Below are 40,559 nucleotides of genomic sequence, written 5' to 3'. Positions count from 1 at the left end.
CGTAAGCTTTAAAATCACCAAAAAATTTCGTGATAGCAGCTGTCAAACTCGTTTTACCATGATCAACGTGACCAATCGTGCCAATGTTTACGTGAGGCTTATTGCGCTCAAACTTTTCCTTTGCCATATGCGGCTCTCCGTTTTTTTTCTAGACGTTCCAAAATTCTCTGAATTTGCGGAACAAACTTCATTTTGCTTCAATTCAGATGAATTAAGAAGCGTATTTCGCTTGAATCTCTTGTGATACATTACTTGGCACAGCCGCATAGTGATCAAAGACCATTGAATATTGCGCACGGCCCTGAGACATAGAACGTAGGTTATCAACATATTTGAACATGTTCGCCAAAGGAACGTGAGCATTGATAACTACGGCAACACCGCGTGTTTCCTGACCTTGGATTTGACCACGACGTGAATTCAAATCACCAATTACATCACCAACATAATCTTCAGGTGTTACAACTTCGACCTTCATGATTGGCTCAAGTAATTGAGCACCAGCACGAGGAGCAGCTTCTCTGAAACACGCACGAGATGCAATCTCAAACGCAAGAACAGAGGAGTCAACATCATGGTATGCACCATCCATCAACGTCGCTTTAACACCAAGCATCGGGAATCCTGCAAGCGGACCAGAAGTCAGAACGCTCTGGATACCTTTTTCAACACCAGGAATGTATTCTTTTGGAACGTTACCACCAACAATTTTTGAAACAAACTCAAACTCTTCAGCTTGTTCATTTGGTTCAAAGATGATTTTAACGCGCGCAAATTGACCAGTACCACCAGATTGTTTCTTGTGTGTGTAGTCAGCTTCATACGTTTTCGTGATTGTTTCACGATAAGCAACCTGAGGCGCACCAACAGTCGCTTCAACATTAAATTCACGACGCATACGATCAACAAGAATATCAAGGTGAAGCTCACCCATACCAGCAATAATAGTTTGGCCGGATTCTTCGTCAGATTTAACGCGGAATGATGGGTCTTCAGCCGCCAAACGATTAAGTGCGATACCCATTTTTTCTTGGTCACCCTTAGTCTTAGGCTCAATCGCAATCTGAATAACCGGATCAGGGAATTCCATGCGCTCAAGAATAACAGGCTTAAGCGGATCACAAAGAGTGTCACCAGTTGTTGTTTCTTTCAAACCAGCAAGAGCCACAATGTCACCAGCATAGGCTACATCGATATCTTCACGAGAGTTTGAGTGCATTTCCAACATACGGCCAACACGTTCGCGCTTATCTTTAACGGTGTTAAGAACAGACGAACCTTTATTGATTGAACCAGAATAGATACGAGCAAACGTCAATGAACCAACAAACGGATCGTTCATAACTTTAAATGCGAGCATTGAAAGTGGTTCTTCATCAGAAGCAGGGCGTGTTGTTTCTTCCTCTGTTTTAACATCAATACCGGCAATAGCTGGAATATCAATTGGAGAAGGAAGGAAATCAACCACTGCATCAAGCAAAGGCTGAACACCTTTGTTTTTAAATGCCGTACCACAGAACATTGGGAAGAAAGATACATCGATCGTACCACGACGGATAAGCTCACGGATCTTATCGTTATCAGGCATATTACCTTCAAGATAAGCATCCATTGCCTCATCATCGATTTCAACGATCTGCTCGATCATTGTCTCACGCCATTCAACAGCTTTTTCCTTAAGGTCGTCGGGAATTTCCACAACATCCCAAGCAGCGCCGAGTGACTCATCACGCCACACAATGGCATTCATTTCGATGAGATCGACAACACCTGCAAATTGATCTTCAGCACCGATTGGAAGTTGAACAGCAACAGGCACAGCACCCAAACGTGACTTAACCATATCGTATGAGCGATAGAAATCCGCGCCAATCTTATCCATTTTGTTACAGAAGATCATACGAGGAACGTTATACTTATCAGCCTGACGCCAAACAGTTTCAGTTTGAGGCTCAACACCAGCATTGGCATCTAGAAGCGCGATAGCACCATCAAGAACACGCAATGAACGTTCAACTTCAATCGTGAAGTCAACGTGGCCAGGAGTATCAATGATATTGAAACGGCATTTCTTACCAGTACGCTCATTATCCCAGAAAGTCGTTGTCGCAGCAGACGTAATAGTAATACCACGCTCTTGCTCTTGCTCCATCCAGTCCATTGTGGCTGCGCCATCATGAACTTCGCCGATTTTATGCGACTTACCTGTGTAATACAGGATACGTTCGGTTGTTGTAGTCTTACCAGCATCAATGTGAGCCATGATGCCAAAGTTACGATAATCTTTAATTGGGTATCCACGAGCCATGGGAGGGGCCTCTTTTTAAAACGTGTATTAAATTACCAGCGATAATGAGCAAAAGCACGGTTAGCTTCAGCCATTTTGTGAGTGTCTTCGCGTTTCTTAACAGCAGAACCACGGTTGTTTGCAGCATCTAGAAGCTCACCTGAAAGGCGCTCAACCATTGTTGTTTCGTTGCGCTTACGAGCAGCAGCGATCAACCAGCGAATAGCAAGAGCCTGACGACGTTCTGGGCGCACATCTACAGGAACCTGATATGTTGCACCACCAACGCGACGAGAGCGGACCTCAACGTGTGGAGCGACATTTTCAAGCGCCTGATGGAACATAGCAACTGGCTCAGATTTAGCTTTTTCTTCAACCTGATCGAAGGCACCATAAACAATGGTTTCAGCGACGGATTTTTTACCGTGCATCATAATTGCATTCATAAATTTTGACACAACCAAATCACCGAACTTTGGATCAGGGTTGATAACGCGCTTTTCTGCACTGTGACGACGTGACATATATCTAGTCTTTCAATTCTTAGGACCTAAACAACAGGCCAATATTTGATAGGCTCGAGACGATTACTCGCTCAAGCCCGCTTAATTAAAATCTTACTTAGGACGCTTCGCACCATATTTAGAGCGACGCTGTTTACGATCCTTAACACCTTGCGTATCAAGAACACCACGGATGACGTGATAACGAACACCCGGCAAATCTTTCACACGGCCGCCGCGGATCATCACAACAGAGTGCTCTTGAAGATTATGGCCTTCACCAGGAATATAGCCGATAACCTCAAAACCATTGGTCAAACGGATCTTGGCAACTTTACGAAGCGCTGAGTTAGGCTTCTTAGGAGTTGTTGTATAAACACGAGTACAAACACCACGTTTTTGTGGGTTTTGCTCCATTGCCGGAACTTTTGAACGCTTAATCGGTGCCTTGCGAGGCTTACGAATTAGCTGGTTTACTGTAGGCATATTAACCTATCCTTCAAATTTCGTTTCGCACCTTCAAGTTATCAGGCGCTTTTTCAAAATCGTTATCACCATGCGCAATATGAGGCCTATATCCATTTTAATAACGGAAGGCCCCAATATAATACAGAGGATGCAGAAGCATCATGTGTGCAGCAATGACTTTAACAATGCGATTTAAGCCTAGTTTGAGACCTCTTCCAGCGCGCGTCGCGCCGAACAAAGTGGACTCACTTTTGCTTTGATGATCGGTAATTACTGCTAACGACTATGTTCGTCAACACTTATCGCACTTTTTTTTGGTTTTTTATCTCTATGGCGAACTCACAGCTCATTCACAAAATTGCGTTTCGAGTTGATGTGCAATCTTAGCCGATGTTCATTACCGTAGAGACGACAACGAAAATATATTTGACACAATATGACGGAGTAGTAGCCCGACAACGGAAAAACCAGGATTTATGACATGAAAAAACTGATGACATATTTAATAACGATAATAGCAATCGCCCTCTCAGTGATACTCCTGACATTGTCTTATTCTTTTGCATTAGCGCAAGGGTTACCAGGTTCCCTACCCTATGATGAGAAACGCGGGGTGCTAAGTTTTTCAAATGTTTTAAATCCGGCATTCAAATCCGTTACACTCATACATTCAGGTTCATCTTCTGCAAATGGAAGTTTTATCCCAAAGTCAGTTGGTTCCGGCGTAATTATCAATGGGCAAAAAGGTTTAATCATCACAAATTCACATGTCGTGGCAGGAAGTAACCGTTTTCGTATCCAATTGGCTGATCACAGGTGGTTGGATGCAGAATTGGTTGGAACAGATGCCCCATCAGATATTGCTCTACTAAAGACAGACCCATTACCGAACCAAATTCAAATTGCCGATTCCGATCTTAGTCGCGTTGGTGATGTCGTTTTTGCACTTGGATATCCGCTCGGTTTGGAACAAACGCTGACCTTTGGCATAATCAGCGGCTTGTCGCGCAATTCCGGTGGCGCGAGCCTGAATGACTTCATTCAAACAGATGCAGCCATTAATTCAGGAAATTCTGGCGGCGCACTTTTAAACAGTAAAGGCGAGCTTATCGGTATTAACACGTCAATCATTTCGCAATCAGGCGGCAGCATTGGCATTGGCTTTTCTGTCCCGTCAAGAATGGCGCTTTCTGTCGCCAAACAGCTTGAAAAGTTCGGCGAAGTTCGACGTGGTGCAGTTGGCATCGTCATTAATCACGTTTCAGAAGAGGATTCAAAACGCGTTGGAATAGATAATTGGGATGGTGCAACAATAGTTCGTATTGAAGAAGGTTCGCCAGCAGATATTGCAGGTCTCCAAGCGGGTGATGTTATCACCAAATTCAACAACAGACATGTCACCACAGCAGACAGCTTACGTGCTTGGATTGGTGTCAGCGAAGCAGAAACACCACTTGAGTTTACCTATTTGCGAGAAGGTAAACCACCTGAGACAATAATAGTCCATGCACGAGCGCTAAACATAACACCAGTCTCTGGCCTCAACTCAATTGGCATAAATGTCAGACCAATATCTGAAAGTGATAACATTCCAGAAAAAGTCAAAGGCATCTTCATTCACAAACTCGACGAAGGTTCACCGGCGGAAATGGCTGGCCTAATGCAAGGAGATGTGATCGTGGCCGTTAATGATGAATTCGCGGCAAGCAGGCAAGTATGTGATCGCCTTGTACATGAAGCAGAGGGCATTGCTAGGTTTATGGTCTATCGCGAGAATATGCTTATTCCGATTATTGTGCAGTTTTGAGGACCATCAATAAAATCAATGTATAACATTTTTAAAAGTTCCCAACAGGATTTTGGTATACAGGGAAAGATGGACGACTATCTTGCCAAATTTCGACCGCGTTTTCCTCGAATTTTAAATCGTTTCATTACATTTGAAATAGAAAGTTTCCTTCCACGTGGCAATACAGCCGGCAATTTATTCATCTTCTGAAGATTCAATACATCGCCTCTATACATTTCCTTATTTCTTCGTAAAGGTCCAGCAGCCGACCTGCAGGCCCAATTACCACCGCGTCTCTTAGTAGATGGATTGTAGGTATTTGAGCCGTATTTAAAACATAATTCCACGAACCTATTAGTAGGTACACCTCCCATACGTGCTTTCCAGTGACCTTTTAGTACAATAGAATTTCCAGGATAAACTAAATAAACCCGTCCATTACTTGAAGTGTAATAAATCTGCGTTCCATGCGCGGAATCATACATTCTCGACGTCAAATTGGAAAAACGCTCATTAACATACTCTAGCGTGTTCCAATTACTGTCCAGACCAAAACTTACAACGGACTTTAAGTTCATTAACACCAAGGCGGTGGCAAGAATAATTAAACGAAAACATCTCATGGTAGACGACTCTAACAACTCTTAATAGTTATTCTGTCCTACAGTATTCGATAACACAACGCTAGCATAGAAACTGTTCTGTGTGTACTCTTATAAATAGATACTGAACTTCATTCAAAAAATCTATTATCAAATAAAAACCCCGCCATTGCTGACGGGGTTCCAAATATCCAAGCTAATCTTACTCAGCCGGAGTTTCCTCTGGTGTAGCATCGCCGCTTAGTTCTTCCAGCATTGGAGCTGCTTCTTCAACTTGAGTATTTGCTTTCTTATCTTCGATAATAAGCTCATCACGTTGAGATGCGACACGGCGGATTTGGCTCATTTGGCCACCCGTACCTGCTGGGATCAAGCGACCCACGATAACGTTCTCTTTAAGACCTTGTAGTGTATCGGTCTTACCGGCAATTGCGCCTTCTGTAAGAACTTTCGTTGTCTCTTGGAACGATGCCGCTGAGATGAAGGAAGGCGTTTGAAGCGAAGCTTTGGTAATACCCAATAGAACAGGGTTACCAGATGCAGGCTTACGACCATCTTCTTCCAAGCGCTTGTTGACCGTTTGCAGCTCAAGCTTATCAACATTATCACCAGGGATATATGTTGAATCACCACTTTCTGTGATCTCAACTTTTTGCAGCATCTGGCGAACAATCACCTCAATGTGCTTATCATTGATCAACACGCCCTGCAGACGATAAACTTCCTGAATCTCATTAACGAGGTAAGAAGCCAAAGCCTCAACGCCTTTAATAGCCAAGATGTCATGTGGTGCTGGATTACCGTCGAGGATATATTCACCCATTTCGATAAAGTCACCATCCTGCAGATGGAACGGTTTACCTTTTGGAATGAGATATTCGGCCTGTTCAACACCCTCTTCCGCTGGCTCGATGATAATGCGACGCTTGTTTTTGTAATCGCGGCCAAAACGAATTGTACCGTCAATTTCAGCAATAATCGCATGATCTTTCGGACGACGTGCTTCGAAGAGTTCAGCAACACGCGGAAGACCACCAGTAATATCTTTCGTTTTTGCACTTTCCATCGGGAAACGTGCAATCACTTCACCGGCAGTGATTTTCTGACCAGGTTCCACAGACAAGATCGCATCCACTGAAAGCAGGAACCGAGCTTCGCCACCACGATCCAGTTTTGCAACATTGCCGTCTTTGTCTTTGATGACAATTGCAGGCTTAAGATCAGCACCGCGCGGCGTAGAACGCCAATCGATAACCTGACGCTTTGTGATACCCGTTGCTTCATCAGCACTTTCCAGAACGGAAACACCATCAACCACATCTTCAAAGTCAATCGTACCTGTGACCTCAGTCATGATTGGGCGTGTGTACGGATCCCATTCAGCAAGGCGCTGACCGCGATTAACCGCATCACCATCATCAACAAAGATTTTAGAACCATAACTAACACGTTGTGACGCGCGCTCTGCACCAGTTTCATCGATGATCTGGACAGACATATTACGACCCATAGCCACCAAGTGACCGTCTTTGTGACGAACCATATTACGGTTCTTCATCCGGATAGTCCCCTCATACGAGGCTTCCATATAAGATGAATCCACCACTGTCGCAGTACCGCCCAAGTGGAACGTACGCATAGTAAGCTGAGTACCCGGCTCACCAATGGATTGCGCTGCGATAACACCAACAGCTTCACCCATATTTGCTTTTGTACCACGTGCAAGGTCACGACCATAACATGTGCCGCAAATACCGTTTTGCAATACACATGTAAGCGGAGAACGAATTTCAATCGACTGAATACCAGCCGCTTCAATTTTGATAACATCCGCCTCGTCAACCATACGACCTGCAGGGATCAGAACACTACCATCGGCCGGGTTGATAACATCCACAAGGATCGTGCGACCCAAGACGCGTTGACCAATCGGCGCAACAACCTGACCCGCGTCAACGATAGGTGTCATTGTAAGACCCTTATCAGTGCCACAATCAGGCTGAGTGATGATGCAATCCTGAGCAACATCAACCAAACGACGTGTCAGGTAACCGGAGTTAGCCGTTTTAAGCGCAGTATCGGCAAGACCCTTACGCGCACCGTGAGTGGAGTTAAAGTACTCATTCACAGTCAAGCCTTCTTTAAAGTTTGAGATGATCGGAGTTTCGATAATCTCACCAGAAGGTTTAGCCATAAGGCCACGCATACCACCAAGCTGACGCATCTGGTTCACAGAACCACGAGCACCAGAGTGGCTCATCATGTAAATCGAGTTGATCTGCTTTTGACGACCATCTTCATCGAAAACAACCGCTTTAAGAAGATCCATCATCTCATCGGTTACTTTTTCGTTGGCTTTACCCCAAGCATCAATGACCTTGTTGTATTTCTCACCTTTGGTGATCAGACCGTCATTATACTGCTGCTCATAATCCTGAACCATTGTCTCAGTATCGGAAACAATAGTTTTCTTAGAATCAGGGATGATCATGTCATCCTTACCGAAGGAAATACCAGCCATACAAGCATGTTTAAAGCCAAGTTGCATGATACGGTCACAGAAGATAACCGCTTCTTTCTGACCACAATGACGATAAACATCATCGATCATTTTCGAAATGTTCTTCTTAGTCATAATCTGATTGCAAACATCAAATACGACTTTGGCATTCTTCGGAAGCAATTCACCAATGATCATACGGCCAGGTGTTGTTTCAACAATTTCAGAAGTTGGATTACCTTCTTCATCAACTGATTTAAAACGACCTTTGATTTTTGCATGAAGTGTCACAACACCATTATCCAGCGCGTGGTGCAATTCACCCATATCAGAGAAGGCCATGTCTTCGCCAGGCTCGTTCGAGTTCATGATTGATAGATAATAGATACCGAGAACCATATCTTGCGAAGGCACGATGATCGGTTGACCATTGGCCGGGTGCAAGATGTTGTTTGTTGACATCATCAAGACACGAGCTTCAAGCTGTGCTTCCAGTGATAGCGGTACGTGTACCGCCATTTGGTCACCATCAAAGTCGGCATTAAAGGCTGTACATACAAGCGGATGAAGCTGGATAGCTTTACCTTCAACCAAGGTAGGTTCAAATGCTTGAATGCCCAATCTGTGCAATGTAGGCGCGCGGTTTAGTAGAACCGGATGCTCACGAATAACCTCATCGAGGATATCCCAAACTTCTGGTTTTTCCTTCTCAACCAATTTTTTGGCTTGCTTCACTGTTGAAGAAAAGCCTTTAGCGTCAAGACGAGCATAGATAAATGGTTTGAAAAGTTCCAAAGCCATTTTCTTAGGCAAACCACACTGGTGTAGTTTCAGCTCAGGACCAGACACAATCACCGAACGACCAGAATAATCAACCCGTTTACCGAGCAAGTTCTGACGGAAACGACCCTGCTTACCTTTAAGCATATCTGATAGTGATTTCAGCGGGCGTTTATTAGCACCAGTAATCACACGACCACGACGACCATTATCAAACAGAGCATCAACAGATTCTTGAAGCATGCGCTTCTCGTTTCGGATGATGATTCCAGGAGCACGAAGCTCCATAAGACGCTTCAAGCGGTTGTTACGGTTGATCACACGACGATAAAGATCGTTCAAATCGGATGTCGCAAAACGACCACCATCTAGCGGAACCAATGGACGAAGATCCGGCGGAATCACTGGAACGATTTTCAGGATCATCCACTCCGGACGGTTACCAGATTCAATGAAGTTTTCAACGACTTTGAGACGCTTCATGAATTTCTTGGTTTTAAGCTCAGATGTTGTTTCTGCTAGATCCGCACGAAGCTGGCCTGCAATTTCAACAAGATCCATAGACGCAAGCAATTCAAAAATAGCTTCCGCACCAATCATCGCAGTAAATGTATCTTCACCGAACTCATCACTTGCAAGCATATATTCTTCTTCAGAAAGAAGCTGTTGTTCTCCAAGGGATGTAAGACCAGGTTCTGTTACGATATAGTTTTCGAAATACAGAACGCGCTCGATATCCTTCAAAGTCATATCAAGCAAAGTAGCGATACGACTAGGAAGCGATTTCAAGAACCAGATATGTGCCACAGGAGCAGCCAGCTCAATGTGACCCATGCGTTCACGGCGAACACGTGCAAGCGTAACTTCAACGCCACACTTCTCGCAGATAACGCCTTTATACTTCATGCGTTTATATTTACCGCACAGGCATTCGTAATCTTTGATTGGACCAAAGATACGAGCGCAGAATAGACCATCGCGCTCAGGCTTGAACGTACGATAGTTGATTGTTTCAGGCTTTTTAATCTCGCCAAACGACCATGATAGAATTTTTTCCGGACTAGCAATAGAAATCCGGATTGAATCAAAGGTTTGCGCTGGCGCGGTTGGATTGAAAAGATTCATGACCTCTTGGTTCATGTATGTCTCCTTCGTGAGGCTTCGCCCCGTTTTGTCGTATTAGGCCGCTTTACGCTCCGGCTCGTAATACCACTGAAATCCTAACGACCGATAACGGCCCTCGCCCACTTAAAAACTCGCAAAGTGAACAATGATGAATAGTGCGGCAGAGCTTAATCCTCTGCCACACCTAAACTTCTCAGACTATTCAGCAGGCTCTGCTGGCTCGTCCGCACCGTCTTCGATCTCTTCGACACGAGTATCTTCAAGTTCGACATTCAGGCCTAGAGAACGCATCTCTTTAACCAGAACATTGAAACTCTCTGGGATACCAGCTTCGAAAGTATCATCACCTCGAACAATGGCTTCATAAACCTTCGTACGACCGGCAACGTCATCGGATTTAACCGTGAGCATTTCCTGCAATGTGTACGCTGCACCATATGCTTCAAGTGCCCACACTTCCATCTCACCAAAGCGCTGACCACCAAACTGGGCTTTACCGCCAAGTGGCTGCTGGGTGACAAGTGAGTACGGCCCAATTGAACGTGCGTGGATCTTGTCGTCCACCAAGTGGTTCAATTTAAGCATATAAATGTAACCAACGGTCACAGGACGATCGAACATTTCACCAGTACGCCCATCATAGAGCTGTGATTGACCACTTTCGTGCAATCCAGCCTTAACAAGCATTTCGTTGACGTCTTTTTCAACAGCACCATCAAAAACTGGTGTTGCAATTGAAACGCCGCGGCGTGTTTGCTCAGCCAAACGAACAACTGACTCATCGTCATAATTGTCCATTGAGTCACCCTTAGGTCCCTCGCCCATAACACTATCAAGTGTTACACGCAGTGGCTCGATATTGCCTTCCGCACGGTAAGCATCCAGCATATCGCCGATTTTCTTACCCATACCAGCACAAGCCCAACCAAGGTGTGTTTCAAGAATCTGACCAACATTCATACGTGACGGCACACCCAATGGGTTTAGCACCACGTCCACATGTTCACCATCTTCCAGGAATGGCATATCTTCGTTTGGCAAGATGCGTGAAACCACACCCTTGTTACCATGACGACCAGCCATTTTATCACCTGGCTGAATTTTACGCTTCACAGCAACGAAAACTTTAACCATTTTCATCACGCCCGGAAGCATTTCATCGCCACGTTGAACTTTTTCGACCTTATCCATGAAGAGAGCTTCAAGGCGAGATTTTGACTCATCATACTGTGTACGAAGAGCTTCGACCTTTTCTTGTTTCTTCTCGTCTTCAACCGCAAAGAGGAACCATTGTGAACGCGGATAATCAGCTAAAAGCTCATCCGTAATCTCAGTACCCTTTTTGAAGCCTTTAGGGCCTGCAATTGCTGGCGTGCCCTTAAGCATATCAGACAAACGTGCATAGATATTACGGTCCAAAATGGCCTGCTCATCATCACGGTCTTTAGCTAGACGTTCGATTTCTTCGCGCTCAATAGCCATTGCACGCTCATCTTTTTCAACGCCATGGCGATTGAAAACTCGAACTTCCACGATAGTACCAACACCACCAGGAGGCATACGCATTGATGTATCACGTACATCAGAAGCCTTCTCACCAAAGATCGCTCGCAAAAGCTTCTCTTCAGGTGTCATAGGGCTTTCGCCTTTAGGTGTAATCTTACCAACAAGAATATCGCCAGGTTTAACTTCAGCACCGATATAAACAATACCTGCCTCGTCGAGGTTCTTAAGAGCCTCTTCAGAAACGTTAGGAATATCACGCGTGATTTCCTCAGGACCGAGTTTCGTATCACGCGCCATCACTTCATATTCATCAATGTGAATAGAGGTAAAGACATCATCACGAACAATACGTTCTGATAGAAGGATTGAATCCTCAAAGTTATAACCGTTCCAAGGCATAAACGCGACAAGCGCATTACGACCAAGAGCCAAGTCACCAAGATCAGTTGATGGACCATCGGCAAGAATATCGCCTTTATTGACCACATCTCCAACAGTCACTAGCGGACGTTGATTGATACAAGTGTTTTGGTTGGAGCGCTGATATTTCTGCAAACGGTAAATATCAACACCAGATTTGGTTACATCAAGATCTTCCGTAGCACGAATAACGATACGTGTTGCATCAACCTGATCAACTACACCGCCACGTTTTGCACCAATCGCAGCACCGGAGTCTGAGGCCACAATTGGTTCCATACCCGTACCAACAAATGGCGCTTCAGCGCGCAATAGCGGAACAGCCTGACGCTGCATGTTTGAACCCATCAATGCACGGTTCGCATCATCGTTCTCAAGGAACGGGATCAATGCCGCAGCAACTGATACCAGCTGCTTCGGCGAAACATCCATGAGGTCAACATTTTCACGCGGAACCATCATCACATCGCCAGAATGACGACAGATAACGAAATCATTGACGATAACGCCGTCAGCTGAAACTTCAGCATTAGCCTGTCCAACGCGATATTTTGCTTCTTCCATAGCTGACAGATAGACAACATCTTCAGTCACACGACCATCAACAACTTTACGATATGGGCTCTCAATGAAACCATATTTATTCACACGAGCAAATGTCGCCAATGAATTGATCAAACCAATATTTGGACCTTCAGGGGTCTCAATTGGGCAGATACGACCATAGTGAGTTGGATGAACGTCACGTACTTCAAAGCCAGCACGCTCACGTGTTAGACCACCTGGCCCCAATGCAGAAAGACGACGCTTATGCGTAATCTCTGACAATGGATTCACTTGGTCCATAAACTGTGACAATTGCGATGAACCGAAGAATTCACGAACAGCGGCAGCAGCAGGTTTTGCATTAATCAAATCCTGCGGCATAACTGTGTCGATCTCAATAGATGACATACGCTCTTTAATAGCACGTTCCATGCGAAGAAGACCAATGCGATATTGGTTCTCCATAAGCTCGCCAACTGAACGAACACGACGGTTACCCAAGTTGTCAATATCGTCAATTTCGCCTTTGCCATCACGCAATTCTACAAGCGTTTTAACAACCGCCATGATGTCTTCTTTACGAAGAACACGAACCGTGTCTTCCGCATCAAGATCAAGACGCATGTTCATTTTCACGCGACCAACGGCAGAAAGATCGTAGCGTTCTGAATCGAAGAACAATGATTTAAACATTGCTTCAGCAGAATCCATGGTCGGCGGCTCACCTGGACGCATCACACGATAAATATCAAACAACGCATCTTGACGGCTTGAATTTTTATCGACTGATAATGTGTTGCGGATGTAAGAACCAATATTGATGTGATCAATATCCAGAATCGGAAGTTCTTTAAAACCAGCTTCTACCAACATTGGAAGCGTTTTATCATCAAGCTCATCACCGGCCTCAAGATAAATCTCACCCGTTTCCATATTGACAATATCTTCAGCTACATAATTGCCAAAGAGGTCTTCTTCAGTTGCTCGAATAGCTTTAACGTTCTTTTCAGCGAGTTGCTTGATCAAACGCGGTGTTATTTTCTTACCAAGTTCAACAACAACTTCACCACTATCTGCATCAATCATGTCAGCAGAGGCCTTAGTGCCCTTTAACGTATCCGCATTGAACGGAATACGCCAGTTTTCGCCATCAAACTCAAAAGTAGATTTTGTATAGAAGAATTCCAAGATCTCTTCAGGATCGAGACCAAGAGCCATCAACAATGATGTCACTGGAATTTTACGACGACGATCAATACGAGCGTGAACGATATCTTTCGCATCAAACTCGATATCCAACCATGAACCACGGTAAGGAATAACACGAGCAGCGAAAAGCAACTTACCAGATGAATGGCTTTTGCCTTTATCATGATCAAAGAACACACCAGGTGAACGGTGCATTTGAGAAACAATAACACGCTCAGTACCATTAACGATAAATGTACCGTTTGGCGTCATCAAAGGCATGTCGCCCATATAAACGTTTTGCTCTTTGATATCTTTAACAGACTTGGCACCTGTATCCTCATCAATATCAAAAACGATCAGACGTAATGTGACTTTCAGCGGCGCTGAATATGTCAAATCGCGCTGACGGCACTCTTCTGTATCAAATTTAGGTGGCTCAAATTCGTAGGATACGAATTCCATTGTGGCAGCACCGGAAAAGTCTGAAATCGGGAAAACAGACTTAAATACGGACTGTAGACCCTCATCGCCACGACCACCCTCAGGTTCTTCAACCATTAAGAATTGATCATAAGATGACATCTGAACCTCGATGAGGTTCGGCATATCAATTACTTCTGGAATTTTACCAAAAAATTTACGAACGCGTCTGCGACCATTGAAGGAAAGCTTCTCAGCCATCGCCGCTCCTTTTTGCATGTTTGTCTAGCCTGCATGTGGCGGATAATCGCTGGCCAAGCGATGCCGCACTATGAGAATTCCACACGCTGGTGACCAATCTGGATGCTTAAACTAAGCTGTCCCGGCCTACCTTAGAGAACCCATTACCCAAGCAGCAAAAAATGCTACTTGGGTAATAGTTTCACTCGCAGAATAAGCGAAGGCGATTTGCGTCGCCTCCACTCAAAATACTTAACTTACTTAAGCTCAGCTTTAGCGCCAGCTTCTTCAAGTTTCTTCTTGATTTCTTCAGCTTCACCTTTAGAAATCTGTTCTTTAACTGCTTTAGGTGCACTTTCAACAAGCTCTTTAGCTTCTTTAAGGCCAAGACCTGTAAGTCCACGCACTTCTTTAATAACAGCAATTTTGTTTGAGCCAGCTTCTGTAAGAACAACGTCAAATTCTGTTTGCTCTTCAGCAGAACCACCAGCATCGCCAGCAGCAACAGCAGCAACAGCTACAGGAGCAGCAGCAGAAACGCCCCACTCTTCTTCAAGCATTTTAGAAAGCTCAGCAGCTTCCAAAACTGTTAGTTTAGATAGTTCTTCAACTAGTTTGGCAAGATCAGCCATTTTATTCATCCTTTAATTCGGTTCGAACCGGTTTTAATAATTTTAAACGATCACGATAACTGCCTATGCAGCCGCATCATCCTTCGTAGAGTAAGCACTAAGAACCTGAGCAACTTGCGTGCCAGGTTTATTGACGATTGTAGCGATACGCGTAGCTGGCGTAGAAATCATACCAACAAGTTTCGCACGTAGTTCATCAAGAGATGGCATTGTCGCAAGCGACTTGACACCATTTTCGTCTAGTACTGTGGCTCCCATTGCGCCACCAAGGATAACAAGTTTGTCGTTAGCCTTAGAAAACTCAACAGCAACCTTCGGAGCAACAACAGGATCTTCGCTATAAGCTAAGACTGTCATACCAGTAAGGTATTGTGACATACCCTCTGACTCCGTACCCTGAAGAGCAATTTTGGCAAGGCTGTTTTTCGCGACTTTGACGGTACCGCCAGCAACACGCATTTTTGAGCGAAGTTCACTCATTTGCGCCACTGTAAGACCGGCATAGTGGGCTACAACAACTGAACCGGCTTCTTTAAACACGCCGTTCAATTCTGTAACGAATTCGCTTTTCTCAGCTTTTTCCACTTACGTTTCTCCAGTTAACACATTTGAAAAATCAAACATGTCGGTTTGCATTTGCCTTCTATGAGACCAAACTGATCCCACAAACGACGTTGAGGATCCTGTCCCCTTACCCGTAACAAGCAATGCTTGTGAAAGGTGAAGGCATTCGCAAGGTTCGAACCAAACAAAACAACTTGTTTTAATTTGCTCGACCTATCTCATGCGGGCGGATATTAAGATCTCCAAAGAAGATCGCCTACAATCTCGGACAGGGTATCTCAGTTTCCTGAGATAATTTTGGCCACTTAATAAACGGCCAAAAATTCTTCTATATCAATCTATTATGACTGACAATCAATTTATTACTCACCAGCAACGCCAGCTGTATCGATCTTAAAGCCAGGCCCCATTGTTGAAGAGATAGAAATCCGCTTCAAGTAAACACCCTTTGAGCCAGATGGCTTAGCTTTAATAACTGCATCGATAAATGCTTTTACATTTGCAAGAATTGCACTCTCATCAAATGAAGCTTTACCAACGCCTGCATGCACGATGCCAGCTTTTTCAACGCGAAACTCAACAGCTCCGCCTTTAGAAGCATCAACAGCTGCCTTAACATCCATCGTCACCGTACCAACTTTAGGGTTTGGCATCATGCCACGCGGACCTAGTACCTTACCCAAACGACCAACAAGTGGCATCATGTCTGGCGTAGCAATACAACGATCAAAATCGATATTACCTTTTTGCACTTCTGCAACAAGTTCTTCAGCACCAACGACATCAGCACCAGCTGCTTTAGCTTCATCAGCCTTCGCGTCACGAGCAAATACTGCTACGCGAACAGAGCGGCCTGTACCTGATGGCAGGTTCACAACACCGCGAACCATTTGGTCGGCATGGCGTGGATCAACACCCAAATTCATTGCAACTTCAATTGTTTCATCAAACTTTGCATTAGCACGCTCTTTGACCTTAGAAATGGCAGCTTCCAACGCATGAAGCTCTTCATTATTAAGGCCTTCGATATTCTTTTTTGTTCTTTTACCTAATTTTGCCATGATATTATCCTTTGACCTCAATACCCATTGAGCGGGCTGAACCTTCAACCATCAACATCGCACCTTCGATGTCAGCAGCATTAAGATCTTTCATCTTAGCTTCGGCAATATCACGCACTTGATCTTTTGTAAGACTAGTAATGATAGATTTACCAGGCTCTTTTGACCCAGATTTCAAGTTTGCAGCTTTCTTGATCAAGTAGCTCATAGGAGGCTGCTTCATTTTGAAAGTGAAAGACTTATCTTGGTAATAGGTAATTGCGCAAGGAATTGGCGCACCTTTTTCCATTTCACCTGTTGCAGCATTAAATGCCTTACAGAATTCCATAATATTAATGCCTCGTTGACCCAGCGCAGGACCAATTGGAGGTGACGGATTTGCCGAACCAGCAGGAACCTGCAACTTCAACACTCCAGCAATTTTTTTAGCCATAATAGCTCTGCCTTTTATTTATTCCCCATACATAATGCATGAGTAAAATCCCGAAGGATAATTTGCTGACCATTTGATCAGCGGCTGCGGTTGCGTGGTACAGTATCAAAGATCGGCTAGATCAAGACGCCTCCCACGCGAAAAAGCACCGTAACGGCGCTTAAACTTTTTCTACTTGTGCATATTCAAGTTCGACAGGCGTTGCACGCCCAAAGATCGAAACTTCAACCTTAAGCCTCGCACGCTCTTCATCAACTTCTTGAACGACCCCGTTAAATGAAGCGAAAGGACCATCAGAAACCTGAACTTGCTCACCGATATCGAACATTACTGAAGGCTTCGGACGCTCCACACCCTCTTGAATTTGCGTCAGAATTTCTTCTGCTTCCCTATCGGGAATAGGTAACGGCTTACCATCACCACCCAAAAATCCGGTCACTTTAGGCGTATTCTTGATTAGGTTATGAACCGCATCAGTCAAATTAGCCTGAACCATCACATAACCAGGGAAAAACTTGCGCTCGGCATCGACCTTACGACCTCTGCGAACCTCAACAGTTTTTTCAACAGGGACCAAGATCTGTTCAAAATGGTGATCTAAACCTTTTTGACGCGCTTGTTCCTGAATCGATTCAGCGACCTTCTTCTCAAAATTTGAGTAAGCATGAACGATGTACCAGCGTACAGCCATATTTTCTACGAGCCTCGTTTAAGAACCGAAATTAAGAATGAACGAAATAACAACGCTCAAAATTTGATCTGCTGCAAAAAAGAATATTGCAGCAAGAAACACCATCACAAGAACCATAATGGTCGAGATCACAGTCTCTCGACGCGTCGGCCAAACGACCTTGGCCGTTTCGGAACGAACCTCTTGCAGGAACGTGAATGGATTAGATTTTGAAGCCATTATTCACCCATATCTTTACGGCACGGTCAGCATAAGTGCCGAACGCGCCGCGTAAGTCATCAGACACTACTTATAGATCGTTTTAGAAAACCTCAAGGGCTTTATCAAAATAATCGACTAAAAATACGCATTTTCTGACGTAACTTCATTCGCTTAAATCATTAGATGGTAAGTATGGACTTGTTTAACGAACTTCAAGACCAAATGTTCGAAAAATTACATTGAGATATGTGACGAAAGTTAGGGACTCGAATCGCATAAAACATCAAAACATGTTCAAATACTAGAAATTACACTTGCATTTAAATTGTGGGTTGTTTGATTGACACTCAATCAAATTATTTGGGATTCTATAATTATGCCTGCATCAAAACTACTAACAACTTTAATTGGATTTGCGATTTTAATATCACCAATAATCCAAGTAAATGCCATAGCAGCGGCCAAAACAGGCACAACGGGATGGGTAACCGGTTATGAGGCCATTCGTCTGGGAAAATCAAGAGATCGTTATGGAATTGTCCCAACCAAAATTCAATGCAAAAACGGAAAGAACAACCGAGGTGATTTTCGTAAAAACTTATTAGTAAAAGTAGATTACCGATTCCAAGACAAGAAGAAACCAATCTATTGGGCGGCAGCTTGGCACACGGCCATGAAGCAATTTGAAATAAAATATAAACGCAAAGGCTTCAAAATGGTCAGCCGTGATAGCTACGTTCGTGGTTCCGGTCTTAGGGTCCATTGCGCACTTTGGCATAAGAAACCAAAGAAAAAATAGAATTCCAGAACAACAAGTCTGTAGGAGTTTGAATTAGTCAACTCCTTAACGACTGACTACGCTGAATATTTCGCCATCCCAATTGTGTATGGCCATTGGGAGAACTTTAGTGATCCAAAATGTCGACCGTGACGTAACATTATACATGAAACATAAAATAATAATGCATAAAGTTGGATTTTTGATTTTTGTCTTCGCAATTCTGAATACATCGTCAGGAAACGTTCAGGCCAGGGATGTTGTCGAAAGCAAAGCGGAGTTCATCCAGAAAGTTGCCGGCAAGAAAATCACAGATGCAAAACTCAACACCTGGATGATTGCACAACCAAATGGCCAAATTAGAGGCAAATTCAAAGGTATAAACATTAAAGGAAGATGGGATTGGAATGGAAAATACTGGTGCCGAAGTGCCCGTATTGGACTTTTATCACTTCCAGATGAATGCCAGCAAATTGCTCTTAATGGAAAGACGCTAATTCTAACACGCAAAAAGGGCAACGGGACCACTCATAGCTACCAGCTAAACTAAAGTGGCTAGGAACCGCATCCAATAATATTTCTAATGCTTATCGCGGCAGTTAGGTGATACGCTTAATTATCATGCAGGTCCCGACTATCTTTCGGGGCTTCTTCACGTTCAAACATGCCATAATCACGCACTACGCTGATAATGCGAATTCGATAATCGTCAAATAGTTCGCCTCGCCCTTTGCTTTGGGCACTGCGGTGAGAGTGTAGATTTCGCCACTCATCCAATGCTGCTTCATTTTCATAAAACGACAAAGACAGTATTTTGTTAGGGTCACTCAAGCTCTGAAAGCGCTCAATTGAGATGAAGCCTTTGATCTTTTCAAGCTCAGGGCGCAATGAAGCAGCAATATCGAGATATTCCTGCTTATGTCGCTCATGCGGCAGAACCTCAAAAATCACACCAATCATTCTGCAGCATCCAAATAATCTTCCATTGGAGGGCAGGAGCAAATCAAATTGCGATCGCCATAGGCATTATCGACGCGATTTACCGGCGACCAATATTTATCAACTGAGAATGATCCCGGAGGGAAACACCCCTGCTCTCTTGAATATGGACGATCCCATTCGCCCACCAAATCACGCATCGTGTGTGGCGCATTACTTAGTGGATTATTGTCTGCCGGGTACTTACCGTCCGCTACATCCTGCGCTTCCTGACGGATAGCAAGCATTGCATCACAGAACCTATCCAACTCAGCCTTAGGCTCAGATTCCGTTGGCTCGATCATCAAAGTACCAGCAACAGGAAATGACATGGTCGGCGCATGAAAACCACTGTCGATGAGTCGTTTTGCAACATCATCAACGCTCACACCGAACTCTGCCAGAGGCCTTGTATCAATAATGCACTCGTGTGCTACGCGGCCATTTGGCCCTCGGTACAAAACCGGATACGCATCGCCCAGACGTTTCGCAATATAATTTGCATTCAATATCGCAAATTGTGTGGCACGTGTAAGCCCCTCACCACCCATCATCAGACAATAAGCCCAAGAAATAGGAAGCAAACTGGCCGACCCGTAAGGAGCCGCAGATACCGCACCTTCTGTCCCAAGTTCATTATGACCAGGCAAATGAGGGATAAGGTGTTTTTTTACACCAATTGGTCCCATTCCCGGCCCACCGCCGCCATGTGGAATGCAAAATGTTTTATGCAAATTAAGGTGCGATACATCAGAACCAATGTCGCCTGGTTGAGCCACGCCAACCATAGCGTTCAAATTTGCGCCATCAAGATAGACTTGACCGCCAAACTTATGCGTGATTTCACAAATCTCGCGAACTGTTTCCTCAAACACACCATGGGTCGATGGATAAGTAATCATACATGCAGCTAAGTTATCAGCATGTTGTTCCGCTTTCTTGCGGAAATCCTCTACATCGATATCGCCATTTTCAGAACTTGCGACGACAACAACCTTATAACCTACCATTTGAGCAGATGCAGGGTTTGTACCATGCGCTGAGGTTGGAATAAGACAAATATTTCGATGTCCTTCGCCATTCGCATTATGATAGGAAGAAATAGATAACAACCCCGCAAACTCGCCCTGCGCGCCGGAATTTGGTTGCATAGAGATCGCATCATAACCTGTTATTTCACAAAGTTTGTCAGAAAGATCCTTGATCATCAATTGATAACCATGCGTTTGATCTGTCGGAGCAAACGGATGAATATTTGCAAAACCTGACCAACTGACCGGTATCATCTCCGCTGCAGCATTAAGCTTCATTGTACACGAACCGAGCGGTATCATCGCACGATCAAGCGCTAAATCGCGGTCTGCCAAACGACGCATATAACGCGTCATTTCCGCTTCCGATCGGTTCATGTGGAATATAGAATGCGTCATATATTCACTTTGGCGAGCCATGCCATCTGGAAGACAGTAATCTGCATCACCAACAAAATCTTTCTCATTCAAACCAAACGCAGTCCAAACAGCGTGAATAATTTTGTCGTTGGTCATTTCATCAACGCTCATGCCAATTTTGGTATCACCAACAGCGCGAAGATTGACACCCTCATTCACAGCGGACTTGATGACAACACTCTGAAGGTTACCAACATCAACCGTAATTGTGTCAAAATAAGTTTCCGGTTCAATTTTAAAGCCGAGTTTTTCAATACCGGCGGCAAGCTTGGCGGCTTTAAGATGGATACGTTGTGCAATAGCTTTTAGTCCATCCGGACCATAAAACACACCGTACATTGATGCCATAACGGCCAACAATGCCTGAGCAGTACAAACATTAGATGTCGCCTTCTCGCGCCGGATGTGTTGTTCGCGGGTTTGCAACGCCAAACGATAAGCTTTGTTGCCATGAGAATCGATTGAAACACCGACAATACGGCCTGGCATAGAACGTTTAAATGCATCTTTGGTCGCCATATACGCAGCATGCGGACCACCAAAGCCGAGAGGAATTCCAAATCTTTGTGTAGAACCAACCGCGATATCCGCGCCCATTGCGCCGGGCTCTTTAAGTAATGTCAAAGACAAAGGATCTGCTGTCACAATCCCAATTGCCTTTGCTTCATGAAGTGCAGAAATTTGATCGGTAAAATCTCTTACATGACCATAGGTACCCGGATACTGGAAGATAGCACCGTATACTTCATCAGGATTTAGCGCATCGGGTGCACCGATTACCAATTCAATATCTAGCGGCTCTGCACGCGTTCGCATCACCGAGATGTTTTGTGGGTGGCAATTCTCATCAATAAAGAACATTTTTGATTTCGATTTTGCCACACGTTGCGCCATAACCATGGCTTCTGCACAAGCAGTTGCTTCATCAAGCAAAGACGCATTGGCAACTTCAAGCCCAGTTAAATCAATAATCATTGTTTGAAAATTCAAAAGCGCCTCAAGGCGTCCTTGTGAAATTTCCGGCTGGTAAGGCGTATAGGCTGTATACCAAGCTGGATTTTCAAAAATATTGCGCTGGATGGGCGGCGGTGTGAATGTATCGTAATACCCCTGCCCGATAAGAGATGGCACAACCTTGTTCATGCGGCTGACCTTACGCATATGATCGAGCAACTCATTTTGCGACAATGGCTGGTTTTCAAGCGGTGTTTTTTGACGGATAGTCTTCGGAACTGTCTGATCAATTAAATCATCAAGGGATTTAACCCCGACGACATGGAGCATTTCCTCTGTTTCTTGCGGTGAAGGTCCAATATGTCGCCGATTGGCAAAATCAAATGGGTCGTAGTCCGTCAAATTATAGCTCATTATTCGTCTCGCTTATTCGCCAATATGTGCTTTGTAAGCAGCTTCATCCATCAAACCATCATATTCAGATGGGTCTTTTAACTTCATTTTAAAGAACCATGCCGCAGCCGTCGGGTCTTCATTCACCAAAGTCGGATTATCCGCAACGGTTTGGTTAACCGCAGTGATTTCACCATCAAGTGGCGCAAGAATATCAGACGCAGCTTTGACGCTTTCAATCACAACGACATCGTCACCTTTCGAATATTCATTGCCGACATCTGGAAGTTCAACAAATACTAATTCGCCAAGCGCATCTGCTGCATGTTGTGTAATTCCAACAATGAACTCATCACCTTCCGGCTTCAACCATTCATGTTCTTCAGTATATTTCATAATAATATCCCTCAATTATCGTTTAAAATTTGCTTTTACAAAAGGCAGGCTGGCAACACTTGCAGGCAAACGCTTACCCCTGACGTCTGCAAAAATTTTCGTACCTATGATTGCATATCTCGAGTGAAGATATCCCATAGAAACAGGCTGACCCAAAGTTGGTCCAAAACCACCAGATGTAATTTTTCCAATCGGCTCTTCACCTGTTTCAGATGCAAATAGTAATGTGCCACCACGCATAGGCGCACGCCCTTCTGGAAGAATTCCAACTCGCTTTCTTGATGTACCATTTACGAGCTGTGGCAAAATTACCGCTTCACCCAAAAAGCCACCTGCTCTTTCGCCACCGTCTCGTCTAACCTTCTGAATAGACCAATTTAAGGTCGCTTCAGTTGGTGAAGTGCTCTCATCAATATCGTTTCCATAAAGGCACAAGCCACCCTCAAGCCTCAAACTATCACGCGCGCCAAGACCTATTGGTTCAACTTCATCCATTCCAGTCAGCTTGTCCGCAAACTCTTCTGCGCGATCAGATGATATAGAAATTTCGTATCCATCTTCGCCTGTATAGCCTGATCTGGATATCCAAACTTCACCAAAGCTCGTCATAAAACTACGGTTGTCCATAAAACGCATGGTCGCCACTTGAGGAAAGATGCGAATTAATGCTGTTTCGGCAAGCGGGCCCTGTAGCGCAATAAGTGCGCGGTCTTCGATGACTTCGATCTCGCAATGATCACTAATATGAGACTGCAAATGTCCTATATCATGATCTTTTCGCGCCGCATTGATTACGAGGTAAAGATGATCGCCTCTATTTGTGACCATCAAATCATCAAGAATGCCGCCATCATCTGCTGTGAAAAGCGCATAACGCTGACGTTCTTCGCCAAGCCCCAAAATATCCATTGGAACAAGTGTTTCGAGCGCTAATGCTGCATCTTTGTTGTCACCAGACTTGGCTCGCAACAAAACCTGCCCCATGTGGCTGACATCAAATAGACCAGCCTTTTCCCGAGTGTGAGTATGCTCACCCATAACACCCAATGGATATTGAACAGGCATATTATAACCAGCAAACGGTACCATTTTAGCACCATGCGCTACATGAAAATCATACAAGGGTGTTTTTAACATATCAGCCACCTCATTTATCTATTTGGCTGAAATTATCAGCACCTTAAAGATCAAGGCTTACGCCTTGCTAAGATGCCTCCTCTGTCTTGGTGCCTGAGATCGTTATCCCTTCGGCGGGCAGTTAAGCCACTCTCCAGAGTCTATATCGAAACGGTCCATTTCGCCTGAGAGTTTCCGAGGCAGTTGCTCCTTCGGCCCTGATAAAATACCAGTGTCTCCCGTTTTCGATATACGAATGAATAAGTTATGTTGTCAAAAAACTCAATGTATTTTTTCTATTGCCCAATAAAAATTTGGTTCTTCATCTAAATTATTTATCTATTTATTATTCTAGGCAAGTCCCGCTGCTTCCACTGCACCCATAAAATAGGTGAGAATAACAGCAATCCAATTCCCATCGTTTGTAGGCCTGGAGCGATGAATAGAAAGGAAACGATTGCGATATACCACCTTGATCCCATACGTAACGGTGCAAACAAAAATCCCGCAAAAGCCACCCCAAGGCATGATATCCCTAACATAGCACCTACTAGCGTGACGATAAATTCACCCCATGTAAAACCATCTGCGACCAACAGCAGCGCTGGAGAATAGACAAATACGAACGGTACTAGAGCTTTGGCTATTCCTAGCCTGAAAGCTGTGTTGCCCGTTTTGAACGGATTTGAGCCGGCAATACCTGCCGCGGCATAGGCGGCAAGTGCAACAGGCGGTGTTATATCAGCCAAAACCCCATAATAGAATACGAAGAAGTGAGATACCAAGTTTTGTACTTGGAGCTGTGCCAATGCTGGAGCTGCAACGGCTACCAAAATGATATAAGTAGCGGTTGTTGGGATCCCTGCTCCCATGATAATGCAAGAAATCGCAATCAAAACAAGAGAAACAAACAACGCCCATTGAGTTACTGTAAAGTAGCTTAGAGGCCATACTGAGCCAATTATTGTTCCAATATCATTGGCTGTCTGCACGACTACAAATCCGAGCCTAAAACCAACGCCCGTCAATGTGACAACGCCAACGACGATGCCAACAGTTGCGGCAGCGGCACCAACTGCTAGGGTATTCTTTGCGCCACTTGCTAGCGCATTCCACAAATCACTCAAGGTTAGGCTATTAACTGGGTTTAATACACCCACAACCACACATGCAGCAATTCCAAAGACAGCGGCAAAGTCAGGTGTATAACCAGATAAGATCATATAAACCAAAATCGCGAGCGGTATGATAGAAAGCCAATGTTGTCTTAGTACAATCGCAACTTTGGGAAGTTCTTCTGCTCGAAGCCCCCTAAGTCCAAGCTTTTTAGCCTCAAGGTGCACCATAATGAAAATACCAAAATAATGCAGAAGCGCTGGAAACAACGCTGCTGCAAGCACATCCCGTAGGGGTATTTCAAGATATTCAACCATGATGAACGCGGCGGCGCCCAGTATTGGCGGTGTAATTTGCCCGCCTGTGGAAGCAGTTGCCTCCACAGCCCCAGCGAAATGACCGGGATATCCAACCTTTTTCATAGCCGGAATCGTTAATGCCCCTGTTGTCACAGTATTTGCGATGGAGGAGCCTGAGATTGTTCCCATAAATGCTGATGAGAAAATCGCTACCTTTGCTGGTCCGCCTGAATAGCGGCCAGCGATGACCATCGCAAGGTCAATAAACAACTGCCCCAAGCCAATACGTGTTGCCAGCACGCCAAATAAAATGAACAAGAAAACATATTGTGCCATGACCCCAATGGCAATTCCATAGATACCTTGATTGGTCATATAAAGGTGGTTTATGAGGCCAAGCCAGCTCGTTCCACCATGCTTTAAAGCACCTGGTGCATAAGGCCCAAAAAGAGCGAATGCAACAAATATCAATGCAATAATAGGAAGCGTTGGCCCAACAGAACGCCGCGCTGCCTCAAGTGTTAATAACAGTAGTATAGTTCCCATCATGACATCTAATTGGGACGGATTACCAACTCTCTGAGCCACGATCTCGGACGGTAAGAGCGGTAAATAGAGCGCCGCAGCCACAGCCATCAGCGCAAATACGATATCAGGTACTGCTATGCCATCAAAGCGAAACCAAGCCGGAGGAGCGAGTTGATTTTCAACATTTTTTCGAATTGGAAAGAGTAGAAAAACGAGACCGAGAACAAAGGATAAATGAATAGCTCTATGTAATAACTCACGAATGAGGCCCGGACCAGAAGCGTATAAATGATAAATCGCCATCGCAACAAGAATCGTCGCGATTAATGGAGTGAGTAATTTCCCTATTGGGCGAAATGCAGTTTCAGGGTCAAATTTTCGTTCAATTTCAGCAAGTTTCTCTGCTGTCAGCTCGCTACTATTTTCTGATGACACAGAGATCCCCCACTACGAATTACCCATATAGATACAATTACCCCGGACAACACATATGTTACCCGGGGTAAAACTTTCCGTATTACTTCATTATGCCCATTTCTTTATAGAAACGTTCTGAGCCAGAATGAAGAGGGACACCTATACCATTAAGTGCAGTCTCGGCGGTAATTGTTTTACCTTTAGCATGACCAACATCAAGAAGTTTACGAGACTCTTTGTTCCAAAGAGCTTTCGTAATTTTATAAACAAGCTCTTCATCTTCTTTTGCAGATGTGAACCACTGTGCACCAACAGCAACTGTTGTTGTTCCAGCCACACCTTCATAAGTGCCTTCTGGAATATCAGAAGAAGCGAAGAAGCCATATTTTTCGGTCAATGCGTCTGCGCCTGCTCCGTCAATAGGAACGAGCTTAATCTCGGCAGCGGATGCCAATTCAACTAGCGCACCAGCCGGATAGCCAGCGACAACAAAAAATGCATCAATTTTACCGTTACGTAGAGCCTCAGCAGCTGCACCACCTTTTAGAGCTTCGGCGGTTAAATCAGAGGCAGACAATCCATTTGATTCCAAGATCAGGTTAGCATCAACATATGTACCTGAACCCGGCTCATCTAGTGACACTCGCTTGCCTTTAAGGTCAGCGACCGAGTTAATACCGCTATCTTTCAACACCACCAAGTGGATATGTTCTTCAAAAAGCGCAGCAATTGTCCGCAAATCAGTTGCAGGGTCTTTACCTTCCATAGTTCCGGTACCTGTATAGGCCCAGAAAGCCACATCTGATTGCGCAAATCCAGAATTACGGAGGCCAGAAATAATGGCGTTCACATTGTCTACAGAACCGCGAGAAGAAACTGCAGAAGCAATCAAACCATCAACACCACAGCTACCACCTTCACCACACTCACGCGAGCCTGGCGGCTTAGATATTGCATTGGCGATAACGCCACCAACTGGATAGTATGTGTAAGATGTACCACCGGTACCAATCGTAAAAAACTTCAGTTCTTGAGCAACAGACCCTGTTACCATCGATCCGAGCATGACGGCACCAACAGCGGCGGCGCTTAGAGTTTTTCCAAATATAGACATGTATTCTCCCGCATTTACAAAATAGTCAAATTAAGTTCAACTGACTAACTTGAACATGCGAAAGGGTATTTGTCTATATTATAATAAAAACAGTTGGCGCTATTACTTAAGAAAACCAGATATATGAAGTAGGCTTCTATTAGCTTTTCGGCGCAGGAACATCTGATTCCAACTTACAACCCTCAAGCCAGACATCATAAACAGCATGATCAACAGCATTTAAACCTGGGGAGTCAGCAAACATCCAACCAGAAAAGATACGTCTTATCTTGCGATCCAATGTAATTTCATCAACTTCGACAAAGGTGGTTGTTTTTGGTGCTTCTGTTTCATCTCGTGAATAACAAACACGTGGTGTCACCTGCAACGCACCAAACTGCACTGTCTCATCTACATAAACATCGAATGTCGTAATACGACCCGTGATCTTATCAATACCGGAAAAAACTGCCACAGGATTGGAAATTCGCTCTGCATTAGCGATACCTGCGACGCCAAATATTACGACAAAAACTGCAAAACAAGCAGATACAAATTGTAAATTTAAGAACTGTTTCATCAATCGATTCCGCACAAATTTAGCTCCGCATCGTTGAACCAGTTAATTGCGGCCACATCATGAAACTGAAATAAGAGGTTCAAATGATCAAAATGTTAACGACCAGGTGTCCAAGCATCATAATCACCGGTAACAACTGGGCGAACACCTTTTGTTGTCATGGAACCCTTTGGACGATATGCATTGGCAGAACCGGTTAAATTCGATTGATGCGGCTGTTGCCATTCAAATGGAATATAGTCCTCATCAGCTGGTGATACATCCGTTCTGTGATGTATCCAACCATGCCAGCCGGGAGGAATTGCCGATGCCTCAGCATAGCCTTTATAGATAACCCAACGTCGCGTGCGACCTTCGGAATCTTTACCACCCTGATAGTAAACATTACCAAACTCGTCTTCGCCAACACGCGCACCTTTGCGCCATGTATGGAAACGTGTTGCAACTGTTGCGCCGTTCCACCAAGTGAATAGTCCTAGGAAAAATGCTTTCATATCGTCGATTCTCTGCATCTAAGGTTTATGGTCTTATGCCGCCTGATGACTAGGATGTCCAGAAGAACATGATTAAGGTAACGGTTTTTCAAACACCAATGCTTCAATTGCTCGGTCCGAGATCGTATCTTCAAAGCTAATCCCTGTATTTTTATAACCTATATGCTCATAAAAATTTGCAGCATTTAGGTTTTTGGAATCAACACCTAAACGAAGATTTTTTGCTTCCGGGAAGCAGTTTTCCACTTCGTTCATCAAATCACGACCAATACCCTGACGTTGCAAGTCAGGTCGTACATAAATCTGGCTTAGATATGCATTGCCGTCCTTGTTTGGCGACTTCACAAAGGCCATACCGCCAATTTCATCCCCACTATCAGCAACAACGTACTCGCCATCTCGTGCATCAATGTTAGTTTTTATATTCTCAACACTATGCCAAGTTTGACAAATCTCATCCACAAAATCGGCGCCATGAATTGCATCATAGGTCGCATGCCACGTCTCAACTAATAACTGCTGAACTTTTTCAGCATCGCGTATACTGGCGGTACGGACAAAAAACATTATTCAACGCCCAGCTTTTCACGAACGAGTTTTTGCACAGCCTGCGGGTTTGCCTTACCACCAGTTGCTTTCATAACCTGACCAACAAACCAGCCAGCTAATTGAGGCTTTTCTTTCACCTTCTCAACCTGATCTGGGTTCGCAGCAATAATTTCATCAACGGCAGCCTCAATCGCTCCGGTATCCGTTACCTGTTTCATACCACGTTCTTCAACAATCTTGGCTGGGTCACCACCTTCTTCAAACACGATTTCAAACAACTCTTTAGCGATTTTTCCAGAAATTGTCTCATCTTCAATCATAGAAATAATCGTACCAAGTTGATCAGCTGAGATAGGAGAATCTTCGATGCCTTTACCAACCTTATTTAACGCGCCGAGCAAATCATTGATAATCCAGTTTGCAGCTAATTTACCATCGCGCCCGCTAGCGACAGTTTCAAAGAATTTAGCAATCGATTGTTCTGTTACCAAGATAGATGCATCGTAAACTGATAAGCCCAATTCTGAAACCAAACGATCTTTTTTAGCATCAGGGAGTTCTGGAAGTTCAGCAGCGATTTTATCAACATACTCCTGAGTAAACTCAAGCGGCAGCAGATCAGGGTCAGGAAAATAACGGTAATCATGTGCATCTTCTTTCGAACGCATAGAACGTGTTTCACCCTTATTTGGATCAAACAAACGTGTTTCCTGATCAATTTCACCACCATCTTCAATGATGGAAATCTGGCGGCGAGCTTCGTACTCTATTGCCTGCCCCATAAAGCGAATTGAGTTGATGTTCTTAATTTCGCAACGCGTGCCAAATTCACCACCTGGTTTACGAACAGAAACATTCACATCCGCACGCATGGAACCTTCATCCATATTACCGTCGCATGTGCCAAGGTACCGCAAAATTGTGCGCAGCTTGGTGACATATGCTTTCGCCTCATCAGCAGAACGCATATCGGGTTTGGAAACGATCTCCATCAAAGCAACGCCAGAGCGATTAAGATCAACATATGAGCGGGTTGGATGTTGATCGTGAATTGACTTACCAGCATCTTGTTCAAGATGAAGACGCTCAATACCAATTTCGGTATCTTCAAACTGACCTTTATTGTCAGGACCAACAGAAATAACGATCGTGCCCTCACCAACTATAGGATCTTTAAACTGAGATATTTGATAGCCTTGCGGCAAATCAGGGTAGAAATAGTTCTTGCGGTCAAAAAGCGAACGATTGTTGATTTGAGCCTTTAATCCTAGACCCGTTTTCACAGCCTGACGCACACATTCTTCGTTGATCACCGGCAACATACCTGGCATGGCAGCATCCACCAATGAAACATTGTCATTTGGTGCCCGGCCAAATTCAGTAGAAGATCCCGAAAACAATTTTGACTGGCTTGTTACTTGAGCATGAACCTCAAGACCAATGATAATTTCCCAATCACCTGTTGCACCGGCAATAAAGCGTTTTGGGTCTGGAGTGCGTACATCAACAATAGCAGGAGCTGTCATTTTAAGGCCTTAAATTAGCTTCGAATATTAAATCTCTTCGTAAAACAAACTATACAAGACTGCAAGCAATCAAAGCATGGATGCCGCTTTGAGTTATTAATAAAACCCATGAATTTTACACGTTAGTTTAAAACAACAACAGAGCTTAGTTTGAAGGACGAGAATCTTTCAAATATAAACTCAATAATCCGGGAAAAATTACAATTCAGAATGGAGCAAATCGGAGATGTTTATAATACTACTCAAATTTTCAACGAACAAAGAAAATGTAAAAGACTTTATGAAAGCTCATGGCGATTGGTTGCAACGCGGGTTTGATGAAGGTGTATTCATTCTAGCAGGTCGAATTCTTCCTGAGGAGGGAGGCAGCATTCTTGCTCACAATATATCCCGCGATGCTCTCACCAGACTTATCAATGAGGATCCATTTGTCAAAAACAACGTCGTTGTTGCAGAAATTTTAGAAACCTTACCTGCAATAGCTGATGATCGGTTAAAATTTCTATTAAGGAAATAAATATGACACTTAATCAAAAAATTTGAATCATTTTGAGAGTTATTCAAATGTCTTTCGCATCTCAATTGTGTCCACAGTCTTGTCTAATTTAGCAACATATGAAGATTTGAGACTGCTCACTACAAATCCATGCTTCTTAAAAAAAGAAATTGCATTTGTGTTTTTCGCGTGGGTTTCAAGTTCAATTGTCTCGAACCCACGTTCTGATATCTGTTTTTCGAGTTCTGTTAGAAGCAAGCTACCCAATCCTTGGCGTTGAAAATCTGGCAACACCCAAATATCGGTTATGTTATTTTTGTTAGGGTCAACCGCACCCCAGCCCAGCACTTCACCATCAACTTCAATAACACTGATAATAGGCCAGTTTTCCGAACAAAAATGGAAATATGTAGCTTGCGCACCCTTTATATAATTTTGGGTATTCTCACCAGAATTTTCCAGGGCCTGTTCCCATGCAAGCTCACCAAGAGCAGCAAGTGTTTTAATCTCAATTGATCTTGCTGCTCGTATAATCAAATAGCATTACCACCATTTATTGGGCGTGAAGCGACCTGCCGCCTGCTCTATCACATGGGCAGTTTTAAACAGCCCTTCTTCATCAAAAGGCTTACCAATTAGCTGCAACCCTAACGGAAGACCTTTTGCATCAAGTCCGGCGGGAACAGAAATGCCCGGCAAACCAGCCATATTCACAGTCACAGTAAATATGTCATTTAAATACATTTTCACCGGATCTGAAGCCATTTCCTCATCACCAATGGCAAATGCCGCCGACGGTGTAGAAGGTGTTAGAATTGTGTCAATGCCATCATTAAACACATTCTCAAAATCACGTTTGATCAACGTGCGAACCTTCTGAGCCTTAATGTAATACGCATCGTAATAACCGGCAGAAAGCACATAAGTACCAATCATAATACGACGTTGAACTTCCGGGCCAAACCCAGCGGCACGAGTTTTCATATACATGTCAGCAATGTCTTCGCCTTCTACACGAAGACCATACCGAACACCGTCATAACGAGCCAGGTTTGACGACGCTTCAGCAGGAGCTACGATGTAATAGGCCGGAAGTGCATATTTTGTATGTGGAAGCGAAATATCAACGATCTCAGCACCAGCATCTTTAAGCCATGCAATTCCCTGCTGCCAAAGAGTTTCGATTTCCTCAGGCATGCCATCCATGCGATATTCCTTTGGTATACCAATTCTCATACCCTTAACCGAACCACCGAGCACTGCTTCGTAATCAGGAACAGGCATATCAACACTTGTTGTATCTTTAGCATCAGATGAGGCCATAGATGTCAGCATAATAGCAGCATCGCGCACATCACGAGCAATCGGGCCGGCTTGATCAAGAGAAGATGCAAAAGCCACCGTACCCCAGCGAGAACAACGACCATATGTAGGTTTTATGCCGACTGTACCCGTAAATGCAGCAGGTTGACGAATCGAGCCACCTGTATCGGTAGCCGTTGCACCTGCACAAAGATGGGCAGCAACGGCCGAAGCTGAACCACCAGACGAACCGCCAGGGACCAGAGACTGGTTTGATCCTTCTACACGCCACGGATTGGTAACCGGACCATAATAACTTGTTTCATTAGATGAGCCCATTGCAAACTCATCCATATTCAACTTACCAAGCATAACGGCACCATCATCCCAAAGGTTTTGGGTAACAGTTGATTCATAACGCGGCTCAAACTTATCCAAAATATGGCTACAAGCCTGAGTATGAACGCCTTCTGTTGCGAACAGATCTTTGATGCCCAATGGAATACCCTCAAGAATTCCACCCTCGCCTTTAGCAAGCTTCTCGTCAGAAGCAGCAGCCATCGCGCGCGCTTTTTCCTCTGTTACTTTAATATAAGCATTGAGGCTATCATTTGCACTGGCTATCGCGGCGAGATACGCATCTGTTAATTCTACAGACTTGATTTCACCTGCTTTAAGTTTTTCTCTTGCTTCAGCAATTGTGAGCTGGATTAGGTCACTCATATATTTGTATCTTTTCAAAAATTACGTCTAAACTTCTGCGAAATTCAACATTCCAAATGATTACTCAATCACTTTTGGAACAACGAAAAAGTTACCATCGCTCTCAGGTGCATTCGCAACAACATCAGAAGCTTTCGAACCATCTGTTACTGCATCTACGCGCTTCTTCATAGCCATCGGTGTAACTGATGTCATAGGCTCCACACCTTCAACATCAACTTCAGACAATTGCTCGACAAAACCTAGGATGGCATTCAGTTCGCCCTGCATTTTTTCCAGATTATTTTCGCTCACTTCTATTCGCGAAAGGTTTGCAACGCGTTTTACGGTCGCCTGATCTACAGACATATAATTTCTCCGCTATCTATCTATTTGCTTCGCTATAACCTTGCTGACGCATGAGAGCAAGTTTGTTTTCATACATTCAAAGATTCGCCAACACCCAGCGCCTGCACCTTTGCACCATCTTCACCCATTGCAACACGGAATTGGTCCGCCGATGGCTCCAGGACAGGAAATGAGCCAAAATGGCACGGAATTATTTTATCAAATTTGAAATATTTCTGGCAGGACAGCGCCGCAACTGCACTTCCCATAGTATAACGATCACCAATTGGTACAATGCCGATATCAGGTTCATGCAATTCTTGAATAAGCGCCATATCCGAGAAAATATCAGTATCACCCATATGCAGAACAGATGGTGCATCCCGAAAGTGAAACATAAGACCGTTGGAATGGCCCAAACTATGCGCAATACCATCATCAGTGATAAATGCAGATGAATGTTTGGCATCGACAAAAGTGACAGAAAAGTCATCAAAGCCGATTGTGCCGCCGGTATTTCCATCCTCCAACAAACTCAACTGATTTCGAGCTTTTAACCACGAGCAAAGATCAGCATTTGCAATAACGGTAGCGCCTGTCGTTTTAGCAATTTCCACCGTATCGCCCAAATGATCACTATGACCATGTGTCAGCGCAATATGTGTTGTACCTGCAGTAACCTCATCAAAATTGATGTTAGCTTTTGGGTTTCCCTTAATAAATGGATCGACAAGGATCACACTATTATCGATCTCAAACTTAAATGCCGAATGCCCAAGCCATGTAATTTTCATATTATAGGTCCTTGCCCATCATTTAATGTGTCGCTTTAACTTGAAAGGACTTATAAAGATTCGCAAGGCTAATGATAGCGAAAGACACAAATGGCAGTCATAGAAATTGAAAAAACTCTATCTCTTCTTGAGAAAGGACAAACCATTGCGGGTCTTGATCTTGGAACTAAGACAATTGGGATTGCTATCTCTGACATTGGATTAAGCTTTGCCAACCCTCGCCCCGTTCTTAAACGTCGAAAATTTGGATTGGACGCTCAAGAGCTTCTCGAAATATATAAATCTGAAAATGTGGGTGTCGCAATTATTGGTCTTCCCGCTCACATGAGTGGTGAACAAGGTGGCCGCGTTCAGTCGACACGAGCATTTGTTGGCAATATGGGAAAGCTGACAGAAATCCCATTTGTCTTCTGGGATGAACGCTTATCCACCGTAGCAGCAGAACGTTCTCTTCTGGAAATGGATGTATCGCGCAAAAAGCGAAGCGAGCGAATAGACTCAGCCGCCGCAGCATTTATTCTTCAAGGTGCGCTAGATAGATTATTTTCTTTAAGTGGTGACAGTCCGGCATGATTGGCGCTCCCAACGTGATGATCATCAAACGTTGCTTCCACAAGGTGATTTGCTTCTGATTTCCTACGTCGCGATTCCCACCATTCTTTTATACGGCGGAATGGTTTGAAATAGATGATCGCGGCTATAAACAAAGTATCTATTACAAATGTTCTGATTAAAAGATCACGAACAGCCTGCGCATCCATACCTAAGATATTTCCATAAATATCAAATACAGCATCGTTAAAGACGCGCGAAAACATCAATAGTCCAAAATTAATGTCATTGATGGAAAGATAATACCAAGCAGCTACAGCGCCGACTGGCACGCCCCAAAAAATCAATAAATACTTCAACGCACTGCCTTTATATAAACGATGAGCCAATAGACTTAGTTCTTAGCAGCACTCTTGCGTATACGTGGCCAAAACACAACGTAAACTATTTATTAAGGTTAACAGAATTTCATCCGTGCTCTTTCAAGCCATCCAATACAATTACCGGTTTAGTATTAAATAGATAGATGAAATATTTAATGTATTACATCCACAACTATACACATTACATGTCACAAACATACTATTAGTTTACTGAAATTCGTAACTAATTCGAATTTGGATAAAGCAACTCGATTATGCGGACTGCATCATAGCGAGCATCCAACATACCGTAACTCGAGCGCCATGATCCACCTAAACGTGTTTCTATAAATGCGTCGGCTATCGCCCCTGCCCCAATCCGCTTCAGTTCAGTGGCAGCTCCAGCAAGAGCAAGCTGTTCGGTCAGCAAGCGCGCCAGTCCTGGATCATTTTCACATACGCTCATACAGGCATGCAAAACATCTCTCGTTCGTTCACCATGAGCACCCAAATCCGTAGTCACATCCTGAACGACAGATTCAAATAAATCCCTCCCATGTAACAAGACACGCAATACATCGCGTGCCATGAGATCGCTACCTGTCTCATAAATCAGATTAGTAATTGAATCATGATGATTGCGCACCAGACTGGACTGTGAAGAAAAAGCCGCAGCCCCAACACTCTCCATAGTTTCGGATATAAGAATAGGTGCGGTTTTACAAACCCAGTATTTCGCAGCTGATGTCATCAATCTGGCGTAGGCTGCATCAGTAGGAGATGAGCCTGCTTTATCGTAGGAACTTGCGACCCGCATGGTAAGGGCGGTAGCACCGGCAACATCCAACGACATATCAGCCAACACACGAGCAGATATCGCATCAAACTCGCCGTCATTTGGCTTTCGCCAATAATTGACTGTTTTTGCGAGACTTGACCGCATTAACCCTGCAGAGATAACCGAGATATCATGGCGTATCAGCGTAATCGCATCTAGTATGGTATTCATACCAGCGCCCTCTTCACCAAGTAAGAATCCATAAGAGCTATTAAGCTTCAATTCTGCTTGCGGATTAGAATGATAACCTACTTGCTGGCGCAATCGCAAAACCTCGATGGAATTTTGTGATCCATCTTGCAATAATCGTGGCACCAGAAAGCACCCGATACCGCCTTGGGTCTGCGCCAGAACTAAAAATGCGTCGCTCATTGGCGCTGATACATGCCATTTCTCACCATTAAGCGAGTATAAGCCTTCGCCGACGCGATTAGCCGTTGTCTCGATGACCTCTATACTTCCCCCACTTTTATGTTCAGCAAGAGCCAAACCAATAAGCAAGCCTGTTTTATTGAGTGGTGTTTTCTCCGAACTGTCATACATCCGCGATAAGAGTTTGTCTGACCAGTCACGCTTTAAGGCAGGATTTGCCAAAATAATTGCAAGAGAAGCGTGCGTAGACGTCGAAGGCGTGAGATGCCCAGCCTCAAGGCCAGAAGACAGATAAAGCCCCATTGTGCGCATCTGATGCCCAAAACCTTGGTTTTTACGGCTAGAATCATCCCATACCGATGCGTGAAGGCCAAATCCCACTGCTTTTCGCTGCAATGCGTGCCATGCAGGATGATACTCAACAAGATTTAACCTATCGCCAAACGTATCACTGGTTCTAAGTTGCGGTTTGTTATGATTTGCGAGGCGAGCAAGTTCTTCAGCTTCATGCGAACCAGCATATTGGCCAAGAAGTGTAAAATGCGCTTGCATGGCTCGCGGCATTGTGTTGGAAACATCGCGCAGCAAAGGGTCAGCTTGAAAACTGTTTATATTCAAAGTCAGAGGATCAATTCTGGCCGATGACATGAGCGATACTTTCCTGAATCAAAAACAAAATCTCCCAATTTGTATGGGGACAGGCACCAAATGTCACCCCATCTATGTTGCCCTTTCACCGAAAGCTTCTTATAGAAAGTCGAAAATCACACAGAAGAGAGCAAATTATGGTCTTTCCGCACCGTCACCTCCTTGGAATCAAAGGCTTGTCGGAACCGGATATTTTCTATCTGTTAGATAAGGCTGATGAAGCGGTTCAACTTTCACTACAACGCGAAAAGAAAACCAATACACTTCGGGGCCTAACACAAATCAATCTTTTTTTTGAAGCTTCTACTAGAACGCAGGCATCTTTTGAACTTGCCGGAAAGCGTTTGGGTGCGGATGTAATGAATATGTCAGTCAGCAACTCATCGGTTAAAAAGGGCGAAACGCTTGTTGATACCGCAATGACGCTTAATGCAATGCACCCTGATATGCTGGTTGTACGTCACGGATCAGCAGGCGCGGTCGCGCTTCTCTCTCAAAAAGTGGGTTGCTCGGTAATAAATGCCGGAGATGGTGCTCATGAGCATCCTACCCAAGCGCTTCTCGATGCGCTGACAATTCGCAGAAACAAAGGTAAAGTTGGACGTTTGATCGTCGCAATCTGCGGTGATGTTCTCCATTCACGCGTTGCGCGTTCCAATATTCTCCTGCTCAATGCGCTTGGTGCACGGGTTCGGGTCATCGCTCCTAGAACACTTCTACCAACGGGTATCGAAAATATGGGTGCTGAAATCTTTACATCGATGAAAGAAGGCCTCAAAGACGCGGATGTTGTGATGATGCTGCGACTTCAACGCGAGCGTATGGAAGGCGCTTTCGTGCCATCGGTACGCGAATATTTCCGCTTTTTCGGATTGGATGCCGAAAAACTGGCCTATGCAAAAGACGATGCATTGGTCATGCATCCAGGCCCCATGAACCGCGGCGTGGAAATTGCATCCGAAATTGCTGACAGTCCACAAAGCGTAATTGAACAGCAGGTAGAAATGGGTGTTGCTGTTCGCATGGCGGTCATGGAAACTCTGATGCTAGCAAGTGGGAGAAATTAGTATGAACTCTCGCGTCCTAAAAAATATTCGTATTATCGATCCATCACAAGGCTTGGATGAAGTCGGTACGATAATTATCGAAGATGGCAAAATTTCTGCATGCGGCGCCAAAGCAAACAATCAAGGCTCACCAGAAGGTGCCCAAATAACGGATTACAAAGGGGCAACAGTTGCCTCACCGGGTCTAGTAGATGCACGTGTATACATTGGTGAGCCTGGTAGTGAATACCGCGAGACAATTGCATCAGCCGGCCAAGCAGCAGCCAAAGGCGGAATTACAAGCATCATTACCATGCCTGATACCGACCCCGTAATTGATGACGTTGCCCTATTGCAATTCATACAACGTACTGCCCGCGACACTTCAGTTATCAATGTTCTTCCATCGGCTGCAATAACCAAATCTCTCAAGGGCCTTGAGATGACAGAATTCGGCCTAATGACCGAAGCAGGGGCTGCATGTCTGACGGATGGGCGTAAAACATTGCGTAATGCGGCTGTCTTACGTCGGGCAATGACTTATGCACGAGATTTTGATGCGTTGATTTCTTGCGAACTTCAAGATGCCGACCTTGCGGATGGTGGCATGATGAATGAAGGGCTTCTTGCATCATGGCTAGGTTTTAAAGGTATTCCAAGTGAAGCAGAAATCATACCTCTTGAGCGCGATCTTCGGCTAGCTCACTTAACTGGTGCCAAATACCATGCCGCCAAATTATCAACACCTGAAACAGCTACTCTAATTGCACGCGCAAAGCAAAATGCTTCCAATATCAGTGCTGGCATCTCCATCAACAATTTAACACTTAATGAAAATGATATTGGTGAATATCGAACCTTCTTCAAACTCTCCCCTCCTTTGAGATCGGAAGAAGATCGCTTGATGATGGTTAAAGCGCTCGCAGACGGTACAATTGATATCATTTGCTCATCTCACGATCCACAGGACGTTGATACGAAGAGACTGCCATTTCCTGATGCGGCAGAAGGTGCCATAGGTCTTGAAACCATGCTGGCCGCAGCGTTAAGGCTTTACCACTCTTCAGATGTCTCCTTGCCTCGCCTTATTGACGCAATGTCATGCAGACCAGCTCAATTGCATGGACTTAATGCTGGTACATTGAAGGTCGGCACAAAAGCCGACATAGCCATTATCGATCTTGAATATCCGTGGGTTTATGCAAAAAATGAAATCGTATCAAAATCAAAAAACAGCGCATTTGAAGACGCACGTTTCACTGGTAAGGTGATCGAAACCATTGTATCTGGCAAAACTGTTTACTCAGATGTATAATCAAGTTACACAACCTTAAATTTATACAACGTGCATTAAACTGATAGATTGCTCAAATGTTAGACATTTCTGATATACAAACCGCGTTACCAACCGTAATTATTGCGCTCTTACTTGGCTACCTTTGTGGCTCAATACCTTTTGGTCTTATCTTCAGCAAAATGGCAGGTCTTGGCGACATTCGTAATATTGGTTCAGGTAATATTGGTGCCACAAATGTTTTGCGTACCGGCAATAAAAAAATCGCAGCCAGTGTCTTGATAGCTGACTTCCTTAAAGGTGTTATCCCAGTAGCGATTGTTGGGCAATTTGGCGCGGAACCCGCCATGGCTGCAGGCTTTGGTGCATTTATCGGCCACCTGTATCCCATCTGGTTGAAATTTAAGGGCGGCAAGGGAATTGCCACATATATTGGTGTGCTTTTTGGTCTGGTTCCAATTGCTATTTTAATTTTTGCAGTGGTTTGGCTATCAGTGGCCTTTATTTTTAGATATTCATCACTGGCTGCAATCTGTGCCGCCATTGTCATGCCTGTTGCCTTATATCTTCTAGGTTATCCCAATTTTGCTTTACTTTTTTCGCTAATTTCAGCAATCGCAATTGCCAAACATCACGCTAATATCCGGCGCTTGCTGTCAGGAACTGAAAGTAAAATCGGAAGCAAAGGCTAATGGATGGTCAACGCCCACGTGGGATTCGACTAACCGAAAAGCAACGTCTGAATTGGTTACGATTAATCCGTAGCAACAATGTTGGCCCGGCGACGTTTCGCGATCTGGTCACAAATTGCGGCTCAGCTGAAAAAGCAATTGAAATGCTCCCTGAATTATCACGGCGCGGCGGATCACGTAAGAGCATAAAAATTGCATCCATTCAGGAAGCTGAAGCTGAATTAGAGATGATATCCAAATTTGGTGCCCGACTTATTGGCATCGGTGAGCCTGAATACCCTTCCGCTTTACGTCAAATAGACGGAGCACCACCGCTTCTAACGGTAAAAGGCAACATAGAACTTACGCAAAGAGTATCCGTAGGGGTTGTCGGTTCTCGTAATGCATCAATATCCGGTAATAAATTTGCATCTAAAGTTTCAAAGGAACTGGGAAATGCTGGATATGTCATTATTTCCGGCCTTGCGCGAGGTATTGATGCCACCG

The 40,559-nt window shown here is 44.3% G+C and carries 37 protein-coding genes and 1 riboswitch (1 of these 38 cut by a window edge); of the genes, 9 read left to right on the top strand and 28 right to left on the bottom strand.

Translation table 11 applies throughout. From position 1 onward, the window contains the following. The 4 genes from AB2J24_RS03920 to rpsL form a co-directional block, all read right to left on the bottom strand. Positions 1–127 (bottom strand): GTP-binding protein (locus AB2J24_RS03920; protein WP_367384521.1); only part of this gene is annotated, 127 nt, incomplete at its 3' end. Positions 128–211: 84 nt separating this feature from the next. Beyond that, a complete protein-coding gene (gene fusA / locus AB2J24_RS03915; RefSeq protein WP_162652233.1) occupies positions 212–2,308 on the bottom strand; it encodes an elongation factor G in 2,097 nt (698 codons plus the stop codon). A 32-nt stretch (positions 2,309–2,340) separates the two neighbouring features. Next, the gene (gene rpsG / locus AB2J24_RS03910; protein ID WP_162652234.1) at positions 2,341–2,811 is read right to left on the bottom strand and encodes a 30S ribosomal protein S7; all 471 of its coding nucleotides are present in this window, start codon (positions 2,809–2,811) and stop codon (positions 2,341–2,343) included. Between the two features lie 93 nt (positions 2,812–2,904). Then, a complete protein-coding gene (rpsL, locus tag AB2J24_RS03905; protein ID WP_162652235.1) occupies positions 2,905–3,276 on the bottom strand; it encodes a 30S ribosomal protein S12 in 372 nt (123 codons plus the stop codon). 463 nt (positions 3,277–3,739) lie between these two features. On the opposite strand from rpsL, the gene AB2J24_RS03900 reads away from it, so the two are divergent. Beyond that, a complete protein-coding gene (locus AB2J24_RS03900; RefSeq protein WP_367384491.1) occupies positions 3,740–5,065 on the top strand; it encodes a trypsin-like peptidase domain-containing protein in 1,326 nt (441 codons plus the stop codon). Positions 5,066–5,851: 786 nt separating this feature from the next. Here the strand turns inward: AB2J24_RS03900 and rpoC are convergent. From rpoC to secE, 8 genes are all read right to left on the bottom strand, one after another. Beyond that, positions 5,852–10,069 carry a DNA-directed RNA polymerase subunit beta' gene (gene rpoC, locus AB2J24_RS03895; protein ID WP_162652237.1) on the bottom strand — a complete coding sequence of 1,406 codons (4,218 nt, stop codon included), beginning with the start codon at positions 10,067–10,069 and terminating at the stop codon, positions 5,852–5,854. 183 nt (positions 10,070–10,252) lie between these two features. Then, a complete protein-coding gene (gene rpoB, locus AB2J24_RS03890; protein ID WP_367384490.1) occupies positions 10,253–14,398 on the bottom strand; it encodes a DNA-directed RNA polymerase subunit beta in 4,146 nt (1,381 codons plus the stop codon). Positions 14,399–14,634: 236 nt separating this feature from the next. Further along, positions 14,635–15,009: a 50S ribosomal protein L7/L12 gene (rplL, locus tag AB2J24_RS03885; protein ID WP_162652239.1), complete on the bottom strand. Its 375-nt coding sequence runs from the start codon at positions 15,007–15,009 to the stop codon at positions 14,635–14,637. A gap of 63 nt (positions 15,010–15,072) precedes the next feature. After that, entirely contained in the window at positions 15,073–15,594 is a 522-nt protein-coding gene (gene rplJ / locus AB2J24_RS03880; RefSeq protein ID WP_162652240.1) for a 50S ribosomal protein L10, read from the bottom strand. 341 nt (positions 15,595–15,935) lie between these two features. Further along, positions 15,936–16,634 (bottom strand): 50S ribosomal protein L1, encoded by a 699-nt coding sequence (gene rplA, locus AB2J24_RS03875; RefSeq protein ID WP_162652241.1) that lies wholly within the window; start codon positions 16,632–16,634, stop codon positions 15,936–15,938. 4 nt (positions 16,635–16,638) lie between these two features. After that, positions 16,639–17,067: a 50S ribosomal protein L11 gene (gene rplK, locus AB2J24_RS03870; RefSeq protein ID WP_162652242.1), complete on the bottom strand. Its 429-nt coding sequence runs from the start codon at positions 17,065–17,067 to the stop codon at positions 16,639–16,641. Between the two features lie 160 nt (positions 17,068–17,227). Next, on the bottom strand, positions 17,228–17,758 hold the full coding sequence (gene nusG / locus AB2J24_RS03865; protein WP_162652243.1) for a transcription termination/antitermination protein NusG: 531 nt from the start codon (positions 17,756–17,758) through the stop codon (positions 17,228–17,230). Positions 17,759–17,776: 18 nt separating this feature from the next. Beyond that, positions 17,777–17,977: a preprotein translocase subunit SecE gene (gene secE, locus AB2J24_RS03860; protein WP_162652244.1), complete on the bottom strand. Its 201-nt coding sequence runs from the start codon at positions 17,975–17,977 to the stop codon at positions 17,777–17,779. 322 nt (positions 17,978–18,299) lie between these two features. On the opposite strand from secE, the gene AB2J24_RS03855 reads away from it, so the two are divergent. Together AB2J24_RS03855 and AB2J24_RS03850 are read left to right on the top strand one after the other, a co-directional pair. Next, complete coding sequence (locus tag AB2J24_RS03855; RefSeq protein WP_367384489.1) at positions 18,300–18,758, top strand: hypothetical protein; 459 nt, start codon at positions 18,300–18,302, stop codon at positions 18,756–18,758. Positions 18,759–18,867: 109 nt separating this feature from the next. After that, a complete protein-coding gene (locus AB2J24_RS03850) occupies positions 18,868–19,287 on the top strand; it encodes a hypothetical protein (RefSeq protein WP_367384488.1) in 420 nt (139 codons plus the stop codon). 62 nt (positions 19,288–19,349) lie between these two features. On the opposite strand, the gene AB2J24_RS03845 is transcribed toward AB2J24_RS03850, so the two are convergent. From AB2J24_RS03845 to gatB, 10 genes are all read right to left on the bottom strand, one after another. Further along, positions 19,350–19,697 (bottom strand): antibiotic biosynthesis monooxygenase family protein, encoded by a 348-nt coding sequence (locus tag AB2J24_RS03845; RefSeq protein WP_367384487.1) that lies wholly within the window; start codon positions 19,695–19,697, stop codon positions 19,350–19,352. Next, positions 19,694–22,534, bottom strand: coding sequence for an aminomethyl-transferring glycine dehydrogenase (gene gcvP, locus AB2J24_RS03840; RefSeq protein ID WP_367384486.1), 2,841 nt, complete (start codon positions 22,532–22,534; stop codon positions 19,694–19,696). The genes AB2J24_RS03845 and gcvP overlap by 4 nt, the downstream gene beginning before the upstream one ends. 12 nt (positions 22,535–22,546) lie before the next feature. Next, positions 22,547–22,912: a glycine cleavage system protein GcvH gene (gcvH, locus tag AB2J24_RS03835; RefSeq protein ID WP_197742849.1), complete on the bottom strand. Its 366-nt coding sequence runs from the start codon at positions 22,910–22,912 to the stop codon at positions 22,547–22,549. A gap of 12 nt (positions 22,913–22,924) precedes the next feature. Beyond that, positions 22,925–24,046 (bottom strand): glycine cleavage system aminomethyltransferase GcvT, encoded by a 1,122-nt coding sequence (gene gcvT / locus AB2J24_RS03830; RefSeq protein WP_367384485.1) that lies wholly within the window; start codon positions 24,044–24,046, stop codon positions 22,925–22,927. Between the two features lie 141 nt (positions 24,047–24,187). Then, positions 24,188–24,277: riboswitch (glycine riboswitch) on the bottom strand. An 83-nt stretch (positions 24,278–24,360) separates the two neighbouring features. Beyond that, positions 24,361–26,403, bottom strand: a complete 2,043-nt coding sequence (locus tag AB2J24_RS03825; protein ID WP_367384484.1) for a TRAP transporter permease — start codon at positions 26,401–26,403, stop codon at positions 24,361–24,363. An 82-nt stretch (positions 26,404–26,485) separates the two neighbouring features. After that, entirely contained in the window at positions 26,486–27,499 is a 1,014-nt protein-coding gene (locus AB2J24_RS03820) for a TAXI family TRAP transporter solute-binding subunit (protein WP_367384483.1), read from the bottom strand. Positions 27,500–27,638: 139 nt separating this feature from the next. Beyond that, positions 27,639–28,058 carry a DUF2155 domain-containing protein gene (locus tag AB2J24_RS03815; RefSeq protein WP_367384482.1) on the bottom strand — a complete coding sequence of 140 codons (420 nt, stop codon included), beginning with the start codon at positions 28,056–28,058 and terminating at the stop codon, positions 27,639–27,641. A 95-nt stretch (positions 28,059–28,153) separates the two neighbouring features. Beyond that, positions 28,154–28,552 (bottom strand): NADH:ubiquinone oxidoreductase subunit NDUFA12, encoded by a 399-nt coding sequence (locus AB2J24_RS03810; RefSeq protein ID WP_162652252.1) that lies wholly within the window; start codon positions 28,550–28,552, stop codon positions 28,154–28,156. A gap of 72 nt (positions 28,553–28,624) precedes the next feature. Continuing rightward, entirely contained in the window at positions 28,625–29,119 is a 495-nt protein-coding gene (locus AB2J24_RS03805) for a GNAT family N-acetyltransferase (RefSeq protein ID WP_162652253.1), read from the bottom strand. Then, positions 29,119–30,627 carry an Asp-tRNA(Asn)/Glu-tRNA(Gln) amidotransferase subunit GatB gene (gene gatB, locus AB2J24_RS03800; protein ID WP_162652254.1) on the bottom strand — a complete coding sequence of 503 codons (1,509 nt, stop codon included), beginning with the start codon at positions 30,625–30,627 and terminating at the stop codon, positions 29,119–29,121. Before gatB ends, AB2J24_RS03805 begins: the two co-directional genes overlap by 1 nt. Before the next feature lie 226 nt (positions 30,628–30,853). Here gatB and AB2J24_RS03795 point away from each other — a divergent pair, with 226 nt between their 5' ends. Then, a complete protein-coding gene (locus AB2J24_RS03795) occupies positions 30,854–31,144 on the top strand; it encodes a YciI family protein (RefSeq protein WP_367384481.1) in 291 nt (96 codons plus the stop codon). A 39-nt stretch (positions 31,145–31,183) separates the two neighbouring features. On the opposite strand, the gene AB2J24_RS03790 is transcribed toward AB2J24_RS03795, so the two are convergent. From AB2J24_RS03790 to AB2J24_RS03775, 4 genes are all read right to left on the bottom strand, one after another. Further along, entirely contained in the window at positions 31,184–31,660 is a 477-nt protein-coding gene (locus AB2J24_RS03790; protein ID WP_367384480.1) for a GNAT family N-acetyltransferase, read from the bottom strand. Between the two features lie 6 nt (positions 31,661–31,666). Next, positions 31,667–33,148 (bottom strand): Asp-tRNA(Asn)/Glu-tRNA(Gln) amidotransferase subunit GatA, encoded by a 1,482-nt coding sequence (gene gatA / locus AB2J24_RS03785; RefSeq protein ID WP_367384479.1) that lies wholly within the window; start codon positions 33,146–33,148, stop codon positions 31,667–31,669. 60 nt (positions 33,149–33,208) lie between these two features. Continuing rightward, positions 33,209–33,496 carry an Asp-tRNA(Asn)/Glu-tRNA(Gln) amidotransferase subunit GatC gene (gatC, locus tag AB2J24_RS03780; RefSeq protein WP_367384478.1) on the bottom strand — a complete coding sequence of 96 codons (288 nt, stop codon included), beginning with the start codon at positions 33,494–33,496 and terminating at the stop codon, positions 33,209–33,211. A 68-nt stretch (positions 33,497–33,564) separates the two neighbouring features. Further along, positions 33,565–34,269, bottom strand: coding sequence for a metal-dependent hydrolase (locus tag AB2J24_RS03775; RefSeq protein ID WP_367384477.1), 705 nt, complete (start codon positions 34,267–34,269; stop codon positions 33,565–33,567). 90 nt (positions 34,270–34,359) lie between these two features. Here AB2J24_RS03775 and ruvX point away from each other — a divergent pair, with 90 nt between their 5' ends. After that, positions 34,360–34,842 (top strand): Holliday junction resolvase RuvX, encoded by a 483-nt coding sequence (gene ruvX / locus AB2J24_RS03770; protein WP_367384476.1) that lies wholly within the window; start codon positions 34,360–34,362, stop codon positions 34,840–34,842. On the opposite strand, the gene AB2J24_RS03765 is transcribed toward ruvX, so the two are convergent. Together AB2J24_RS03765 and AB2J24_RS03760 are read right to left on the bottom strand one after the other, a co-directional pair. Beyond that, complete coding sequence (locus tag AB2J24_RS03765) at positions 34,791–35,180, bottom strand: DUF6105 family protein (protein ID WP_367384475.1); 390 nt, start codon at positions 35,178–35,180, stop codon at positions 34,791–34,793. The genes ruvX and AB2J24_RS03765 overlap by 52 nt on opposite strands. Positions 35,181–35,427: 247 nt before the next feature. After that, a complete protein-coding gene (locus tag AB2J24_RS03760) occupies positions 35,428–37,041 on the bottom strand; it encodes an acyl-CoA dehydrogenase family protein (RefSeq protein ID WP_162652262.1) in 1,614 nt (537 codons plus the stop codon). 134 nt (positions 37,042–37,175) lie between these two features. Here AB2J24_RS03760 and AB2J24_RS03755 point away from each other — a divergent pair, with 134 nt between their 5' ends. The 4 genes in view from AB2J24_RS03755 to dprA are tightly spaced (at most 56 nt apart) and all read left to right on the top strand, a layout consistent with a single transcriptional unit that may run on beyond the window. After that, positions 37,176–38,108 (top strand): aspartate carbamoyltransferase catalytic subunit, encoded by a 933-nt coding sequence (locus tag AB2J24_RS03755; RefSeq protein WP_162653583.1) that lies wholly within the window; start codon positions 37,176–37,178, stop codon positions 38,106–38,108. A 1-nt stretch (position 38,109) separates the two neighbouring features. After that, positions 38,110–39,402 (top strand): dihydroorotase, encoded by a 1,293-nt coding sequence (locus tag AB2J24_RS03750; RefSeq protein ID WP_367384474.1) that lies wholly within the window; start codon positions 38,110–38,112, stop codon positions 39,400–39,402. Between the two features lie 56 nt (positions 39,403–39,458). Continuing rightward, a complete protein-coding gene (plsY, locus tag AB2J24_RS03745; RefSeq protein ID WP_367384473.1) occupies positions 39,459–40,073 on the top strand; it encodes a glycerol-3-phosphate 1-O-acyltransferase PlsY in 615 nt (204 codons plus the stop codon). Continuing rightward, positions 40,073–40,559: the start of a DNA-processing protein DprA gene (gene dprA / locus AB2J24_RS03740; protein WP_367384472.1), read on the top strand. 653 nt of this gene lie beyond the right edge of the window; 487 of the gene's 1,140 nt are visible here — the first part of the coding sequence; its start codon is at positions 40,073–40,075; its stop codon lies beyond the right edge, outside the window. The genes plsY and dprA overlap by 1 nt, the downstream gene beginning before the upstream one ends.

Source organism: Lentilitoribacter sp. EG35, from assembly GCF_040784015.1.
GTDB lineage: Bacteria > Pseudomonadota > Alphaproteobacteria > Rhizobiales > Rhizobiaceae > Lentilitoribacter.
Note: the sequence above shows the minus strand (reverse complement) of the source record. Positions and strands in the feature narration are given on the sequence as shown.

What these genes read in the sequence shown, in the direction of transcription:
- plsY (WP_367384473.1), top strand. Translation starts at nt 39,459, where the DNA reads ATGTTAGACATTTCTGATATACAAACCGCGTTACCAACCGTAATTATT.
- rplL (WP_162652239.1), bottom strand. Translation starts at nt 15,009, where the DNA reads ATGGCTGATCTTGCCAAACTAGTTGAAGAACTATCTAAACTAACAGTT.
- rplK (WP_162652242.1), bottom strand. Translation starts at nt 17,067, where the DNA reads ATGGCTAAAAAAATTGCTGGAGTGTTGAAGTTGCAGGTTCCTGCTGGT.
- secE (WP_162652244.1), bottom strand. Translation starts at nt 17,977, where the DNA reads ATGGCTTCAAAATCTAATCCATTCACGTTCCTGCAAGAGGTTCGTTCC.
- AB2J24_RS03805 (WP_162652253.1), bottom strand. Translation starts at nt 29,119, where the DNA reads ATGTTTTTTGTCCGTACCGCCAGTATACGCGATGCTGAAAAAGTTCAG.
- AB2J24_RS03795 (WP_367384481.1), top strand. Translation starts at nt 30,854, where the DNA reads ATGTTTATAATACTACTCAAATTTTCAACGAACAAAGAAAATGTAAAA.
- rplA (WP_162652241.1), bottom strand. Translation starts at nt 16,634, where the DNA reads ATGGCAAAATTAGGTAAAAGAACAAAAAAGAATATCGAAGGCCTTAAT.
- ruvX (WP_367384476.1), top strand. Translation starts at nt 34,360, where the DNA reads ATGGCAGTCATAGAAATTGAAAAAACTCTATCTCTTCTTGAGAAAGGA.
- AB2J24_RS03820 (WP_367384483.1), bottom strand. Translation starts at nt 27,499, where the DNA reads ATGTCTATATTTGGAAAAACTCTAAGCGCCGCCGCTGTTGGTGCCGTC.
- AB2J24_RS03775 (WP_367384477.1), bottom strand. Translation starts at nt 34,269, where the DNA reads ATGAAAATTACATGGCTTGGGCATTCGGCATTTAAGTTTGAGATCGAT.
- AB2J24_RS03810 (WP_162652252.1), bottom strand. Translation starts at nt 28,552, where the DNA reads ATGAAAGCATTTTTCCTAGGACTATTCACTTGGTGGAACGGCGCAACA.
- AB2J24_RS03760 (WP_162652262.1), bottom strand. Translation starts at nt 37,041, where the DNA reads ATGTCATCGGCCAGAATTGATCCTCTGACTTTGAATATAAACAGTTTT.
- rpoC (WP_162652237.1), bottom strand. Translation starts at nt 10,069, where the DNA reads ATGAACCAAGAGGTCATGAATCTTTTCAATCCAACCGCGCCAGCGCAA.
- gatA (WP_367384479.1), bottom strand. Translation starts at nt 33,148, where the DNA reads ATGAGTGACCTAATCCAGCTCACAATTGCTGAAGCAAGAGAAAAACTT.
- AB2J24_RS03750 (WP_367384474.1), top strand. Translation starts at nt 38,110, where the DNA reads ATGAACTCTCGCGTCCTAAAAAATATTCGTATTATCGATCCATCACAA.
- fusA (WP_162652233.1), bottom strand. Translation starts at nt 2,308, where the DNA reads ATGGCTCGTGGATACCCAATTAAAGATTATCGTAACTTTGGCATCATG.
- gcvP (WP_367384486.1), bottom strand. Translation starts at nt 22,534, where the DNA reads ATGAGCTATAATTTGACGGACTACGACCCATTTGATTTTGCCAATCGG.
- AB2J24_RS03900 (WP_367384491.1), top strand. Translation starts at nt 3,740, where the DNA reads ATGAAAAAACTGATGACATATTTAATAACGATAATAGCAATCGCCCTC.
- gcvT (WP_367384485.1), bottom strand. Translation starts at nt 24,046, where the DNA reads ATGTTAAAAACACCCTTGTATGATTTTCATGTAGCGCATGGTGCTAAA.
- gatC (WP_367384478.1), bottom strand. Translation starts at nt 33,496, where the DNA reads ATGTCTGTAGATCAGGCGACCGTAAAACGCGTTGCAAACCTTTCGCGA.
- nusG (WP_162652243.1), bottom strand. Translation starts at nt 17,758, where the DNA reads ATGGCTGTACGCTGGTACATCGTTCATGCTTACTCAAATTTTGAGAAG.
- AB2J24_RS03845 (WP_367384487.1), bottom strand. Translation starts at nt 19,697, where the DNA reads ATGATTGGTGTGATTTTTGAGGTTCTGCCGCATGAGCGACATAAGCAG.
- AB2J24_RS03815 (WP_367384482.1), bottom strand. Translation starts at nt 28,058, where the DNA reads ATGAAACAGTTCTTAAATTTACAATTTGTATCTGCTTGTTTTGCAGTT.
- rpsL (WP_162652235.1), bottom strand. Translation starts at nt 3,276, where the DNA reads ATGCCTACAGTAAACCAGCTAATTCGTAAGCCTCGCAAGGCACCGATT.
- rpsG (WP_162652234.1), bottom strand. Translation starts at nt 2,811, where the DNA reads ATGTCACGTCGTCACAGTGCAGAAAAGCGCGTTATCAACCCTGATCCA.
- gatB (WP_162652254.1), bottom strand. Translation starts at nt 30,627, where the DNA reads ATGACAGCTCCTGCTATTGTTGATGTACGCACTCCAGACCCAAAACGC.
- rpoB (WP_367384490.1), bottom strand. Translation starts at nt 14,398, where the DNA reads ATGGCTGAGAAGCTTTCCTTCAATGGTCGCAGACGCGTTCGTAAATTT.